The sequence below is a fragment of the Micromonospora sp. NPDC048063 genome (assembly GCF_043202855.1).
Taxonomy (GTDB): Bacteria; Actinomycetota; Actinomycetes; order Mycobacteriales; family Micromonosporaceae; genus Micromonospora.
Map to the genome: position 1 here is coordinate 284,430 of NZ_JBIDBG010000007.1, position 55,214 is coordinate 339,643.

Here is a 55,214-nt window from a genome sequence, read left to right on the forward strand (position 1 = left end):
AAAATTCCTTCGCGGGTACTTGGCGAGTGTTGGTCGAAGGCCGGGAAGCCTCATGCAGACGCTGAGGGATCAGGTGGTGAGCGTGTGGAGTGGCGAAGGAGCTGGGTTAGGCGGGGGCGATCAGGCCGTGCTCGTAGGCGGCGATGACGAGCTGGGCACGGTCGCGGGCGTGGAGCTTGGCGAGGAGGTTGCCGATGTGCGTCTTGACGGTCTTGATCGAGATGGTGAGGGTGTCGGCGATGTCGTCGTTGGACAGGCCGCGTGCGACCAGGGTGAGCACTTCGGCCTCCCGCTTGGTGAGGATGTCGAGTCCCCGTGGCGAGGCAGTGGGGCGGCTGACGTAGTGCTCGATGAGGCGGGTCAGGATCGTGGGGGCGAACATGGATTCGCCGGCATGGGTGCGTCGGATCGCGTCGAGGAGCTGGTCGGGTCGGGCGTCTTTGAGGAGAAAGCCGCTGGCTCCGGCGCGGAGCGCGCCGTAGACGTACTCATCGAGCTCGAACATGCTCAGGACGAGCACTCGGCAGCCCGAGAGCGTGGCGTCTGCGGCGATGGTGCGGGTCGCCTCGATCCCGTCTCCGCCGGGCATGCGGATGTCCATCAGGATCACGTCGGGGCGCAGGTCGCGGGCCAGCGACACGGCCTCGTGCCCGGTGGCGGCTTCTCCGGCTATGGCGAGGTCGGGGGCTGCGCCCACGAGCAGGGCGAGGCTGTGTCGCAGGAGGGGCTGGTCGTCTGCGATGAGCACCCGGATCGCGGCTCGCGCGTCATCGGTGGTCATGTCGCGCCTCGGTCGGGGATGCGGGCGGTGAGCAGCCAGCCGTCATCGGCCTGCTCGGCGTGGAGGCTGCCGTCGAGAGCGGCGACGCGTTCGCGGAGCCCGTCGAGGCCGTGGCCGGCACCGGGCTGAGGCTGCCAGCCGGGTCGCGGGCCGGCATCCTGGACTTCGACGATGATGGTGTCTGCCTCGCGGTGAATCCCGACGCGGGCGTGGGAAGGTCCGGCATGCCGGATCGTGTTGTTCAGGGCCTCGCGGACGACCGCGCAGACGGTGAGCTGCACGCCTGCGGTCACGTCGCCCACCTCCTCGTCGCCGAGGGTGACGGTCAGTCCGGCATCGTTCGCGGCCTTGACGATCGCTGGGAGGTCGTCGAGGGTGTCGGCCGGGCGCAGCGGGGCGGGTCCGGCGGTGCGCAACAGGGCGAGCATGCGGCGCAGCTCGGTCGTGGTCTGCCGGCTGGCGCGCTCGATGTCGGCCAGCGCATTCGCCCTCTCCGCCTCACCGTCAGGTCCGGTCAGGGTGCGCGCGGCGGCGGCTCGGACGGTGATGAGGCCGAGGCCGTGGGAGGCGAGGTCGTGCAGGTCGCGGGCGATCCGCAGCCGTTCGGCCTGCGTAGCCTGTTCCGCGGCCCATGAGGCCAGCTCCTCCTCGTAGTGGCGGCGCTCCGAGCGAGTGCGGGCGAGCGCCCAGGCGATCACCAGGGCGGTGACCCCCGCGGACACGGCCAGGGCCCCCCACACGGATACGGGGTTGTCGACGCCGACGGTCATGAGCACGAGTGCGAGCATGGCGAGGACGGCGACGGCGACGAGCCACGCGCGCGAGCGCCACGTCGGCCGGTCTGTCTCCATCGGCCAAGTCTAGTTTTCGGGCCTCCCAGCCGGATCGGACCTGGGTCTGACAGACCGGGGTCCGAGCGCAGGCGGCGAGGTCTGGTCCTGGGTCCGATGACGCGGCCGAGGCGCTCTGGTGGCATGGCGGCATGCTCTCGATCAGCGGCCTCACCAAGCGGCACGGCTCCCGTACCGTCCTGTCCGACGTCACGTTCCAGGCGCATCCCGGCCGGGTGACCGGGTTCCTCGGTCCGAACGGGGCGGGCAAGTCCTCGACGCTGCGCATTCTGCTCGGCCTGGACCGCCCCACCGTCGGGACCGCCCTCATCGACGGGCGGCCGTACCGGAGCCTGTGCGACCCGGCGCGCACGGTCGGGTCCATGCTCGATGGCTCCGGTGCGCACCGATCCCGCACGGCCCGCAACCACCTCGCCTGGGTCGCCCGCGCGGGCGGCATCCCGAAGCGCCGCGTGGACGAGGTGCTCGACCAGGTGGGCCTTGCCGGTGCGGGCCGCACCCGCGTCGGCCGGTTCTCCCTCGGCATGGGGCAGCGCCTCGGGCTCGCCGCCGCACTCCTGGGCGAGCCGGCGGCGCTCGTGCTGGACGAGCCGGTGAACGGCCTCGACCCCGAGGGCATCCGGTGGATTCGCTGCCTGCTCCGCGGCCACGCGGACGCGGGCGGCACCATCCTGCTGTCCAGCCACCTGATGAGTGAGGTTACCGAGATCGCCGATGACCTCGTGGTCATCTCCGGAGGGCGCGTCGTCGCGGCCGGCCCGCTGGGAGAGGTCACCGCCGGCTACGCCACGCTCGAGGACGCCTTCTTCGCCCTCACCGGCACCGATCGCGCAGGGAGCACGCAGTGAGCCTGCTGCGCGCGGTCACCTCCGAACTGCGCAAGACCGCGACCCTGCCTGCTTCGCTCGGCGCGATCGGCGTCGCCGTGGCCGGCTCGGTCGGGATCACCCTGCTCAACGCCTCGTATGCCCGCGCCGCCCTCGGCGGAGACCCCCGCTTCGACGGCTTCGAGACCTCCCCGGCCGAGACGGCGTTCGCCGCGGTTCCCCTCGGCGTCGTCGGGGCCGTCATCCTCGGCGTGGTCGCGATCAGCAGCGAATACACGGCCAACAGCTCCGACGCCGGAGGCGGACGGCAGATCACCGCGACCCTGACGGCCACCCCTCGGCGTCTCACCCTGCTCGCGGCGAAAGCCGTCGCCGTCGTCGTGCTCATCGCGATCACGGCGGCCGTGACGATCGCCGCATGTATCGCGCTGGCCCACCTCGTCATCGGCACCGCCGTCACGCCCGACGACACCGGCGAGACGATCGCTCGTGCCCTCGGGGCAGGGCTCTACTGTGCGCTGATGGGGCTGCTTGCGTTGGCGATCACGGTTCTCATCCGCAGCGGCATCATGCCGCTCATCGTGCTCATCGCCAACAGCTCCCTCGTCTCGGTGTCGTTCCTCCTCTCCCAGGTCACACCATTGGCTCGGTTCCTGCCCGACCTCGCCGGCATCCGCTTGTTCGCCCGCGAGAGCTTCGCCGCCTTCGACGACGCGCTGGATCCGCTCACCGGCGGCCTCGTCATGGCCGCCTGGGCATTCGGGCTCCTTGCGGTCTCGGCTGTCGTATTCACCCGCCGTGACGCATGAACCGCCCCTTCGCCCGCACGATCGCCGCAGAGCTCGTCAAGCTCCGCAGCCTTCCCGCCCTGCTCGCCACCGTACTCGGAACGGTCGCCACAGGCATCGCCCTCGCCGCCGCCCTCGCCTCTTCGGCTCCGACGACCGGCGACACCATGCAGATCACGACCCAGACGATCGTCTTCCTCCAGGTCGGCCCCGTCCTCATCGGCATACTCACCGCTGCGACCGAGTACATGGGACGCCAGATCGTGACTACCCTGACCGCCACTCCGAATCGTTTCCTACTGCTGGCTGGGAAGGCGGCCGGCTACCTGACCGCAGCGGCAACCACGAGCCTCGCCACGATCGGAGCCAGCGCGGCGACGGCATGGATCACCCTCAGCGCCCGGGGCATCCGCTCGACCCGGGACTTCGACCTCTGGCCGCTGCTCGGAGCCGTGGTCTACCTCGTACTCATCGGGCTGCTCGCTCTCACGGTGACCGTCCTGCTGCGTTCGCTGACCCCTCCGCTGGTGACGATGCTCGCTCTCGTCCTGATCGTCTCGCCCCTGCTGGCCGGCTACACCGAGCACGCCCGCTGGCTGCCCGACAAGGCAGGGAGCCTCCTCTACCTCCCCGACAACGATCTTCTGCTCACACCAGGCACCGGGGCGCTCGTCCTGCTCGCCTGGATCACCGCGACGGCGATCGCGGCGAGCATCGCGTTCCAGAGACGCGACGCATGAGGGCGCTCCACCATGTTGTCCGGACCTGGTGCCGATGGCGCACCCGGCAACTGCCCTCACGCCGGGGTGGGGCGAAGCCTCCCGAGCACACAGCGAAACCGGGCGCCGCTCGGTGACTGTTGTAGACGCGGCGAGCCCGGTCTCGTCCTACGAACAGAGCCGGTCCAGTTGACCGATCTCATCTGCAATGGCGTGCTCGATGGTGGGCGTCGATTGCCTTCGATCTGCCAACTCGCAGGCGACCTCCGACTCGCCCTGGCACCGTCGCGTTCGCATACGGAGATCGAGGCCGCGGGCTTGATCGAATCCAGCCAACCGGCCGGGACCCGCGTCCCGGATGGCGCACCCGTCATTGCGTCGATCGGCCATCGGTCGAACAACTGATGTATCGCAGACTGTCGCTTCCTAGGTTCGTCCCCGGATATTCCGTAAACGCATTGAGACCCAGGTGGTGGGCATGGACGGAATCGATAGACGGGCTTTCTTGCGTGTGACGGCGACAGTGGGCGCGGTCGCCGTCGCAGGCGTGACCGTGGGGACTGGGGTGGCGGCCGCGGCCGTGCCCGGGTTCTACAACCCCTTTACGGGGTACCCGATCACCGACACGTGGGAGGGGCACCTGGCCCGCGGCTCGCTCGGCGGGATCGACTATGGCATGCCCGTCGGCACCCGGCTGCCTGCGGCGGGCGGCGGTGTGGTCTACAACGACCCCGACAACGGCACCGGCGGCTACACGGCGGTCATCCACCACGACAACGGCTACAAGACCCAGTACCTGCACCTGTCCGGGTTCGTCGTGGCGAACGGCACCCGGGTCGCGATGGGCGACATCGTCGGGTTGTCCGGCGGTTACCCGGGCGCGCCGGGCTCGGGCTCCTCGACCGGCCCGCACCTGCACTGGCACATGAACGACCCCTCCGGCACGCGCATCAACCCGCTGGCGTTCCTTGGCGGTGACGCGCCCGCGGGGGACACGCAGGTGTTCGAGACGGCACACAACTCCGGCTGGCAGCCGCTTCCGGTGGCCTCGATCGTGGCGTCGAAGGTGAGCGCGGTCCTGCGCGCGGACGGCACGAAGATCATCTACTCGGTGCGTGACGGGTACGTGTACGAGGCGGCGAGCAACGCGGGATGGCGCAACCTGCGCGTGCCCAACCTGGCCGGCGTGTCGGCGATTTCGGCGATCGCGGTCGGCAGCGGGGTCGTGCTCTACACGATCCGGTCGGGCGCGTTGTGGGAATGCGCGAGCGGCGACTGGGTTCCGTTCTGCGTTGGGTACAACGGAAGTCCGATCTACGCGGACGCGGTCAGCGCGGTGCTGCGGTCCGACGGCACACGGATCGTCTACACCGTGCGCGACGGCGCGGTCTTCGAGGCGGCAAGCAACGCGGGATGGCGGAACCTGCGGATGCCCAACCTGGACAGCGTGGCCGTCGTGTCGGCCCTCTCCCGCAACGGGATCACGACGCTCTACACGATCCGCGCGGGCGCCTTGTGGGAGGCCTCCAGCGTCGACTGGCGGCCGTACGCCGTGGGGTACAACGGAAGTCCCATCTACGCGAATGCGGTCAGCGCGCTCCACCGGCCCGACGGCACACGGATCGTCTACACCGTGCGCGACGGCGCGGTCTTCGAGGCGGCAAGCAACGCGGGATGGCGGAACCTGCGGGTGCCCAACCTGGGCGGAGTCGGTGCCGTCTCCGCCATCTACGCCAGCGGCACGGAGATCCTCTACACCCGGTGACACCGAGACAAGTGGGACACACCATGAAAAGTTTGCCGAACGCGCTACGGCGGCGCGTTGGTCTGCTGGCCCTAGCAGGGCTCATCGTCGTATCCGGGATCGGCTTCCCCGGTGAGGCACGTGCCGCCGACAACTCCAGGACCGCGTGGGACTTCTTCGTCGGCAAGGGACTCACCGCGGTACAGACCGCAGGCGTTCTGGGCAACCTGGCGCAGGAGTCCAACATCAACCCGCTGGCGCAGGAGCCCGGCGGTCCCGGCCGCGGGATCGCGCAGTGGAGCACCGGCGGCCGCTGGGACACGACCGCGAGCGCCAACGCGACCTGGTACGCGGCGGTGACCGGTCAGAACGTGTGGAGCCTGGACGCGCAGCTCGGCTTCATCTGGTGGGAGCTGACGAACATCCCGGGGTACGGGCTGGCGCAGTTGCGGGCGTCGAGCACGATCGCCGACGCGACCGTCGCGTTCCAGGACCTTTACGAGCGCTGCGGAACCTGTCACGAGTCAACGCGGATCAGCTACGCGACGAACTACTACAACCAGTACGCGGGCACGACCCCGCCCGCGTCGAACACGCAGGTGTACGAGACAGCGGACAACTCCGGCTGGCAGCCGCTTCCGGTGGCCTCGATCGCGGCATCGAAGGTGAGCGCGGTCCGGCGCGCGGACGGTACGAAGATCATCTACTCGGTGCGTGACGGGTACGTGTACGAGGCGGCGAGCAACGCCGGGTGGCGGAACCTGCGGGTGCCGAACCTCGACAACGTTTCAGCCGTGTCGGCGATTGCCTTCAACGGCGGGACCGTTCTCTACACGATCCGCGCGGGCGCGGTGTGGGAGTCGTCCAGCGTCGACTGGCGGCCGTACGCGGTGGGATACAACGGAAGCCCGATCTACGCGGATGCGGTCAGCGCGGTGCTGCGGGCCGACGGCACGCGGATCGTCTACACGATGCGGGACGGTTACGTGTACGAGGCCGGTAGCAACGCCGGCTGGCGAAACCTGCGAGTGCCCACGTTGAGTGGTGTGTCGGCGCTGTCGGCCATTCCCTATAACGGCGGCACGGTGCTGTACACGATCCGCGCCGGCGCGGTGTGGGAGGCCGCAAGCGGCAACTGGACGCCGTATGCCGTGGGGTACAACGGTAGCCCCATCTACGGGAGCGGTCTGTCCGCCATCTCGTTGGCGGACGGCACGAGAATCGTCTACACGGTCAACAACGGCCGCGTGCACGAGGCGGCGAGCAACGCGGGCTGGCGGAACCTGCAGGTGCCCAGCCTGTCCGGGGTCAACTCCGTCTCCGCCGTCAACGCGGGAGGCGTCAAGATCCTCTACACCCGCTGACGCCGGACGGCACCTCAGTGACGGGGGTGCCTCCGGCGAGCGGCCCGGCGTTCCGCGAGGGCGGCATCCCTGGACCAGCATGGAACCCCTGCCGGGCAGGGTCCAGGCCGGATGTCATGCCGATGCCGGACCGGCCAGCGCGACAGGGCCGCCCGTCCCCACCCCGACAGGGGGGCCGGGCGGCCCATCGCGCGGTGCGGCGGTCAGTCCGTGGCCAGCACCAGCGCCTTGTGCCACGCGCCCGGTGCGCGAGAGTGCGTTCGCCCCAGCCGAGGAGCCATTCGGAAGCCGCTGGGCCGAACTCGTAGCCACCGGGGTGCAGAACGTCAGGACTGGTAGGCGGGCGTCCAGCCACGGTCCTCGGGCCGCTGTCGCACCGCCGGGCGCGAACTGCGGTTCTCGTGCAGCGCGAGCAGGACCACCGAGGTCAGTACCAGCACCAGGCCGGTCCACTGGCTCGTGTCGAGTTGCCCGTCGAGCAGGGTGAGTCCGACCACGGCGGCCGTCAGCGGGAAGGCCAGTTCGGCCAGGGCCGCGCTCGACGCGGGCGTGTGCCGGAGGGCGTGGTAGTACAGCGACAGGGCGAGCAGGCCCGGTACGGCCGCGAGCAGCACCAGCCGCGGTACCAGCTCCACCGGAACCGTGACCGGCGTGCGGGTCGCCGCGGCGAAGGTGGCGAGGGTGACCAGTCCGACGGTGAACCGAAGCGTGGTGACGTGCAGGAAGGACAGTTCGGCGCTGACCATCCGGCCGAGGACGGTGCCGGCTGCCCAGAGCGCCGCGGCCCCGGTGGCCAGCCCGGCCGCAGCGAGGCTGCGGGGGTGGACCCCGAGCGGGTCGGGGAACGCCAACAGCCAGGCGCCGACGACCGCAGGCACCGCGAAGAGGGGGAACCGGCGGTTCACCCGTTCCCCGAGCAGCGCGGCGGCCAGGACGATCGCCAGCGCTGGTTGCAGCTTCTGCAACACCTGCGGGGTGATCGGGTCGCCCAGCCGGAACGCGGCGGTGAACAGCGTCGTGGCCAGCGCCGAGGAGCCGGCTCCGATCACCAGCACGGCCAGCTTCGTCCGCACGGAGCAGCGGGCGAGGGTTCGTACGGCCGGGATCAGCCAGGGCGACACCAGGATCACGAGGACGACGTGTTCGGCCAGGACCACGCTCAGCGCCGGAAGCTGGCGGGAGAGCGGTTCCCGCAGCAGCCCGGAGAAGCCCCAGAGGCTGGCGGCGACGGCGACCAGCCAGGTGCGGTCGCTGGAGGCGCGGCTGGCGATCGGGATCATCGTGTCCTTTCCGGGGCGGTGGGGCACCGACCTGCGGGCCGGTTGTCGCGTTGATCAGTGTCGGGCGGCGGACGGGGTCGGCCGATCGGCGGACGGTGACCCGACCCACGAGCGGGCCGCCCCGCCGAGGCGGTCGATCCCGAGCGAGAGCAGGTGGGCGACGGTGTCCACGTCCCGCCGCAGCCCGGGCGCGGTCACCGGGAGATCGTGGTAGCCGTCGGCGAGGAACCGGCGGCGAGAGTCGGGGCCGAGGAAGGGCCGGAACTCGCCGGGATCGGTGAGTGTCACCATGGTGGTCCCGGTGCCGTCGGCGTCCGAGACGATGGACCGTGGGTGGGATCCGGCCGCCGTCAGCGCCGCGTCGAATTCCGGGGGCTGTGCGCCGGCAAGATCGGCCATGGCGACGGCCAACCGCGCGTCGGGGAGCGCCTCCCGGGCGATGATGAGCGCGGCGAGGACCTCCCGGTTCAGGTCCGGCCCGCAGGTGGTGCCGGCGACGACGGCGCCGGCGGACAACGCCGCGCCGACCACCTCCGGGTCGGTCGCGGCGACGACGACGGCACGCACCCGACGGGCCCGCGTCAGCCTGCCGACGACGTCGAGCAGCATCGCCCGGGCCAGTGCGCTCCGTTCGGAGACGTCGAGGCCGACGCATCTGGTCTTGGCCGCTGCGAAGGGTTTTGCCGGTACGACCACCACCCACGAGCCGTCCGTCATGCGTCGGGTTCCATCCTGGTCAACCGGCCGTACAGCTCGGGTCGTCGGTCGCGGAGGAAGGGGCGTCGACGGCGGGAGAGGTCGACGAGGCTCAGGTCCACCTCGGCCACCGCCACGTCGTCGCGGTCGTCGGCGGTCTGGGCGAGCACGTCACCGTTGGGGCCGTACACCGCGCTGAGTCCGAAGTAGTCCTTCACGCCCTCCGTGCCGACCCGGTTGGCGCAGATCACGAAGAGCCCGTTGAACACGGCGTGAGCGCGCAGCTCCAGCTGGAACACCTCACGCATCGGGGCGCTCGCCGAGGCGACCGGGACGCAGAGCACCGACCCGCCGCGTAAGGCGACGATGCGGCTCAGCTCGGGGAAGTGCCGCTCGTAGCAGATGATGGTGCCGACTCCGGTCTCACCGGTCTGGACCACTTCCGGCTCGGCGCCGCCGGGTTGGAAGTAGAACTTCTCGGGGAAGCCGTTGGAGAACGGCAGGTGCGACTTGCGGTACACCGACTTGAGTTCGCCGTCGACGTAGGTGCAGGCGGTGTTGTGGTAGACCCCCGGCACCTGCCCCGCCTCGAAGATCGACGAGACGACGGTCATCCGGTGCCGCTTCGACCGCTCGGCCGCCATCCGGTTGGACGGCCCGTCGAGTTCCTCGGCGTACTGGAAGTAGTCGAGGTCGGGCTCCGGCTGGACGAACGGCACCGCGAACAGCTCCGGCAACAGCAGGATCCGGGCGCCCTGGGTGGCCGCGTCGTCGATCAGGTCGGCGGCCCGGCCGATCGTCTCGGCCCGGTCGTCGGTGGCGCGAAGTTGCAGGGCGGCGAGTCTCACGCGGGGACCTTTCCGACAGCCGGGGCCAGGCCGGTCAGAGCCAGCCCGGAACGGGTCTTGTACCGCTTGTTCACGCTGATCAGTACTGCGGTCAGCGGTTCCAGTTGCCGGGCCAGGCGCAGCCGGCCGGCGTCGAGGGCGCGGCCGCCCGTCACGTCGGCCGCGAGGGCCATCACCCGTTCCTTGGCGGCGATGTCGTCACCGCAGACCAGGACGTCCTCGTGGCTCAGGTCCGCCTCCGGGTTGAGCAGGAGGGGGGCGGCCAGGTGGTGGAATGCCCCGACCACGGTGGCCGAGGGGACGAGTTCGGCGGCCTCCTCGGCAGCGCTTCCGGCCAGGACGTTGCGGCCGTACGGCCCGAAGCGGTCGAAGCTCAGCGGGTTGACGCAGCTGATGACGATCTTGCCGGCCATCGCACGCGCCAGGCTGGTCACCAGTTGGGCGTGTCCGTCGTACGGCACGGCGAGCAGCACGATGCCGGCGCTCTCCGCAGCCGCCAGGTTCGCCGCACCGGTGATCCGGGCGACGCCGGCCCGCTGGGTCAGCTCCTCGGCGGCGGTCGTGGCCCGCTCGGCGTCACGTGATCCGAGGACGACCTCGTGTCCGGCGAGCGCCAGGCGGTAGCCCAGCCCCCGGCCTTGTGGGCCGGTGCCACCGACCACGGCGATGCGGGTGGGAAGGTTTTCTGTCATCGGGTCATCCCTTCGCGGCCTGGGCGAGCCGGGTGAGGGTCTGTTCCTTGTCACCCAGCGTGGAGATGATCGGGCAGCGCACCCCGGCCTCGTGGTACGACTGCAGCTTCTGGAAGGCGTCGTCGGTGGAGCCGCAGGCGGTGACGTTCTGCACCAGGCTGTTGGGGACCAGCTGCATCGCCCGCTTGATGTCCTCCGGCGTGGCGGGCCAGCCGGCGATCTTCTGCAACCGGTCGACGAGTTCGCGCTCCACCCCGCAGTGCTCGGCGATGTGCGGCTGCTGGCAGAGGTAGAGGGTGAGGAAGGCCTTACACGCGTCGATGGCCTCCTGCGGGTCGTCGTCGTTGACGCTGCACGCCACGATCTGGGTCAGGTCGATGCCGTCGCGGCCGTCGGTCCGCTTGGCCACCCCCCGCTCGATCGCCTCACGGGCGCCGACCATGTACGACGGGGGAAGCAGGAAGTCCATGTGCACGCCGTCGCTGATCTCGCCGGCGAGTTCGAGCATCCGCGGGCCTACCGCACCGATGTAGATCGGAATGTCGACCGGCTTGTTCTCGCGGTACATGCTGTCGAAGCGCACGTCCTTCATCTGCACGAACTCGCCGTCGAAGGAGACGAGTTCGTTGCGGAAGAAGGCCTGCAGAACGGTGATGTACTCGCGCATCGACTTGATCGGCTTGGCCAGCGGCTGGCCGACCTTCGTCGCCAGCGGCTCCCACCAGGCGCCGATGCCCAGGATCGCCCGGCCCGGCGCCACCTCGTCCAGGGTTTTGAAGGTGACCGCCATCAGGGCCGCGTTGCGGCTCTTGTTGTTGACCACACCGGTACCGATCTTCACGTTCTTCGTCTTGCTCGCGATGATCGCCGCCGGGACGATGCCGTCGCGCGCGAGTCGTCCCTCGGCGACCCACACGGACTCGAACCCGTTCTGGTCGGCGAACTCGGCCTGCCAGTAGGTCTGCTCCAGGCTGAGTCGCTCGCCGACATGGATACCCAGGGGAAGTTTCATCACTGTGTCAGCTCCGCTCGGTACGTGGTGGAGGGTGGGAATCGGTAGGTCAGGAGAGGCGCGGCGCGGCGCGGGTCAGGAAGGTTCCCCGGCCGGGGGTGTCGTGCCGGAGGCCGGCCGCGTCGACCAGGTGCTCGCCCCGGGAGAACACGTGTACCGGCTTGCCGGTCACCCGCATGCCCTCGTAGATGTTGTAGTCGGTGCGCATGTGCGAACCCGCCGCCGTGATCACGTGGTCGGCCGCCGGATCCCAGACCACCAGGTCGGCGTCCGCCCCGACGGCGACGATCCCCTTGGCTGGGAAGAGGCCGAACAGCTTGGCCGGCCGGGTGGCGACCAGGTCCACGAAGCGGCACGGGTCGATCAGCCCGCCGGCCACCCCGGCCTGCCAGAGGACCATCAGCCGGTCCTCGATGCCCGGGACGCCGTTGGGCACCTTCGGGAAGTAGCCGGGGCTGCGCATCTTCTGCGGCGGCAGGTCGTCGGGCTGGTGCAGGCAGAAGCCGGCGTGGTCGGTGGCGACGGTGGACAGGGCGCCGGTGGCGAGCATCCGCCACAGGCCGTCCTGGTTGCTGCGTTCCCGGATCGGCGGCGAGCAGACGTACGCGGCGGCACGCTCCCCGAGGTCCGCGTAGTCCTCGTAGGCGACGACCAGGTACTGGGGGCAGGTCTCGCCCCACACCCGCGACCCGGCCGCCCGGGCCCGGCTGATCTCGTCGGCCGCCGCCGCGCTGGAGACGTGCACCACGTACAGCGGTGTTCCGATGGTGTCGGCGAGCACGACCGCTCGGTGCACCGCCTCGGCCTCGGACTCGTGCCCGTGTGCCCGCAGGTGGAAGCTCTCGGCTGTCTGGCCGCTGTCCACCAGGCGCCGAACCTCCCGGGCGACCATGTGTCCGTTCTCGGCGTGCACCATGGGCAGTACGCCGAGCTCGCGCGCCAGCTCGAAGCCGTCGAGCAGCTCGTTGTCCTCGACCATCTGGCCCGGGTAGGCCATGAAGAACTTCCAGCTGGTGGCGCCCTCGGTGACCAGCCGACGCAGGTCGTCGAGGACGTCCGGCTGGGCGGCGCGGGGCGGGACGATGGCGTGCAGGCCGATGTCGATCACTGCCTTGGCCGCCGCCGCGTCCCGCCGGCGCAGGTAGGTGTCGTACAGCGACCGGTCCGGTTCCTTCTTGACGAAGTCGAGGACGGCGGTCGTGCCGCCGCACGCCGCCGCGACGGTCCCGGTGTGGAAGTCGTCGGCGGTGTGGGTACTGAACCCGTCGACCGGGTACTCCAGGTGTGTGTGCGCGTCGATGCCACCGGGCATGACCAGCTTCCCGGTCGCGTCGACGACGTGGTCGGCGGTCCAGTCCGGTCCGGCGCCGAGGGCGACGATCCGGCCGTCACGCACCAGCACGTCGGCGCGGACCGCCGCATCGGCGTTGACGACCGTGCCGTTGGCGATCAACGTCGTTGGCATCTCGTACCTCTCCTCCCCGGCGGGCTTCCACCCGTCGCGCCGTTCGTCAGCCCTGGTAGTGCTCGTCGGCGAGGGACAGGACCTCGTCGAGGACGCCGAGCGCTAGATCGATCTCCTCGGCGTTGATCACCAGCGGCGGGGTCAGCCGCAGGACGTTGAAGTTGGCGGTCAGGTAGACGCCCTGCTGCATCGCGGCCTTGAGTAGGCGGCTGACCGGGGCCGCCGCCGGGCCCTTGGCGTTGAACGGGACGAGCGGCTGCCGGGTGTCGCGGTTGCGCACCAGCTCCACGCCGTAGAACAGACCCCGGCCACGGATGTCGCCGATGCTCGGGTGGCTCTCCGCCAGCTTGGCCAGGCCGGCGCCGAGCCGCTCCCCCATTGCCCGCGCGTTCTCCACCACGCCCTCGTCCTGCATGATCCGCAGGGAGGCCACGCCGGAGGCGCAGGCGAGCGGGTGCCCGGCGTAGGTCAGACCGCCCCAGAACATGTGGTCGCGCAGCCAGTCGGAGATCCGGGCGGAGACCGTCATGGCCCCGAGGGGTACGTAGCCGGAGTTCAGCCCCTTGGCGGTGGTGAGGATGTCGGGCACGACATCCCAGTGGTCGCAGGCGAACCACTCACCGGTACGGCCGAAGCCCGCCATCACCTCGTCGAAGATGAGCAGGATGCCGTGTCGGTCGCAGACCTCCCGCAGCGACCGCAGGTATCCGTCCGGCGGGTAGAGCAGGCCGTTCGTGCCGGTGACCGGTTCGATGATCACTGCGGCGACCGTCTCCGGGTTCTCGTACTGGAGGATCTCCTCCAGGTGCGGCCCCCCGGAGCAGACCGGGCACGGGTCGGGGTGCCCGGCCGGGCACCGGTAGGTGTAGGGGTCGAGCATGCGCACCACACCGGTCATTCCCGGCTCGGCCGCCCATCGGCGCGGGTCGCCGGTCAGCGACATCGCGCCCGCCGTGGCGCCGTGGTACGAGCGGTAGCGGGCGATGATCTTCTGCCGGCCGGTGACGTGCCGGGCCAGTCGGACGGCGTTCTCGTTGGCTGCCGCTCCGCCGGTGGTGAAGAAGCTCATCTTCAGGTCGCCGGGGGTCAGTTCGGCCATCAGCTCGGCCAGCTCCGCCCGGGAGCGCTCGGCGAAGCCGGGTCCGATGTAGCAGAGTTGCTCGGCCTGGGCGCGGATGGCCTCGACCAGTCGGGGGTGCTGGTGACCCAGGTTCAGGTTGACCAGTTGTGACTGGAAGTCGAGGTAGCGGCGGCCGTCGTAGTCCCAGAACCACGATCCGGATCCGCCGGCCACGGCGATGGGGTCGAGTGCGCCCTGCACCGACCAGGAGTGGATGACGTACTCCCTGTCGATTTCTTTGACCCGCTGGCTGGTCCAGGTGTCGGTGTCGGTGATCGTCATCGGCTGGCCTCCGTCCCGTCCGGCTGGGTCAGTTGCTCTTCAGCTCGGCGCCGAAGGCGGCGAGCCGGGCCAGCGGGCGTCCGGCGTTCGACGCGGCGCAGACCACGAAGATCTCCCGGGGCCGCGGCACGTCGGCCACCTGGAGGGTCACCGTCTGGTGGTGCGAGCGGGTCTTGGCATCCAGCTTGTGCTTGAGCGGAATGTCGATGGGGCTGCCGGGCAGGCCGACCTTCTCGGCGGCGGGCAGCAGCTCGGTGCCGCCGGCCACGCTGCGGAAGACGTTGCCGAAGCGGAGGTTGTGAATCAGCGCCGAGCCGTGCTCGACCTCGCCGTCGATGCCGACGAGCGCCGCCTTGCCGAACGCCTCGACCTCCTCGCCGAGCAGTTCCACGCAGGCGGGGCCGACCAGGTTGCCGATCTCCTCACCGATCTCGTCGGCGAGGGTGACCAGGTCCTGGACGTACTCGCTGGGGTAGGGATTCTCGATGACCACGCCGGCGAAGGCGACCCGGTGCACCGGCTGCACCGCCCTGCCGTTCTCCAGCCGCGTCTCTTCGAGGTGACGGATCAGCTTGCGAACACGGACGCTCACGATCACTCCTTAGTGGTTCATTGGATGAACCGTCGGTTCATATCTTGGTTCTGCGGGAAGAGCGAAGTCAATAGCCTTCAAGGACAGATCCCGGTGCCCGGCGTGCCCGCGCGTCGCCCGATCCCCGCAGGTCACGAAGGACGCCGCCCCTACCGGCGGGACGGGCCCCGGCTCAGCTCACGGCCGGTCCGTCAATGGACGTAGAGGTCAGTCCGCCGGTCGGCCACTGGCTGGTTGAACGGGTTGTGCAACCGTTCGGCACGCGAGCCGATCAGGTCCACCTCCGCCAGCACGAGTTCCTCCCGGTCCGGGCTCGCCGGGCCGGCGAGGGGCCAACCGTCGGGTCCCACGAGGACGGACCGGCCGACGAACGTCTGCCCCCGCTCGACTCCGATCCGGCTGACCCCGGCGACGTAGCACTGGTTGGAGTGCGCCCCGGTCATGCACATGAGGTTCGCCATCGCTGGGGTGGCCTCGGGCTGCCCGGGCACCGGCACCCAGTTCGACGGCAACACCACCAGATCGGCACCCTGCAACGCCGCGCTGCGGAACGTCTCGGGGAACCAGGCGTCGTAGCAGATCCCGATCCCGATCCGACCCAGCGGCGTGTCGAAGACCGGGAAGCCGTCCCCGTTACGGTCGTAGATCTCCTTCTCGTCGTTCCACAGATGGGCCTTGCGGAAGGTTCCGACATGGCCGGTAGGGCCAAGCAGCACTGCCGCGTTGAAGACCCGGTCCCCGTCCCGCTCGGTGACCCCACCCACGATCCACACGTCCAGTTCGGCAGCGAGCCGCGCCCAGGCGGCGACCGTAGGGCCGTCCGGCACCGACTGGGCATGCTGCGCGGCCTCCGCCCGGTCGGCGAAGACGTATCCCGCCGAGGCCGCCTCGGGCAACACCACGAGCCGGGCCCCACGGCCTGCCGCCTCGCGGATCCAGTACGAGGTCTTGGCGATGTTCACCGGGATGTCACCGAAGACCGGCTCCAGTTGGACCCCGGCGAGCAGGAACCTGGTCACCATGACGCCCGTACCGCCGCATACTTGATGTTCAGGTACTCGTCGATGCCGGCCTTGCCGCCCTCGCGCCCGAGACCGGACTGCTTGACCCCGCCGAACGGTGCCGCCGGGTTGGAGATGATGCCCTGGTTGAGCCCCACCATCCCGCTCTCGAGGCGCTCGGTCACCCGCAGGCCACGGCCGAGGTTCTCCGTGAAGACATACGCGGCGAGGCCATACTCCGAGGCGTTGGCCCTGCCGACCGCCTCGTCCTCGTCGTCGAAGACCACGACCGGGGCAACCGGCCCGAAGATTTCCTCCCAGACGCACCGGGCGCCGTCCGGCACTCCAGACAGGACAGTCGGCGCGAAGAAGTGGCCCTCCCCGGCGATCGGTCCGCCGCCGGTGACGACGCTCGCCCCCGCCTGCGTCGCATCGGTGACCAACTGAGCAACCGACGCCACCGCGGCCTGGTCGATGAGGGGCCCTACCTCGGTCGAGGGGTCCAGCCCGTGACCGACGCGCAGCCCATGCAGCCGCTCGGCCAGCGCGCCGACGAACCGCTGCGCCACCGACCGCTGCACGTAGAACCGGTTCGCGGCGGTGCACGCCTCACCGACGTTGCGCATCTTCGCCTGCACGGCCCCCTCGACCGCCAGCTCCAGGTCGGCGTCGTCGAACACGATGAACGGCGCGTTCCCGCCCAGCTCCATCGACGTGCGCAGCACCCGCTGCGCGGACTGGGCGAGCAGCGTCCGACCGACCGGGGTCGAGCCGGTGAACGACAGCTTGCGCAACCGGTCGTCGGCGAGCAGCGCCGAGGTGACCCGGCCGGACTGCGAGGTGGTGAGCACGTTGACCACGCCACGCGGCAGGCCGGCCCGCTCCAGGATCTCCACCAGCGCCAGCATCGACAGCGGGGTCTGCTTGGCCGGCTTGACCACGACGGTGCAGCCGGCCGCCAGGGCGGGACCGATCTTGCGGGTACCCATCGCCATCGGGAAGTTCCACGGGGTCACCAGTAGACAGGGGCCGACCGGCTGCCGCAGGACGACGACGCGCGAGTTCCCGGCCGGTGCCGTGAGGTAGCCCCCGTCGATCCGGACCGCCTCCTCGGCGAACCAGCGGAGAAACTCCGCGGCGTAGGTAACCTCGGCCTGGGACTCCGCGAACGCCTTGCCCATCTCCAGGGTCATCATCCGGGCCAGGTCGTCCCGGCGTTCGATGACCAGGTCGAACGCCCGGCGCAGCACCTCTCCCCGTTCTCGGGGCGGGGTGGCGGCCCAGCCGGACTGGGCACGGGCGGCGGCGGCCAGGGCGTCCAGCCCGTCGGCGACCGAGGCGTCCGCCACCTCGGCGATCGTCGACCCCGTCGCCGGGTCCTCCACGGCCAGGACGGCACCGTCCCGGCCCGCGCGCCACTCGCCGTCGACGTACAGGCCCTTGGGGGTCTTGTCGACCACGGTCATCGCCGCCGCCAACGCCTCGGCTGGTACGGCCATTGCTTCCTCCTTCACCGCGGGCCTCGCCACGGGCGAGCCGGTACGGTCGGCGGGTGCCTAGCGTCTGGCAAAGGCACTCGGGATATCGATGTCAGCGTTGCTGAGCAGGTCGGTGAGCTGTCGTGCGGCCTTGATCACCGACTCCGCCATGATGTCGATGCGGTCGCGGGTGATCCGGTAGGTGGGCCCGCCGATCCAGACCGCGTACGGCGTCGTTCCTCGCAGACGCACCGGTGCGGCGACCGACGCCGCACCGACCTCCAACTCGTCGTACGCGAAGGCGAACCCCCGGTTCCGAACCGCCTCCAGCGAGCCCATGAAGGACTCCAGGTCCCCCACCTCCGGCGGGGCGTGCTCGGCGAACTCCTCGGTGAAGTCGGCCCGCACCGAATCCGGGTTCAGCGCCGCCAGCAGCACCTTCCCGGTGGAGGTCGCCCACACCGGCTGGGTACGGGGTACCGGCTTGAGCGTCTGCCCGATCAGCGACGGCCCCGGCACCTGGGCGACGACCATCACCTTCGGTGGAAGCAGCACGTCGAAGCCCGCGGTCTCCCTGGTCTCCTCGGCCAGGTTCCGCAGCACCTCTCGCATGTGGCCGTACGCGCCGCCGCCGTCGAGCAGGCCGCCCACGATGGAGAGCAGTCCGAGCGACACCCGGTAGCGACGGGTCACCGGATCGAGGGTGAGCCAGCTCTCCCGTTCCAGCACGGTGAGCACCCGGTAGCAGGTGGCCTTGGGGATACCCGCCTCCCGGGCCACCTCGCTGAGTCCGACACCCTCGGGGTGAGCCGCCACGGCCCGCAGGAGCCAGATCGTACGTCGCACCAGCCCCGCCTCACTGGGCGCCATTGCTACCTCCATCAATTGCATCGGCCTTGGTATACGGCCCATATCTTGGCAGGCGTCATTGGCTGCGGGCGTGTGCCGAACGGCGGGCGCCGCCCGGCACACGCCGCTCGCCTACTTCCCGCCTTCCGTGATCGTCACGGTCTGCGGTTTGTAGGAGTTGCCGCTGACGTCGAACCCGTCGGCCTTGAGTTCGTCGTTCGCGCGCTGCGACAGGTCGGTGCGGAACGCGTCCTTGTCCGGCATGTTCTTCAGCACGCCGCCACCGATCGCGATCTTGATCGTCTGGTCCCAGGCCGCCTGGTCCATCATTCCCACGCCGTTGGTCGCGGGCCAGATCAGCTTGTTGATCTCGTTGAGCATCCAGGTCTGGTGCCCCTGCCCCAGCGCGCTGCCGTTGTCGAGCACAATGTCGACGCAGCCGGCCAGGTCGTCGCGGCAGTAGCCCCAGCCGCGGTAGGACGCCTTCAGGAACTTCACCGCCGTGTCCTGGTTGGCCTGCTCCCCCAGCCAGTCACCACGGGCGTAGATGCCGTCCTCCAGGCTGGTGTAGCCGGCGTCCTGGAGACTGATCACCGAGAAGTCCGACGGCTGGTAGAGCTTGCCCGTCTTCGGGTTCTTGGTCTCCAGCAGTTGGGCGTACTCGTTGTAGGTCTTGGCCTGACCGGCGTCGATCTCCCGACGGAGCAGCAGCGACATGTCGAATGGTTGCTGGATGATCTCCGTGTCGCGGCTCGGGTCGACGCCGGCGTCCTTCATCGCTGCGAACAGCACGAGCTCGTTGCCGTAACCCCAGCTCCCGACCTTCTTACCCTTCAGGTCGGTCAACGCCTTGATGCCGGAGTCGGCCCAGGCGACCTGGAGATAGGCGCCGCGCTGGAACACCTGGCCGATGTTCACCAGATTCGCGCCCTGCTCCCGGGTCACCATCGTCTTGGTGACGTGGCTGACCGCGAACTCGGCGTTGCCGGCGGAGAGCACCTGCTGAGGAACGATGTTGACGCCGCCCTCCTGGATGGTGACGTCGAGGCACTCCTCGGCGTAGTAACCCTTCTCCTTGGCCGCGTAGTAGCCGGCGAACTGGGCCTGGGCGACCCACTGGAGCACCACCCGGACCTTGGTGGTCGACTCGCAGTTCTTGGCGGCCTCAGCCGCGGACTCGCTCTGGGTGTCGGACATGCCACCGCAGGCCGAGGCGGCGAGCAGGACGGCGGTGAGGGCGGTGGCGATTGTGGCGGGGCGACCCTTTCGCGGGGTCCGCCATAGTTGCAGGGCCATTCTGACTCCAACAGATCGTGGTGGCCCGTGGCTCACGAGTCGCTGTCGTGCAGGGACTCGTGCCAGGGCATCAGGAGGCGTTCCAACAGAGACGTGGCACCGAACAGCAGCAGGCCGAGCGCGCTGGCCACGGCGATCCCCGCCCAGGCGAACTCAAAGCGGGGCAGGGCCGCCTGATAGGCGATGTACACCCCGAGAGCGTTGCTCGGTCCTCCGAAGTACTCGGTCACGATCACGCCGATCACGGCGAGCGTGCTGCCGAGCTTGAGCGCGTTGAACAGGTACGGCAACGCGTTGGGCAACCGCAGCATGAGCGCCACCTGTCGTGGCTGCGCCGCGAGCGATTGCATGATCTCCAGGTGCAGGGGTGAGACCTGGAGAAGTCCCCTGGTGGTGTTGACCAGGACCGGGAAGAAGACCATCACCGCGGCCACGCCGGCCTTCGACATGGGGTTGGTGACCCCGAACCAGTTGTTGAAGATCGGCGCGAGGGCCACGATCGGGGCGCAGTTGATGACGACGGCCGCGGTCAGCACCGGCGCGGACACTCCCGGGAACCGGCTGAGCGCCAACGCCACCAGGACCCCCGCTACCGCGCCGAGGACCAAGCCGAGGAGCACCTCCTGCACGGTGACCACCGACGCCGACATGATCGTGCCGAACTCGGCCTGGAACGCCGACGAGATGTCGGCCGGCGCCGGGACGATGAACGACGGAACGTCGAAGACGGTCACCAGCAGCTGCCACGAGCCGATGATCACCAGCGCGGTGAGGACGACCGGGAGGAACCGGCCGATCGCCGACCGGGCACCGGCGCCGGGCAAGGTGTCCCGCGCGAGCCGCGTCGTGCTCATCGGGCCGCCTGCTCGGCCGGGACGCCGTGCAGCGCCGTACGCACCTCGGTGACCTTGGCGAAGAACGCCTCGGTGGTCCGGGTCGCCGCCGTGCGCGGGTATGGCAGGTCGACGTCGATGCTGGCGGCGATGCGTCCGGGACGCGCGGACATCACGACGATCCGCGACGACAGGAACACCGCCTCGGAGATGCTGTGCGTGACGAACACGACGGTGGTCTGGGTGTCCGACCAGATCCGCAGCAGCTCGCCCTGCAACCGCTCGCGGTTCATCTCGTCGAGCGCGCCGAGCGGCTCGTCCATGAACAGAATCTCCGGGTCCGCCGACAGCGCGCGGGCGATCGCCACGCGCTGCTGCATGCCGCCGGAGAGCTGCCAGGGAAAGTGCCGGGAGAAGTCGGAGAGGCGGACCAGTTCCAGCATCTCGTGGGCCTTGGCCCGCCGGGTCTGCTTGTCCACCCCGGCCACCTGCAACGGCAGCTCGACGTTGCGCTGCACGGTACGCCACTCGAAGAGGCCGGCCTGCTGGAAGACCATGCCGTAGTCCCGGTCCGTCCGTGCCGCGCCCGGCGTCTTGCCGTTCAGCGACACCGTGCCGCTGGTCGGCTCGGTCAGGTCGGCCAGGATCCGCAGCAGAGTGCTCTTGCCGCAGCCGCTCGGGCCCAGCAGGGACACGAACTCGCCCCGCTTGATCGACAGGTCGATGTCCTCAAGTGCCGTCACCGTACGGTTTCCGCCGGTGAACTGCTTGTTGACTCCTCGCACGGAAATGATCGCGGCCTCAGACATCAGCGTCTCTCCAGGTGTTGTTGAGGCGGAAGGAATGTTCACCGGGTGTGCCGGTTCCGGAGCGCCACGCGCTCGATGAGTGCCAGGGACTGCACGAACACGATGCCGGCCGCCGCCGCAACCAGGACGGCCGCGTACAACTTCTCCGGCCCGTTCGAGTAGTAGTAGGCGAAGGTGAGGATCGCCCGGCCGATGCCCCGGCCGGTGCCCGCGGAAAGCTCGCCCACGATCGCGCCCACCACGCTCGCGGTGGCGGCCAGCCGGAGCCCGGCGAACACGAAGGGCAGTGCTGCCGGGATCCGCAGCCACCCCAGCACCTGCCAGCGGCCCGCGCCCACGCTGCGCATGAACTCCAACTGGACCTTCGGCGGTGACTTCAGGCCTCGTAGGGCGTTGATGGTGACCGGGAAGAACGCGAGGTAGGCGGCGATACCGGTCACCGCCATCCAGGGCGGCGCGCCGGCCTTCCCACCCCAGATCACGATCATCGGTGCGATCGCCACCAGGGGAACCGTCTGTGACGCGACCAGCCAGGGCATCAGTCCCTTGCTGAGCGGCACCACGTGCAGGAAGACGACCGCCAGCACCAGGCCCAGCGACGAGCCCGCCAGCAGACCGTAGAACGCCTCGCGGAGCGTCACACTGGTCTCGCCGAGGAGATAGCTGCCCAGCACCATCGAGTCGCCCCGCCGGGCCGGCTCGACCAGGGCGCCGAGAATCGACCAGACGTGCGGCATCGAAAGATCGTCGGTGGCGACCGGGAAGGCGATCCCGGTGCCGGGCACGACGTCATCAACGGCGCGCCCCAGCGCCTTGTAGCACTCCCAGAGGCCGGCGAGCGCCGCCACGACCAATACGGCCCCGACGGCGTTCAGCACGCGTTTCCTCGCGGCGGACAGGCGCCCGGATCGGCGCAGTGTCACTCGTTCCACCTGCCCGGCCGGTCCAGCCTCGGCAGCCGGTGTAGTGGCGGTTCTTGTCGCAGTCATGCAGGCACTCTCCGAATCCCTCGGAAGCGTCGTCTGGCGTGAGATCCGTCGGCCGGCCCCGCCTGTCGGATCACTGAGTGAACTGGTGGTTCACCATAGAAGCGTGACTCAGGCCACGTCAACGGTTTGGCCAGGACATCGGATCACCATCTGGAGGCCGCTCCCGACCCACGTCACCTGCCGGATACCGCAATCCGGGTCAAGCTGCCGCCTCCGCAGCCAACACCAACGGAAGGTTGCGCCCACTGGAGTGGCGTACGACTTGCCCGTGATGGGCGTGTTACGTAGATGAGAGACGGCCATCGCGTCGATCCTTCAAGACGACCAAGTCAGAGAAGGAAGAGAGAACGCGATGGCCGCATCTGAGAGTGTGAACCCTGTTGACCTGCTGCGCGAGCAGATCGAGGGCGCGTCGCCGGACGTGTTGCAGGCGATGATCAAGACGTTCGCACAGGCGTTGATGTCCGCCGAGGCCGATGCGATCTGCGGTGCCGGGTACGGGCAACGCAGCGACGAGCGGGTCAACTCCCGTAACGGATACCGAGCCCGGCAGTGGGACACCCGGGCCGGGACGATCGATCTGGCGAGCGCGCCCAGCGGACAGCTGGGGTGAGTCCCGGGCCCGAATCGTTCGAGACCAGGTCGACGCGCGTCAGTCCGTGGTCACTGCGGCGCCTTCGTGGTGGGTCCCGTGTAGGGAACGGGTAGCCACGGCGGTCATGAGCAGGCCGCACATGGTCAAGCCCGCGGCTACGAGGTAGATGGGCCTGGGACCAGTAGTCGAATCGGCGATGAGTCCGCCGAACAGGCCGGCGCAGGCAGCAGCGACCTGGTATCCGGACGCGTTGACGGCCATGGCCAGCGTGGGCGCTTCGGCGGCGGTCATCATCACGCGTGCTTGCATGCCGGGGATGATCGCGAAGCCGAGGAGGCCGATTGCCACGACCGCCACCGCGGTGAGTGTGGTTGAGGCGGCGACGAACCAGGTGCCCACAAGGGTTGCGGCCAACAGCCCGAGGAGGGCTGGTTGGAAGAGCCGCGGGTTGCGGTCGTAGAGCGTGCCGCCGACGAGGTTGCCGATCGTCGCGCCGACGCCGTAGGCAAGGAGCAGGACCGGCAGCCGGGTGGCGGGGTGGCCGCCCAGATCCGTAAGCAGCGGGGCGAGGTAGTTGAACACCATGAGAACACCGACGTTGCCGACCGCAGTGATGGCCAGCGCCACCAACACCGGCCGCTGCCGCAACACCAGCAACTCCGAGACCGCCAAGGTCCGACCCGCGTCGCTCGGCGGTGCGAGCAGCAGAAACACAAGGCCCAGCCCGATCAGGCACGCAACGGCAATCGCGGCGAACGTCGCGCGCCAACCCCACTGACTGCCGATCTGGGCGCCGATGGGCGCTCCGAGGATCATGGCCAGATTCATCCCGAAGGCCAGCCGGGCAACCATGGTCCCGGCTTGCTCGGGTGGCGCGGACTGCACTGCGATCACGATGGCTTGGGCGAAGAAGGTCGAGGTCACCAGCGCGGTGACCACCCGGGCGGCCAAGAGCAAGGAGAATTCGGGGGCGAGGGCGGAGACCGCGTTCCCTACGACCGCGACAGCCAGCAGTGCCAGCATCAGCCGCTTCCTGTCGATCCCGGCGGTCACTGCGGTGAGCACCGGGCCGCCGATGATCATGCCCACGGCGTAGGCAGTGACCAGCAGGCCTGCGGTGCCGACGGTGACCTCGAGGTCGGTGGCGACTTCGGGCAGGATTCCGGCCACCACGAATTCACCAGCGGTGATGCTGAAGACGCAGAACATGAGGATGGCAAGTCGGAGCATGCCCGGCACGCTAAACTCTCACGTCGGTGTGAGAGTCAAGCCCGGGTAGCGAACGGAGCGGCCAGGTGAAAATCGGAGAGCTGGCGGAGCGGACCGGAGTCAGCGTGCGAGCGTTGCGCTACTACGAGGAGAAGGGTGCCCTGAGGCCGGACCGAACCCCCAGCGGGTACCGGATCTTCGCCGACTCCGAAATCCGCAAGGTGGGGCACATCCAGACCCTCCTCGCCGCGGGCCTCGGCATGGACCTCATCAGCGAGATCCTGGCATGCCTGTCCGGCGAATCCCTGCTGCTGGACGACTGCCGCGAACGTCTCGAAGCAGAGCGCCGCCGGATCACCAACGACATCGACCAACTCGTCCACACACGGTCGCTGCTGGACGACCTGCTCGCAACCACGCGCGCCCCGGCACAACCCAACCCCGCGGAGTCATCCATCGCATAGTGACCATCCCCGCTGGCCGCGTCGTCGGGCCACTGGGCGATCAGCCACCGCTCGGGCAGGGTGCCGTCGGCGTCGCGGGCGACGCGGTGGCCGGCCGGGCGTAGCCAATCCCGTGCTGCGCCACCAGCGGGAGGTGTTCGGGCCGGTGGCCTCGGACACCACGGCGTGGCGGACCTGGATGAGATCGGCGTGGTGCAGCTGCGACGCATCGCCAAGGCCAGGGTGACGGTGCGGGCCCGGGTGTGGCAGCTGGTCGGCGGCCCACCGCTGGCGCGGGCGGCGGGCCGGGACATCGGTGCCGGTGTGGTGGTCCTCGACGTGGACTCGACGATCGTGATCGCGCACATCGACAAGGCGCGGGGGCCACCTACAAGCACACCCACGGGTTTCATCCGATCCTGGTGACCTGCGACAACACTGCGGAGCTTCTCAGGGTGAAGCTGCGGCCGGGCAACGCCAGGGCCAACACCGCCGCCAATCACCTCGACGTGCTCACCCAAGCGGTCGCGCAGGTCCCCGCACCGCACCGCCGGCACCTGCTCATCCGCGGTGACTCCGCGGCAGCCACCCGCGCCGTGCTGGACCGGCTGACCGGGCGCAACACCACCGCGCACTGTGGAGTACTCGCTGGGCTGGTCGATCGGCGAGGCCGAACGCGCCGCCATCACCGGCCTGCCCGCCGAGGCGTGGTCGCCGGCGATCGACACCGACGGTGGTGTGCGTGACGGGCGCCGCCGTCTCCGAACTGACCGGCCTGCTGCACCTGAGCGGCTGGCCGGCCGGGAGGCAGGGCATCGTCCGGCGGGAACGCCCCACCCCGGCGCCCAGCTGACGCTGCTCGAGCACCGGGACGGCTGGCGTTACACCGCATTCGTCACCAACACCACCACCGGAGCACTGCAGTGGCTGGAGGCCCGCCACCGGCCCACGCCCGCGTCGAGGACAGGATCCGCTGCGCCAAGGACACCGGCCTTCGCCGGCCACCTTCTCGCGAGTTCGCGATCAACCAGGCTTGGTGCGCCACCACGGCGATCGCCGTCGACCTGATCGCGTGGCTGCAGCTCATCGGCCTCGACGGCGACCTGGCGAAGGCTGAACCGAAACGGCTGCGCTACCGCATCCTGCATACCGCAGGTCGCCTCGTACGCGGCCAACGCCGCCGCTGGCTACGCACCCCCGCCACCTGGCCCTGGACCGAACAGATCACCGCCGCGTTCAACCGGATCGCGGCCAACTCCGCCCCCGGCTGACCAGCTCAGCCGCTGTCCCGACGACCGGAGAACCCAGGAGACCACGCCCGCCGCCGCGACAGACGGCTCGCCACCATGTCCGGAACCGAAACCACATGGATCAGCAGCGATCAGCGCTGCCGGGCGAAAGGAGCCGACCCCCGGCGCGAATCATCGAGGCCAAGCAGTATGCGAAGCGCGGCTCGTTACCATAACAATGCAACATAAACAATTTGACATCAACTGATACGCTGCTCTCAGTTTACCCCTAGAGAGGAGAGACACCGAAGTGAATAAAATATCAAGCGTCGCGTCCGTGCTCGCACTCTCAATTGGAATCGCTATTTTCCCGGCAGCATCTGCCTACGCTGCTACGGACAGGAGCGGGGCGGAACGGCTGAACATCCCGAACAGCAGCGCGTGCAAGGCGGGTCGCACGGTCATGCAAGGCATGGTGGCAGGGCCAGGCGGCCAGCTTTACATCGTTTTCACAAAGGCAGCCGGCGCGGAGCCTGTCCTGTCCAGGTGGTTGCGCGACGGCTCAACCTGGGACGGCACCAGCTGGGTCTGCGCCGGGGCGCCAACCTCCATGCCCACACTCGGCCACGGTAACGACCTCGCCTACAATCCGAACTATCTGGGCCAAGGCCCGGCCTTGATTGCCACCCAAGGGAGCCAATCCGCGTTTCCGAGCGATAAGGTGACAATCGTGCGCCTGAACGCCGACGGATCTTTTGGCGCAACCGGGGAAGTCCGTCTACCGATCGGCAACATCAGCGGCCTCTGCTACAGCGCGACGGCTGCCGGCGGAGCCGGCAAATATGCTGCCCGACGGTTGGGTAGCCTGTGGACTCATCCCGGCGCCGGTGCGCTTACGAGTGGATGGACGCTGGTGAAGAGCAACCTGACGAGTCACGATAACCGTTCCGACCAAGGCATTGACTGCTCCGAGAACTACATCTGGAACACCAAGTCAATCAACACCTCAACGCCCGCTACCGGGTGGAACTGGGTGTACCAGTACAACTGGTCTGGAGGCGATGTGGAGAGCGACATCGGAATTCCGGGGAACAACTTAACCGACGAGATCGAAGATGTCACCCATGTGGGGAGCGAATTCTTCATCGGCATCAACCGAAACGACGGGCTAGCCGACTCCGTGAAGGTGTTCATCGAATAAATTTCGGGCAGTTGTATCCTGTTGACGTATTTGTGGGGCACTTGGTGTGCTTGCCGGTTAACCGATAAGGTGTCTCGCAGGACGCTTCCTGAAGAAGGGAGACAGCACCCCTGGTGACCAGAGTCTTACTCAGGCCGCTTCATTGGGACGAGCTGCCGATCCCCGTGGCCTCGTCCGGACCCGGGCTCGTCATCGGGCATCCTCGGTGTTGATGACAGATGTCATTTGACAGATGACACCCGTGTCTGCCCGAACATGTCCAGCACTGGGATTGTTGAACCATGACGAGATGGGCAGACAACGAACAGACAAGCAAGCCACAAGCAAAACGGAGCCTTGCTGCCGACCTCATGAGCCTCGGTCCGGCTTCGACTCCCGGGCGTGAACTCCTCGCCGCGGTATTGCAGATCGGTGCCGTCGCCCTGTTGTGCTTCGTGGTGTTTCCCGACCGCCTATCCGAGGTGATGCGGTGGGGGCTGTTGGCGGCGACGTTCGTGTATTTCGTGTTTCGTTTCGCGGCCGGCCTGCCGAAGTGGCTACAGCGCAGATAGCGTCTCTCTCCATCGCGTGATCGGATGGCCGACGAGGCTGCGTCCTGGAGGTCATCCCTGAGCCAGAGCACGATCTCGGCCACGGAATACGCCGCGCACTTCGCATATCAAGTCGCGAGATCAGGAAACTGCTCCAACCGAGCAATACACCGCTCCACCGCATTCCACCGCTGGTACTCGTCCCGATCGAATGCAAGCGGCCGCCCGCCGGAAACACTAGGGGGGTTTCCGGCGGGCGATCTGGTCCGCGTGCCGATCCGTGCCCAGGCCCTGTCGGTCAGCTCGCCTCGCCTACCAGCGATCCAGGCCTGCACCAGCCGAGGCGAACGACGTGCACGGCGCGCCGGCAGGACGTACGGGACAGACGCTAGATCCAGCCTTCACTCCACGCCGTCCTGGCTGCCGCGACCCGGGTCTCGGCACCGAGTTTGGTCATGGCGGTGGAGATGTAGTTCCGCACGGTTCCCGGTGCGAGGTGGGTGCGTTCGGCGATCACGCGGATCGTGGCTCCATCGAGGGCTTCTCTTAGCACTTCGATCTCGCGATCGGTGAGCGGGCAATTGCTTTCAGAGAGTGCCGCAGTCGCGACTGAGCCGTCGACATAGCGCCCGCCATTACGAACCGTTCGCAAGATATGCGGCAATTCCTTGACCGATGTGGCCTTGGTGACGAATGCCAACGCGCCCGCATCCAGCGCGCGTCGCAGGACGGCGGGCCTGGCATGCCGAGTGAGCAGGACGACCCGCGTGTCGGCGGACGCCGTGCGGACGGCGGCAGCTGCTTCGAGCCCGTCGAGCTTCGGCATTTCCAGGTCGAGCACGGCCACGTCTGGTCGGGTCTGCCTGATGACCTTGATCGCTTCCTCACCGTCTCGGGCGGTGCCGACGATGTCGATGTCGTCTTCCAGGCCAAGCAGCGTGACGATCGCCTCACGGAGCAGCAGCTCATCGTCGGCAAGGACGACTCGGATGGCGTTCATGCTGTGTCTCCGTTCGCCATGGCATGTGAAACCGGAAGCCAGCCGACCAGTCGTCCGCCATCGTCAGCCGCGAATTCAAGTTCGCCGTCCAGCCCACGATAGCGTTCACAGAGCGTCTGCAGCCCCGTGCCGGACTGCTCGTGGGGTGCTGAGCTGAATACGCTGGCGGACGGTGCCGAGCTCGGGCCGGAATCGGTCACGATCAGGGCGACGCCACTGCGCCCCGATCGATGCTCTTGCCGAGTTGTGATGGTGCAGGTGCTGGCACGGGTGTGCTTGAGGATGTTGGTGATCGCTTCCCGCACGGTCAAGCCGAGAAGCCGATCAGTCTCGTCGTCGATCCCGGAGATGCCAGTGGTGTCGCGCTGCGCCGTGATGCCGGCGGCCAGGAGCACCCGGACCGCGTTCGCGATCTCCTCGTCGAGGCGGACCTCTCGGTTGGCGTGGACGACTCGGTGCATCTCTTCGAGTGCGTCGAGCGTGATGGCCTGGACGCGCTCGGCGTGCTGAGCGGCTGCAAGGTACTCACCTCGCTCGATGAGCCTGCTGACGAGTTCCGCCTCGACCGTGATCAGGCCCAGGTGCTGGCCCTGGATGTCATGGAGGTCTCCGGCGAAGCGCTTGCGTTCGGTGATGACCGCCCGTTCCGCCTCACGTGATCGCAGATCATCGAGTTCGATCGCGAGGGCGTAGATGGAGTCCTGGCCCAGTAGGCCGAGGGCGAGCAGTGCGGCGACGATCAGCGTCAGCGGCTCCCAGTCGTGCCCCGATGCGGTATCAACGGCGAACATGACGAGACCGCTGGCGATGGTCGCGACCAGGAGGCGGATGATGCCCGACCAGAACGAGCCGCCGGACACGGCCCGCAACGCCCAGGCCAATGGGACCGCCGCGGCCGTGACCGGATGGCCGGTGACCGGAACCAGTGCTGCGACGGCCAACGCGGACGCAAGCGCCCCGGCGCTGGCCCATGCTCTGGCACGCGGATTGCGGAGCCACCTGGTGAACCGGTGGTGCGGCACGAACTCGGCGGCCACGAGCAGGGAGGCACCGATGCCGACCAGCACGGCGCTCAGCATCGCCAAGGAGACGACGATCGGCGGGCGTGGTTCGACGACGAAGGCCACCGCCGGGGCGGTGACCGTCCCGAGCACGAGGATGACATGGGTCGCGTGAACATACGACGCGATGGCGCGGAACCGGTCGCCGCCCGCCGTCATCCCGCGCCGTCGCATCTCATCCTCCTTGAACATCATGTTTCAGTGTCGTCGCTCCCACCGGAAACTCCGCCAGCTCACAATGGCGAGAACGACGGTCCAGGCCGCCATGAGCACCAGATCGACGACGACCGCCCCGACATCCAGCGACGCCGAGTACCATCCTGCCGTCGCCAAGTGGGCGTTCGCCACGAGCGGCACGGCGCGCACCGCGATGTCCGCGATGCCGGAGTCGACCGCCGGCAGGATCGCGGTGGCACCCATCGCGGCAACGAACAGGGGCAGCATCGTCCACTGCGCCTTCTCCGGTGTGGCGGTGAATCCGCTCGTGGCCACACCCGCGAGCGCTGCGACGACCATGCCGAACACACCAGACACGACGACCAGCTCAGGTTGCTGCGGCACAGGTGAGCCGAGAACGACCAGCCCCACGAACACGGCCGTGACCTGGAATGCGCCCACCAGCAACGGCGCTGCGAGCAGGCCCGCGACGATCCCCAAGCTCGGCAGCGCGGTCGTGCGCAGGCGTTTCAGGGCGAGGGTGTGCCGTCGGGCGGTGACCGTGTTGAGGGCAACGAAATAGACGGTGATGCACTGCGTGGCGACCATGTTCCGTCCCGCGATCTGCGCCCACAGCTCCGGATCGCTCGCGGTCTCGGCGAGCGCGGTGATCGCGATCAGTCCCGCTGGGAGCAGCAGCGTGAGGGCGACCATCACCGGCTGCCGGAGGAACACCCGAAGTTCAGCCGCCATCAGGGCGCGGACCAGTTGCGTCGTGCTCTTGCGCCCAGTGCGCTGGGTTCGGGGGAGCAGGTCTCCTGCAAGTCCCTGGTCAGACATCGTGCCGGTCATCGGGCAACCTTTCCCGTCGTAGCGGTGCCGGCCTTGACCGTCGGCATGTCGAAGAACACCTCTTCGAGCGAGGCCGGCGCGCATCGAAGCTGTCCCAGGACGAGGTTGTGAGCTCGCGACCAATCGGTGACGACCCCGACATCGATCTGCAACTGCGGCGTCCGGATCGTCACCGCGACCCCATCGCCCGGCCCGCCGCGACTGTCGGCCTCGTCCACCGCCGTCGTGTGCATGCCGCCGGTGATCAGCCCGCCCAGCTCGGCGAGCGCACCTGCCGCGGCCGAGACGGTGAAGCTGATCTGCGCGGGAATCGCCGCGAGCACCTCTCCCATCGGGCCCTCGAGCGCGACTCGCCCTCGGTCGAGGATCGTCACGTGCTCGGCCAGATGCTGCGCCTCGTCGAGGTAGTGGGTGGTCAGCAGCACCGTCGATCCCTGCGCGTTGAGCTCCTGAATGATCGTCCACATCGTCCGGCGCGACTGCGGGTCCAGGCCCGTGGTGGGTTCGTCGAGAACGACGAACTCCGGACCGCCCCAGATCGCCATGGCGAAATCGAGCCGTCGTCGCTCTCCCCCGGACAGGACCGAAACCGGAGTCTTTCGCCGATGATCCAGCCCCACGACGTCGAGAACCCGGTCGATCGAGTCCTCTCGGATGCTCAGGCCCTGCCAAAGGGCCAACTGGCCACCGACCGTCATCTCGTCCACCAGCCCGGATTCCTGCAGCATCGTTCCGGTCCGCCCCGCCACGACCGTCCGGTGCCGCCACGGATCCCGACCGAACACCCGCAGTGCGCCCCGCGTGGGGGATCGGAATCCTTGGATGCTCTCCAGCAAGGTGGTCTTGCCCGCCCCGTTCGTCCCGAGCAGCGCATGGATCTGTCCCGCCTGGACGGACAGGGTGACGTCATCGACCGCGACGAACTCGCCGTACGCGCAGGACACCCCCTCCACGACGACGACAGGTGAGGCGACGGGGACACCCGACATGCGGGTCTGCGATTGCGAATCAAGCACGCCTCAACTCTCCCGAGGTGCGCCGGAAGCGGCCAGCCACGCCCGTCACCGGCGCAAATGACATCTGTCATGAACACGCACGGTCAGCAAGAAGCCCCGATCTCGTCAGATCCGCGGCGCAACAAGACCGAGAAACGACGCTTGCACATGTTCGACGCGTTCAATCTCAGGTGCAGACGGAGCGTAGTGGCCACCGGCATGCCACACGATGTCGCAGGAACCACCCGCTTTTCGCCAGCGCTTCGCGAATTCCTCGGGCTTCTGGCCGGTGACCGTGGAGTCGACCGCGCCGCAGATGATCATCAACTGCGGCAGCGGGCCTCGATCGCATCGCGCGATCGTGCTGATCGGGTCGTAGGCGTCGAGATCGTCGTCGTCCGGGAACTCGACGCGATGCTTCTGCCCGAGCCGGGATGCGAGGTAGGCCCGAAGATGGGTGATCGGTGAGGTGACGCAGACGCGCTCCACGAGGCCTGGATCCAGCATCGCGGCCAGGAGCGCGAGTCGCCCACCATGGGGCGTTCCCAGCAGGCTCACCTGGTGGCGTCCGTGTTCCTGCCGCAGCACAGCGCGGAGATCGCCCAGCGCGTTGCCCCCAACGGCCCTCGGCCGGCAACCGCCCATCTCTTGCCGAGCTCCCCACCCCCTCGCAGGTGCGCGCAGACGATGTCGCCGACGGGCAGTTTCGCATTCGTCCCGCCTATCATGGCGATTTCGGTCTACGACCGTCCGTTCCGGACGGTACTCCTGGTGATCAGAGTCTTACTCGGAACGGTTCGCTGATTGGTATCGGTGAGCGACATCCCCACGTCGGCGCGCATGGACCGCATGAGCCCGGCTCGCGGCCGTCAGCCCACCACCACCGGGATAGCGCACCCCGAGCCAGATGCGTCACCAACGACCAAGGGCATGCCGACACGCCGCACCGCATCCAATTCAACCTCTGTAGCATCGCCGCTGTTGATGATGGTCAATCGCCTGCCTCGGTGGGCTAGTCGGAGGTGAGTTCCCTGCGCCGCATAACGCAGATCCTGGTCGCTGCCGTGGTTTCCTGCCTGGCCATAGCCCTATCCGCTGTGCCGGCACATGCCGCCGCCCAGGTCAGGGTGTACGTACCCAGTGGGCTGCCACTGAATATCCGCAACGCCCCGGCGCTGAGCGGGGCGGTAATCGGCAGTGTCCCCAACGGTAGCGTCGTCACCATCACCTGCCACGTTCGAGGGGATTCTGTCCAGGGCTTTGCCGGTGTCACCAACATCTGGGACCGACTCTCGAGCGGCGGGTGGGTCTCCGACGGATTCCTGGAGACCGGCTCGAACGGTCCGGTCGTCCCGCTCTGTGGGAGCAGCTCCGCGCCGTTCAAGTTCCCGTTCGCCGCTGGCCGTGCCTACACGATCACCCAGGCGGCGGGCAGCAGCTTCTCCCACAACGATGCCTACAACCGGCACGCCATCGACTTCGGCATGCCGGTCGGCGTACCGATCCTCGCGTCCGCCGCGGGCACCATCCGCTTCGAGGGCTGGGCGGGCGGCGGCGGGATCATGGCACTCGTCGACCACGGCAACAACCGGTGCTCACAGTACGCCCACCTGAGTGCCACGATCATCAATACCGGTGACCGCGTAGCGCAGGGGCAGCGGATCGGAACATCCGGGGCGACCGGCAACGTAACCGGCCCTCACCTGCACTGGAACATCGTCAACTGCGACACCCACACCAGCCGGGAAATCCCCAACAGCGTCGAGGTTGGCACCAACTACGTGGTGGGTACCGCTCCGGTCAGTAAGAACGGCTGACCGGAGCCGACCGGTCATCGGGCTAACGAGGGCGAGTGGATCCCGGTGCAGGCTAGGACTCCAGAAAGTACGGCGCCCTAGCTGTACTGCCCAGGGACGTTGGTTGAGGTGGTGTGACGACACGATGTAGATAGACGTGATGACGAAGGCCTCCGATTGTGGGGTGGAACTGTCAAGGAACCGCTCCGACAACCTGGAGGCCTTCGTGTCCCACGTTGACGCCGCTGTGACTCCTTGCGCGTCTCCGCCTGGCGCGTCTGATCGTGAACGACGGCTGGCCGATAGCCCGAGCGGCCGAGCGCTATGACGTGTCCTGGCCAACCGCGAAGTGGTGGGCCGTGCGGTATGCCGCGCACGGTGTGGCCGCCATGACCGACAGGCCATCGCGGCCACACCGCAGCCCCACCAGAACACCCCAGCCGGTAGTGCGCAGGATCGTGCACCTGCGATGGAAACAGCGTCTCGGGCCGGTGAGATCGCCAGCCAACTGGCGATGCCGGCCCCGACCGTGCACGCCGTGCTGACCGCTGCCGGCTCCGCGATGACTGCGTGGACGTCCGGCTGAGTCCCGTCCTTGCCAGTTGCGGGATCAGCCACTGGTGGTCGCAGTACGACGAGTGCGTCGCGCCGGCGGCCTGCACGTTGCCGAGGGTAGCGGCCAGCCAGGGGTTGCCCTTGCCGGTGGAGTTGGCCTTCTTGCGGCCGGCTGACTGGGCGTCGATGGGGCTGAACTTGGCCCAGGACACCATGTGCGCGGCGGTGGGGAAGACGGTCGACCGGTTTCTGGCGGTCAGCCGTCAGCGTGCAGCAGGTCGGCGTGGGCGGTGTGCAGCCGGGCGCTCCGCCGGTGCGTCTCGTCGAGACGGCGGGCCCAGCCGGCGGTGACCCTGCCGAACCGGTCGGGTCGGCCCTGGTCTGCGCCGCGATCGTGCCGCCTGGGACGGCACGATCGCGGCAACCGGATCACGAGTACATCAGGTGCAGCGTCATCCCGGCGTCGGCGTGTGCCAGGTTGTGGCAGTGGTTGGCCCACATTCCGGGGTTGTCGGCCCGGAACGCCACCTCCCAGACGTCGCCGGGGCGTACGTCGAAAGAGTCCAGCCACAAGGGGCTCCCGGTCGCCGGTCTTCCGTTGCGGCTCAACACCAGGACGTGGTGCCCGTGCAGGTGCCACGGGTGCACGATCTGGGACCGGTTCACGATCGTGAACTTGACGATGTCGCCGAGGCGTACAACCTGAGACGGGATGTCCGGATCGGCCGCGCCGTTGACGGTGTGGGCGTATCGCGGTAGCAGTCCGTTCAGGTCGAGGCCGCGGTCGAGAACGAGGGTGAACTTCCGGTCGTTTCGGGACCACGGCGCCGGAGAACTGACGCCGTAGGTGAGCGGATCCAGCACCGGCCACCCGCCGGTCGCCGCCGACACCGGTCCGGTCGAGTAGACCTCGCGTCCGTCGACGAACAGCGCCACCGGCGTGGCGGGCGCGGTGAACACCAGGTCGTAGCGTCCCCCGGCCGGGATCAGCACGGCGGCGTCGACGAGCGGCGTCGGGCCCTGCAGGTCAGATCCGTCGATCGCGGCGACCCGGAACGGGGTCCCGGCCAGGGCGTATCGGTGTGTCGTGCTGTCGGTGTTGATCAGCCGCAGCCGCACGGGCACCCCCGCCTCGACCGGCTCCGTTCTCGGTGCCGGCAGTGGAAGGCCAGAAAGGGTGTGCACCGGCACGGTGATGTCGACGCCGGTCACCGGCGCCGGGCGCACCACCAGGACGCCGTAGAGCCCCTTCCGCACGCCGATGTCGGATACCGCGTGCGTGTGGTACCAGTACGTCCCGACCTGGTCGGCGCGGAACCGGTAGACGAACTCCTGTCCGGGCAGCACCGCCGCCTGCGTCACCCCGGGCACCCCGTCCTGACTGTTCGGCACGTCGTACCCGTGCCAGTGCAGCGTGACCCCCCGCGCGATGTCCCGGTTGCGCAGCGTCACTTTCAGGACGTCGCCGACGGTGGCGGTCAGCTCCGGCCCGGGAACCTGCCCGTTGAACGCCCACGCCTCGACGTCCCGGCCGCTCACGTTCACCGTGGCGGTCCCGGCCGTCAGGGTGAACCGTCTGGTCGGTTCGCCGGCGGTCCGCGCATCCCGGTATCCATGATCATGTGGCATACCGGGAGCGGCGTCCGGAGTGACGGCCAGCCCGGTTCCGGTCACCAGCGCCGCGACCGCCACCGCGAGGGCCGCCCGGGACACCGTCGGCGACGGGCGTGCGCCGAGGACGCGCCACGTGATCGCGGTCGCCGCGACGACCCCGGCGACCGCCAGCAGTCCGACTCCCGCCGATGCCGGATAGCCGTGCAGGACCGTCACGAGCAGGCCGGCGCTTCCGGCGTACCCGGCGAAGAGAAGCGGGACCGCGACGGAGCGGATGTCGCCCGGGGCCCGCAGCAGCCGGGGCCCGGCGACGGCCACCGCCGCGAGGGACAGTGGGGCGGCGATGAGGACCTTCTCCGCAGCGAACCACCAGCCGGCGCGGGCGAGCGCGGTGATCGTGATCGCCCGGGCGAGCGTGGCGAGCAGCGCGAAGGCGGCCAGTCCCAGTGCGAGCGGCCGGCGCCGGGCGGCCGACGCGGCGCCGCCGCCCAGCCACCCGACGGCCGCGAGGACCGCGATCACCAGGTCGGCCGCGAGCAGCGAGCCGGTGGTCATGCGGGCTCCCCTTCCCGGACGGCCACCGGGGCGGCGCCGGCCGGTGCCGGGTTGGCCAGCTTTCGAGCCGTCTGGTGGACGCTGACCACGACGTGCACGGCGATGATGCCGTTGAGCGCGTGCAGGCCGGCGATGGTCAGGCCGAACGGGGTGCTGACGCCCGCGGCGTCGGTCGACCCGTTCGCGAGCGCGGCGATGAGCGCCTGCAGGACGACGAGGCCGAGCGGCAGGACCGCCAGTCCGACGGTCCGGCCCGGCGCCTTCGCCAGCACGGCGAACAGGATGGTGAGCAGGGTGAGAACGGGGATGACCGCCGTTCCGGTGACGCTGTGCAGCGCGAATGCGTCGTCGCCCGCGGGTTTCGTGAACGCGCCCACGGCGGCGAAGATGAACTGCAGGGCGAACGCGGCGAGCGACAGAGCGCTGACGATGACGAAGGCCTTGCGCATGGTGAGCTCCTAGCGGTGAGCCGGGGACAGTGCCTGGGCGACGTGATCGGCGGCCGTGATCGCGCCGTACGCGACCAGCCGCACGAGGTCGGCGTCGTCCGGATGGGAGAGCCGCCAGAGGGCGACGTCGCCCGGGCTGATCGCGCTGGGCGCGAACGCCGCCAGCAGAGCAATCCGCGTCCCGATGCGGTCCGTGCCGGGCACGTCCCGGACCAGGTCGACGGCCCAGTCCGCGGGCCGGGCCGGGTATCGTCCGTCCTCCCACCGCACGGTGGCCGTGACGGTCTGGCGCGCCACGTCGCCCAGAAGGTCTCCGCCTCGCGTGGCGGCGTTCTTCAGCGACGCGTACGCGACGCCGACCGGGCTGTCCCCGGCCCAGGCCGGTGGCGTCGTCGTGCCGGCGTCGAGTAGCGGCAGGCTGCGGCCGGGCTCCTTCGGCTCCCGGGCCGCCCTGGCGTAGAGCCGGCCCCCGACCGACCGCACCAGCGGGGAGCGCTGCAGTCCGCCGGGCAGCAGGTCCGGGTCGAGCAGCGCCGAGACGATCCGGTTGATGAACTGGAAGGCGAGCAGGGTGCCGGTGACCTCCGGGCGGTACGGGCTGGTCCAGCCGGTGGCCCGAGGGCTCCGGCTGGCCTCGGCCCAGCCGACGAGCTCGACGTACCTCGGTTCCGGTGGCGTCCCGCCCCGGGCGATGACCTCGGCCAGCTCGTGCTCACCCAGGGCGTGCAGCAGCAGCACGTGGGCGTCGACGCAGAACCGGCAGCGGTTGGCCCGGGACACGGCCGACGCGACGAGCTCGCGGTCGACCCGGGACGCGTCCCCGGCGAGCAGGGCCTCGCGCATCAGCGCCCACGTCGCGGCCTGCACCTCCGGCACGGCCGAGAGCGCCTGGAAGGTGGGCACCGGCCCGAGGAACTCGTCCCGCAGCTGCCGGTAGACCTCCGCGGTGAGACCGGTCGCCGCCGACGCTTTCGCGGGGGTGAAGAAGCGGTATGTCATGGGTTCGATGCTTGCCGCGGCGGGCCGGGAAGACATCGTGCCGCCGCAGACACTTGCCCGGCCGCCGATACCGCGTCCGCGGTACGCCTCATCTACTGCGGGTGGGGGATGCTCCCTGATGACGGCCGCTCTACAGTTCGATCATGCGCCGCGATCTGCCGTACGCCGTCAGCGGCCTCGCCCTCGGCGTCCTCCTGCTCGGCAACGCCGCGCTCGCGCCGGACGCCGCACCGATGCGGGCGACCGACGTCGTCCTGGTCCTGGTCATGGCGGCGGCCCTGGCGGTGTGCCGGCGCTACCCGGTGGTGGCGTTGAGCGTGGTGGCCGCCGCCATGCTGGCCCTCCACGTCCGGGTGCACGCCGGGGTGTCCGCCGCGTTCCCCGTCCTCGGCACGGTCTACCTGGCCGCCTGGCGAGGCCACCGGGCGGCCGCCGCCCTGGCCAGCCTCGTCTTCCTCGGCGGCTTCCTGACCCGCGACGTCTCGGTCGCACCCACCGACCGGCCCAGCCAGCAGATCGCCGAGCGGACCGCCCTGCTGCTGGGCTGGTTCTTCGCGGCCAACGTCGCCGGACTCGTCGCGCGGCAGCGCCGGGCCTACCTGGAACAGGTCGAGCAGCGGGCGATCGAGGCCGAACGCACCCGCGAGGAGATGGCGTTGCGCCGCGCCGGGGAGGAGCGCCTGCGCATCGCCCGGGACCTGCACGACTCGCTGACCCACAGCATCTCCGTGATCAAGGTGCAGGCCGGGATCGCCGTGCACCTGGCCCGCAAGCACAACGAGGAACCGTCAGCCGCGCTGCTGGCGATCCAGGAGGCCAGCGGCGCCGCGATGCGGGAACTTCGGGCGACGCTGGACGTGCTGCGCTCACCCTCCGACGGGGACCGCGTCGGACTGGCCCGGGTGGGCGAACTCGCCGAACGGACCCGGGCGGCCGGCGTACCGGTGCAGGTGACCGTCACCGGTCAGCCGCGGGATCTGCCCGTCGAGGTCGACCAGGCCGGGTATCGCGTGGTCCAGGAGGCGCTGACCAATGTGGCCCGCCACGCCGGCCCCGCCACCGCCCAGATCCACATCGAGTACACCCCGACACAGCTGACCGTCTCGGTGGACGACGACGGCCGGGCGTCGCCGGTCCGGCCGGTGACACCGGGGGTGGGGCTGCGCGGCATGCGGGAACGGGTCGCCGGACTGGACGGCGCGCTGCACACCGCCGCCCGCGACGGCGGCGGGTTCGCGGTACGGGCCACGTTCCCGCTGGACGGTCCGGCATGACCGAGCGCTTGCGCGAGGTCCAACCAGTGCAGCCCGCCACGGATCGTGGCGGCTCCCGACCGGAGGGAGGAGCCGGCATGATCCGTGTCCTGCTCGCCGACGACCAGGCGCTGATGCGGGCCGGATTCCGGGCACTGCTCGACGCCGAGGACGATCTGGAGGTCGTCGGCGAGGCCGCCGACGGCGCTTCGGCCGTCCAGTTGTCGCGACGCCTGCGGCCGGACGTCATCCTGATGGACGTGCAGATGCCGGGACTCGACGGCATCGAAGCCACCCGGCGTATCGCCGCCGATCCCGGCCTCGCCGCCGTCCGCGTCCTCATCCTCACCAACTACGGGCTCGACTCGTACGTCTTCGCCGCGCTCCGCGCGGGCGCCAGCGGGTTCCTCCTCAAGGACGCCGACCCCGCCGACCTGCTGCAGGCCGTCGCCGTCGTGGCTCGCGGCGACGCGCTGCTCGCCCCGGCGGTCACGCGTACCCTCATCAGCGAGTTCGTCGCCAGCCCACCGCCGGCTGACCCGGCGGTCGGACGCGACCTGCTGACCGCCCGCGAACAGGAGATCGTCGAGCTCGTCGCCCGGGGGCTGAGCAACGACGAGATCGCCGAGCGCATGGTGATCAGTCCGTTGACCGCCAAGACACACGTCAACCGGGCGATGACGAAGCTGCACTGCCGCGACCGTGCCCAGCTGGTCGTATGGGCGTACGAGTCGGGGCTGATCACGCCGCGTCGCCGATGACGGTGGGTCGGCGGCATGCCAGGAAGGTGGGCACACGTTCAGGTGCCGCGGAGATGAATCTCGCGTCCGTGCCACCTGGAGCGCAACCACCGGTCGTGGCTGGCGACCACGACGGCGCCGGGGCTGCCGCCGAGGGCGTCCTCCAGCTCGTCGCAGAGTCGGGGCGAGAGGTGGTTGGTGGGCTCGTCGAGCAGCAGCAGGTCGGGTGGGTCGGCCACCAACAGGGCCAGGGCGAGCCGGCGTCGCTGGCCGACCGACAGCTCGCCGACCGGCCGGCGCGCGTCGTGGGCGGTGAGTAGACCGAGGTCGTCCAGCGGTACGTCGTCGGCGCGTACCTGGCCCAGGACGTCGGCGTAGATCTCCTCGGCGGTGCGCTCGGGCCGGTCGAACACCGTGTCCTGGGTCAGTACGCCGATGCGCAGGTCGGGGCGGCGCCGGACGTCACCGGCCGGGTCCAGTCGGCCGGCGAGGACGGCGAGGAGCGTGGACTTGCCCGCACCGTTGGCGCCGGTGACCAGCAGCCGGTCGGTGGCGGCGAGGTCGAGACGGTCGAGGGTGAGTCGGCCGGGTATCCGCACGTGACGCAGGCTGACGATGGTCCCGTCGGCGGTGGCGGTGGCGAGCGCGGTGGCGCGGAACCGCAGCGGTTCGGGTGGTGACGCGACGGCGGTACGTTCGAGGTCGTCGAGCCGACGGCCGGCGGCGCGTACCCGTCGGGCGATCTGGTTCTGCACCCTGCCGGCGGTGTCAATGATGAGTTCATTCGCCCAGGTTGAGAGACCGCGAACACCCCTACTTCTGAATGCACCGAAGCCAACGCGACGATCATCTGGTGTACGGTGCTGCCGGCCGAGACGGAGACGGGGTGCACGGTATGACGAGAACAAGAGCGAACGGCGCCCGCAGGCGGCTTACTGGCGTCGTGGTCGTGCTCCTGACCGGGCTGCTCACCGCGACCGGATGCATACGACCCGGCGAAACCCGCAAGCCAGAGGCGCAGCCGGCCCTGTCCCCCACCACCACTGCCATGCGACTGGACAAGCCGAAACGGCTGCTGGACCGCTGGCCCGAATCGGTAGACCGATCACTGCTCGAGACCGCCCAGCAAAACCTGGGGAACCTCAAGAAGCTGCTCAGCGGTGAACCGACCAGTGCCATCGGCACCGCCTACGTCACCTGGGAAGGCGAGTACTCGCCGGAGCGCGGCTGGCACCGACCAGCCGGAGGCAGCACCGTCCTCATCAGCGCAGTATCCGGCACTGTCGTCGAGCCCACAGCCGCACTCGACGCCACCTTCGCCAACCTGACCCACCTCACCTCAGTCGCCCCCACCGCGGCTGGCCCGCTCGGCGGCGAGGCCCGCTGCGGCACCGGCCAAGACAAGGGCATCCACGTCGAAGCCTGCGGCTGGGCCGACAATCACACGGTCGCGCTGGTGACGTTCGCCGGATTCCCCGCAGCGCAGAGCCGAGCCGGCGACTTCCGTCAGGTCCGATCACAACTGGAAAACCCGGTCCGCTAACACTCCAACGTCACGCCTTTGCTGGCGGCACCCACAGTTGGGCCGGCAGGACCGAGGTGGAATACGTGTCACTGGACGCCGCACGCCATGTCGCGGAGCGCACCCTCAACAGTGTGGGCATCCGACCGGTGTCGGCGCTTCGGGGAAGTCCTCGCGTTCGTCCAGCCAGCCGCGCAGCCGATCAGCCAGCGTGAAATCTTCGGGAAACAGCGCATGCTCAAGGCAACGGACGTTCGGATCCCACCCCCACATCCGGCCGTCCGGCGTGCTGAAGTCGACCAGCGACCAGATCGCGCAGCCCCAAGCCAACAAGGGAACGACCGAGGCAGGATGGTTGGGACGCCGGCACCACCCCAAGTACTCCACCAACAGCCGCTCGCTGTCGCTGAAGCTGTAGGTCGTGTCGGTGAGGGACAAGGCCTCACCCCCGCGGCCGAACCCGCCGTCGGCGACTTCGAGGTAGATCCGCTTGAGCAGCGCAGGCATCGAATGCCCGACCGCAGCTTCGAGTTCAGCCACAGCCTCAGGTGGTGCGGGTGGTGGCAGCTTGCCGGCCGGCGTCTGCTCGCGGATCCGCTGGATGATCTCGTCGTCGGTCACGACGGCATTGATAGCACCTGCCACCGCCATCAAAACCAGCCGCGCATCCGCGCCCATGCCAACTACCGACAGGTACTGGGCCTCGGCTATTCCGACAGCAGGGCGACCGCCTGCTCGATCTTTTTCGCGGCTGTCGGCTTCACCCGTCCTGTGACTCGAACCAGCACTGTCCCGTCGCTACTGCGGTAGTGGTACCCGGTGCCCAGGATCGGCGCGTTCTTCAGCAGCCCTGGATGTACGCCGAGCGTCGATCTGCGTCGCCGGCGGACGGAAGACCTCGATCACGAGGCCTCGGTCGATGCCAACTACTTGTGGGACTGTAATTCGTCGCCGACCGCGAGGGCGCGCAGCGGGACGGGCTTGACCGGCGCCTGAGCGGTGAACGCGCCGACCTGTTCCGGCCCCCGGCCGGTCAGCGTGGAGATGAGCTGGCAGAGGCCCGGCTGGCAGGACCGCCCCTGGCACAGGCCCATCCCGGCGCGGGTCACCAGCTTCACGGCGTTCGCGGTGCCGAGGTGCGGATTGGCCCGCAGCGCGCGGCGCACGTCGCCGGCCCGCACCTCCTCGCACCGGCAGAGCACGGTGTCGTCGGTGACCAGGCTGCCCAGGGCCGCCCGGTCCGGCGCGAACCGGTCGAGCACCTGCGTGACGAAGCGTCGCCGGCGGCGCAGCTCCCGGCGGATCGGGCGGGCCAGCGTGACGGCCCGGTGCTCGTCGAGCAGCTCCAGGCCGCGCAGCACGCCGAGGGCGGCGAGCCGGCCCTCGACCTCCGCCTGCTCGGCACCCGCGACGCCGGTCAGCTCGCCGGCCACCGCGATCTGAGGCACCGAGGTCCGCAGCCACTCGTCGTGCCGGACCACCCAGCCGCCTGCGGGGGAGTTCCAGGTCACCGCGCAACCGGCCTGCCGGGCCAGCTCGACGGAGGGGACGAAGCCGTACCCCAGCGCCAGCACGTCGCAGGGGACGTCCCGGTCGGTCCCGGGCACCGGCAGCCCCGTGGGGCCGACCTCGGCGAGGGTCACCGTGGTCAGGTCCGGGTCGCCGGCGGCGCGGCGGACCACCGTGCCGAACCGGACGGGCACGCCCGCCCGGTGTAGGACGCGCAGCGCGTCGACACCCTCGGCGATCTTGCCTCCCGCGCCCGCCACAGCGGCCAGCCCGGCCGGTCCGGGCAGGAGGTCGCGGCGGCGCTGGATCAGCGCGACCTCGACCACCCGGGCGCCGGCCCGAACCAGTTGGGCGGCCACGACCAGCAGCAGCGGGTGGCCCCCGGCCAGGACGAACCGGCCGCCCGGCAGCAGGCCCTGTGCCTTGACGAACGTCTGTACACCGCCCGCCGTGAGCACTCCCGGCAGGGTCCAGCCCGGAAACGGCACCGGCAGGTCGTACGCGCCGGCGGTGAGCAGCACCGCCCGGGGTTCGAGCAGGCGGACCCCGGCCGGACCGTGCGTGGCGACCCGGTAGCGGCCCGGCGGGGGCTGGTCGCCGGCGTACCCGTCGAGGCCGGCCCGGGTGCCGAGGACGCCCCACACCGTGGTGTCGGCGAGCCACCGGACGCCGGGAGCGGCAGTGGCCTCGGCCAGGAGCGCCCGACCGGCGAAGGACGATCCGGCCGGCGGGGTGAACCCGGCCGGCGGTTGGCGGTAGATCTGCCCGCCCGGCTGCTCCTGCTCGTCGACGACGGTGACGGCGGCGCCGTGCCGGCCGAGGGTGGCGGCGGCGGCCAGCCCGGCTGGGCCGGCGCCGACCACCACCACGTCGGGCGCGCTCACCGGGGCACCGCCGTGCGGACCCGCATGCCGGCCCGCACCCGGATCAGGCAGGAACGCTGGCAGGGCACGTCGTTCACCGTCACGACGCACTCGAAGCAGATCCCCATGTTGCAGTAGGGCGCCCGGCGGGCACCGCCGCGCGTGGTGCCGACGGACCGCTCACCGGCGGCGAGCAACGCGGTGGCCAGCGACTCGCCCGGGTGGGCGGGAACGGTCCGGCCGTCCACCTCGATGGTGACCGGCTCGGGTCGGCCCATCGGGGTGCGCCTCGGCGTGTCCGGAGGGTTCGACGGGCGGTGTTCAGACAAAGTTCAGCGCTCCGAAGCGGGAGGGTGAGTAGTCCTCGATCGACCGGTCGGTCTCGCCGGTCACGACCATGCCGGCGAGGAGCCGGGCGTAGGTGAGGCCGAGGGTGAAGGCCGAGCCGCCGGTGGCGACGAACAGTCCGGGCCGGCGCGGGATCGCGCCGAGCAACGGCAGGTGGTCCGGGGTGAGCGTGGTCATGCCCGTCCACGTCCGGATCACCGGCAGGTCGAACACCGCCGGGACTACCCGGGCGGCGTCGGCGTTGCCGACCAGCGACTCGTACCGCAACTCCGGGTTGGTCTCCAGGTCGACCTGTCCAGCCCGGCTGACCAGCTTGGCCGGCCATCCGCCACCGATCAGCACGTTGCCGTCCTCGGTCTGCTTCATCGACAGCCGCCGGCCGACGTGCTGGATCAGGTGCGGCAGGAACGGCCGGCTGCGGGCGGTGGCGCTCATCGTCAGCCCGACCGGGAAGACCGGCAGCCGGACGTCGGCCATCGAGGCCAGCTCGGCGGTCCAGACCCCGCCGGCGAGCACCACCGTGTCGGTCAGGTGGGTCTCCCCGGCGGTGTCCCCGGGCCCGGTCCCGGTGCGCAGTTCCCAGTGCCGGCCGCGCCGGTGCAGCCCGGTGACCCGGCAGCCGGTGCGCAGCACGGCGCCGTACCGGCCGGCGGCCCGGGCCAGCGCCGGGGTGACCAGCCGGGGGTTGGCCTTGCCCTCGCCGGGCACGTGACCGGCGGCGAGCACGGTGTCCGCCAGGTACGGCGCGAACCGGCGCAGCTCCGGGCCGGAGAGCACGGCGACGTCGAGGCCGTACTCGCGTTCCAGAGCGGCCTTCCGGTCCAGCACGGCGATCTCCGCCGGGGTCTCGGCGAGCATCAGCCCGCCGGTGCGGGACACCCCGCATCGCTCACCGAGCTCGTCCTCGACGGTGGCCCAGGCCCGCATGGCGTCCAGGTGCAGCGGGAGCGCGCGGGCCGCCGCGCGGGCCCCGTCGTCGCCGTGCTCGACCATCCGGAACTCCAGCTGGAAGTGCAGGCTGCCCGCGTTCTGCCCGGAGGCGTGCCGGTTGACCTGGTCCTTCTCGACGAGCAGGACCCGGTTGCCGGCGCGGGCCAGGTGCCAGGCGGTCGCGCAGCCGAGCAGACCGCCGCCGATGACCGCCGTGTCGTACGAAGTCATGGGAGCAGGTCGAGCTGGGTCATGGTGGCCCGGACGCGGTCCTGTTCGGCGGGGGTCAGCGGGAGCAGCGGCGCGCGGACGTGACCGGCCGGTACGCCGCGCAGGGTGAGCGCGTACTTCATGATCGCCTGCGCGTTGCCGAACCGGGCGCCGTAGTCCGGCCCGAACCAGTCCTCCATGATCACCCGGTCGCGGGCGCCGAGGACCCGGGCCCGGTCGAGGTCCCCGGCGCGCAGGGCGCGGAAGAAGTCGGGGTGGTCGGCGCCGAGCACGGCGCCGGCTCCCATCAGCCCGTCACCACCGATCGTGGTCATCAGCTCGATGCCGACCTCGTTGGTGGGGATGCCGAAGTAGCGCACGCGGTGGCGCAGGGCGACGAGGCTACGGACGAATCCGCCGAAGTCCGGGGTGGAGTTCTTGACCGCCACCACGGTGTCCAGCCCGCTCAGCTCCGACAGCAGGTCGGCGTCCAGGTCGACGCCGGTGCCACGGGGCCAGTTGTAGACGCAGAGCGGCAGGTCGACCGCCTCGGAGACGGTCCGGTAGAAGGCCACGATCTCCGACCGGGTGGGCACCACGTACGGCGGCGGGGTGAGCAGGATGCCGTGCAGGCCGGCGTCCCGGGCAGCCTCGGCGTGCCGGATCGCCTCCGCCGGCGTGTACGCGTTGCAGCCGCCGAGCACCGTGAGGCGGTCGCCGACCCGTTCGGCGGCCGTCCGGAACAGCGCGGCGCGTTCCTGTTCGGTGAGGCTGAACCACTCGCCCGTGGTGCCCCCGACGATGATCCCGTGCAGCCGCTCGGCGGCGAGCCAGTCCAGTTGGACGCGCCAGGCGGCGAGGTCCAGCTCGCCGGTGGCGGTGAACGGGGTGGTGACGGCCGGCAGGTAGCCGAACCAGTCGACGCTGTCGCGGTCCACTGCGGGGTCCTTTCGACGGGCGGCGTCGTACCGCCCGCGTGCGCGACGCGGGCCGGGTGACGTGCCGGGTGGGTCAGGGGGTGGGCGGGGTGACCGCGATGATGAGCCGGGCCCGCTGGTCGCTGGCGTTGCGGTAGAGGTGGGGCAGCCGGGAGTCGAAGGTGATCGCCTCGCCGGTACTCAGCACGTACTTCTCGCCACCGATCTCGGCGACGACCTCGCCGGTGACGGCGATCGCGCACTCGGTCGAGGGGTGCGCCCACGGCTCGCCGGAGCTGGAGTCGCCGGGCGCCAGCTCGGCTTCGAGCACCTCCAGGTCGCCCCGCCCCGGGGTGAGCCGGTCGTAGGCGATCTGCCCCGGGGGAGCGGCGAGCCGGGTCCGCGAGCCGGGCCGGCTGATGTGCACCAGCGGCGCGTCCGGCTCGGAGAACAGCGCCGCGATGGAGGTGTCGAAGACCTTGGCGAGCTTACGCAGGGTGGCCAGGCTGGGGTCTGTGGCGCCGTTCTCGATCTGGCTGAGCAGGGCGGGCGAGACGTCGGCCGCGGCCGCGAGCTGGCGCAGCGTGAGGGAGTGCTGCTGGCGCAGGTCGCGGAGCTGGTCACCGAGCATGCGTCTTTCCTCGTTCCAAAACAGTGTGGCTAGAAATGTTTGACGCAACTATACGCCTCTGTCTAGCATGGTCAAACACAAGGCGAACGTGTTTGGCGTAACTAGACAAGCGACGTCGGGGCGCGAACCGGACAGGAGTCCCGTCCGGATACATCCAACCTCATGACGGTCTACGGGCGAAGCCCCGCGAGCCGCCATCGGTTGGCACCGGCCCCCGACCTCGGCGTCACCGGCGACGTCGGCGCGACAACCCCAGAGCCCGTCCCGCGCGGGCCGGCCCATACGAAGGTAGGAACAGCATGTCGGTGTCCCCTCGCCGGCTCCGCGTCGGAGCAATCGCTCTGGCGGCGCTGGTCACAGCCTCCAGCACCGCGTGCAGCGCGGGCGGCAGCGGAGGAAACGGTAACGGTGGTTCGGCCAAGACCCTCACCGTCAACACCTCGTTCGTCCTCAAGACGCTCGACCCCGGCCGGATCTACGAGGCGACCGGCCTCACCGCCGTGCACTCCCTCTACGACACCCTGCTGACCTTCAAGGGCTCGGACGTCAGCAAGCCCGTCCCGGCGCTGGCCGAGTCGTACGAGGCCTCCGCCGACGCGAAGACCTTCACCTTCAAGCTCCGCGAGGGGGTGAAGTTCTCCGACGGCAGCCCGCTGACCGCCGACGACGTGGTCTTCTCCCTCAACCGGCTGAAGAACGTCAAGGCCAGCCCAGCGGTCATGGTCAGCGGCCTCACGGTCGCCAAGACCGACGAGCGGACCGTGGTGGTCACCTCGGCGACCGCCGACCCGAACATCCCCGTGGTCCTCGCGATGCCCTCGACCGGCGTGGTCAACTCCAAGGTCGCCAAGGAGAACGGCGCGACGGACGCCGCGGACGCCGCGAAGACCGACACCGCCCAGCAGTACCTGGACAAGAACTCCATCGGCAGCGGCCCGTACGTGCTGAAGTCGTACGACCCGTCGGCGCAGGTGGTGCTGGAGGCCAACCCCAACTACTGGGGCACCAAGCCAGAGTTCGGCCGGGTCGTGCTGCGCAACATGGACGTGCAGACCCAGAAGCTGACCATGCAGCGGGCCGGCGGCTCCGAGATCGCGCTGGACATCTCCGGCAAGCTGCTGGAGGGGCTGCCGGACACGCTGAAGACCTCCGCCATGCAGGACACCGTCTACTTCCTCTTCCTCAACGCCGACCCGGCCGTCTCCGGGGTCACCTCGAACGCGAAGTTCAACCAGGCGCTGCGGGCCTCCATCGACTACCAGGGCATCGCCGGGCTGTACGGCAAGGGCGCCGCCCCCGGCGCCGGGCTGGTGGCCCCGGCCTACCCGGGCGCGCTGCCCGCCGGCGAGGAGTCGAAGCGTGACGTGGCGAAGGCCAAGGCGTTGCTCGCCGAGGCGGGGCTGACCAACCCCACCGTCAAGTTCAACTACCCGGCCATCACGTACAAGGGCGTCGACCTGGGCACGGTGGCGACCAAGGTGCAGGGCGACGCCGCCGAGGCCGGCATCAAGCTGGAGCTGACCCCGCAGCCGCTGACCACGTTCCTCGACGAGATGCGTACGGGCAAGATGGCGCTCGGGTTCACCCCGCAGAGCCTCAACTACCCGGTCGCCGACTCGCTGATCAACAACATGTCCCCCGGCCAGGCCACCGCGCTGCGCTCGGGCTGGACGGTGGAGCGGGCCGACCCGGCCGTCGTGGCCGCCGGCAAGAAGGTCACCGAGACCCTCGACCTGGCCGCCCGGGCCACCGCCATGCAGGAGTGGCAGCGGGCGATGAACGCCGCCTCGCCGTACGTCGTCCTGGCCAACAACTCCTCCACCGTCGTGGCGAGCAGCGACCTGACCGGCACCGACTACACCGCCGCGGGCTGGCAGGTCGACCTGGCCGCCGTCGGCCGGGAGTAACCATCTCATGACGACGACAGTCGACGACGCCGAGCCGGGCGCGGTCACCACGACCGCGTCCCGGCCTCGGCCGCACCGGTCGCTGCTGGTGTTCCTGGCCAAGCGGGTGGCGATCACGGCAGGCCTGCTGCTGGGCGTCACGATCGTGACGTTCGGCCTGGTCACCGTGGTGCCCGGCGACCCGGTCACGGCCAACCTCTCCGACCAGGCGCTCAACGACCCCGCGACGGTGGCCGCGTTCCGCGAGAAGTGGGGCCTGGACCAGCCGCTGTACGTGCAGTACCTCCAGTACCTGGGCAACCTGCTGACGGGCGACCTCGGCATCTCCCAGCAGACCGGCCGCACCGTGACCGACGACCTGTTGCAGTACGTGCCGGCGACCATGGAACTGGCCATCCCCACCATGGTGCTGGCGCTGCTGATCGGCACCGGGATCGGCATGCTCGCCGCCGTCCGCAACGGCCGGATCACCGACCAGCTGATCCGCGTCGGCGCGCTGCTCGGCCTGTCCACCCCGCCGTTCTGGCTGTCGCTCGTCGTGCTCTACGTGTTCTTCTACCAGCTCGGCCTGGCGCCCAGCGGCGGCCGGCTCTCCACCGACTTCAGCCCGCCGCCGACGGTGACCGGGATGTACACCGTCGACGCCGCCCTCGCCGGTCAGTGGGACGTCGCCTGGGACGCCGCCCAGCACCTGGTCCTGCCGGTGCTCGTGCTGACCAGCCTGACCGTGGCGATGCTGGTCCGGTTCGTCCGCTCGTCCATGCTGGAGGTGCTCCAGCAGGACTACATCCGGGCCGCGTACGCCAAGGGCCTGCCCGCCCGGGTGGTGTTCCGCCGGCACCTGTTGCGGGCCGGGCTGGTCCCGGTGATCACCGTCTCCGGTCTGGCCTTCGCCTCGCTGCTCTCCGGCACGGTGCTGGTGGAGAACATCTTCGGCTGGCCGGGCCTCGGCCAGTACGCGTACCGCAGCGCGACGGCGCTGGACCTGCCCGCGATCCTCGGCGTCAGCCTGTTCGTAGCGCTGGTCTACACGCTGGTCAACCTCGCCGTCGACCTGCTGTACGGGCTCATCGACCCGAGGATCCGGCTGTCATGACCACACTCGCGCCCGACCCCATAGCGCCCGACCCGAAGGCGACCGACGCGCTGGCTCGGCGCCGGTTCCTGGGCCGGCTACGCGGTCGCTCCACCGGGCGGCCTATCTGGCGGCAGCCGATCGCCGTGGCGGCCCTGGTCATCCTCGGCGGGTGGCTGCTGATGGCGCTGTTCGCCCCGGTCGTCGCGCCGTACGACCCGTTGGCACAGAGCCCGGACGCGTATGCCCCGCCGTCGGGAACGCACTGGTTCGGCACCGACGCCCTCGGCCGGGACGTGTTCAGCCGGGTGATCCACGGCTCCCGCCTGTCGATCCCGCTCGCGCTCGCCATCGTCTCGCTCGCCCTGCTGATCGGCGGTCTGCTCGGCCTGGTCGCCGGCTACGTGGGACGGTTCGTCGACGAGGCGCTGATGCGCCTGACGGACCTGGTCTTCGCGTTCCCGCAGATCATCCTGGCGATGGCGGTGACCGCCGCGTTCGGGCCCAGCACCCGCAACGCCGTCCTCGCGCTGGTCATCGTCTCCTGGCCGGTCTACGCCCGGGTCATCCGCAGCGCCGTGCTGACCATGCGCGGCGAGGACTACCTCAGCGCCGCCCGGCTGCTCGGCGTCGGACCGCTGCGCGCGCTGCGCCGCGACGTCCTGCCCAACAGCGTGGGTCCGGCGATCGTGCTGGCCACCCTGGAGCTCGGCAACGCCGTGCTGCTGCTGTCCGCGCTGTCCTTCCTCGGCCTCGGCCCCCGCCCGCCGGCCGCCGAGTGGGGCTCGATGGTGGCGCTCGGCTCGCAGGACCTCTCCATGTGGTGGGTCAGCGTCTTCCCCGGCCTGGCCATCCTCACCGTGGTGATGGCCTTCAACGTGCTCGGCGACGCGCTGCGCGACCGGATCGACCCCCGCTACGCGAAGGGACGTTGAGAATGCGACCGCTGCTCGAAGTCGACTCCCTGGCCGTCACCCTGCCCGGCCCCACGGGGCCGCTGCCGATCCTGCACGACGTGTCGTTCACCGTCGGTGAGGGCGAGATGGTCGGTATCGCGGGGGAGAGCGGGTGCGGCAAGAGCCTCACCGCGCAGACCCTGCTCGGGCTGCTGCCCGCCGGCGCCAAGGTCACCGGGTCGGCCCGGTTCGCCGGGACCGAACTGCTCAGCCTGGACACCAGGCGCTGGCAGAAGGTGCGTGGCGCCGGCATCGCGATGGTCTTCCAGGACCCCACCGCGGCGCTGCACCCGATGCTCACGGTGGGCCGGCAACTGACCGAACACATGCAGGTCCACCTGGGCCTGGACCGGCGGGCGGCGGACCGGCGGGCGGTGGAACTGCTCGACCAGGTCCGCATCCCCGACCCGCAGCGGGCGGTGCGGGCGTACCCGCACCAGTTCTCCGGCGGCATGCGGCAGCGGGCAGCCATCGCGATCGCCCTCGCCGCCCGCCCCCGGCTGCTGATCGCCGACGAGCCGACCACCGCGCTCGACGTGACGGTGCAGGCCGGCATCCTCGCGCTGCTGGACCAGTTGCGCGCCGAGACCGGGCTGGCCGTCGCCTTCATCACCCACGACCTCGGGGTGCTCAGCGCGCTCACCACCCGCGGGTACGTCTTCTACGCCGGGCGCGTGGTGGAGACCGGCCCCACCGGAGCGCTGCTCACCGCGCCGCGCCACCCGTACACGGCCGCGCTGCTCGGCGCCCGCCCGCACGGCACCCAGGCCGTCGGCACGCTGCGTCCCATCCCGGGCGGGCCGCCGACGCCGGGGCAGGCGCCGCCCGGATGTCCGTTCCAACCCCGGTGCGGGTACGCCGAGCCGTCCTGCGGCACCGCGCCTCCCCCGCTGTCCCCCGCCGGCACCGACCGGTCGGTGGCCTGCGTGGTCCGTCCGCACCTGGAGGTGGCGGCATGAACGAGCCGGTCGGGTCGGGCAACCTGCTCGAGATCAGCGACGTCGAGGTGGAGTACAAGCCGCGCGGCCGGGGGCCAGTCCGGGCCGTGGCCGGGGTGAGCCTGGAGGTGGCGCCCGGCCAGATCGTCGGCCTGGTCGGCGAGTCCGGCTGCGGCAAGTCGTCGCTGGCCCGGGTGGCGGTCGGGCTGGCCGCGCCGAGCGCCGGGACGATCCGGTTCGCCGGCCGCCCGATCACCCCGCTCGGCTGGCGGCGCCGGCCGGTGCCGGAGGTCGGGCTCCAGATGGTCTTCCAGAATCCGTACGCGTCGCTGAACCCCCGGCGCACCATCGGCGCCCAGCTCCTCGACGGGATGCCGGACACAGTGACCGGCGCCGCCCGCCGGGCGAGGGTCGCCGACCTGCTGGACCGGGTCGGCATGCCGGCCGGGGCCGCAGAGCGGTACCCGCACCAGTTCTCCGGCGGCCAGCGGCAGCGGCTCGCCATCGCCCGGGCGCTGGCGCCGGAACCCCGGATGATCATCGCGGACGAGCCGGTCACCGCGCTGGACGCGTCGTCACAGGCGCAGGTGGTCAACCTCCTCGTCGGGCTGGTCCGGGACCTGGACATGGGCATGCTGTTCATCTCGCACGACCTCTCCCTGGTGCACGAGATCGCCGACGTCACGGCGGTGATGTACCTGGGCCGGATCGTCGAGACCGCGCCCACCCGTCAGTTGTGGTCCTCGCCCCGGCACCCGTACAGCCGGGCGTTGATCGACGCGGTGCCGCAGATCGCACCCTCCCCGCAGCTGCCCAGGACGCTCGCCGGAGAGGTGCCCGACCCGGCACACGCGCCGGTCGGGTGCCGCTTCCGGCCGCGTTGCCCGCACGCCTTCCGGCCGTGCGGCGAGCAGCCGCCCACGCTCGACCTCGGCGGCCGCACCGCCGCCTGCTGGCTCAACGACCCCACGGTGGCGCAGACCACCGTGCCCGCCGCGTAGAGGACACCGCATGCACATCCCCACCGAACAGGTCCTGGTCAACCTCGCGCTCTACGACGGCGTCCGGGACGACGTCCAGCGCGACAGCGGCATCTGGATCGGCGCCGACGGCACGATCCGCGCGGTCGGGCCGGTCGACGACGTCCTCACCGAGGCGGGCGGCGCCCGGGTGGTCGACCTGCACGGCGACCACGTCATGCCGGGCCTGACCAACATGCACGTGCACCTCTCGCTCGGCCTGCCCGGCCACTTCGGCGACGAGGTGCACCGGTCGAACCTCGCCGAGCTGGTGCTGCTGATGGCCGACTCGGCGCGCCGGACCCTGCACTCCGGCGTCACCACCGCCCGGCTCGTCGGCGAGAGCCGGTACGCCGACTTCGCCCTGCGCAAGGGGATCGAACGCGGCGCGGTGGACGGCCCGCGGATCTTCACCGCCGGGCACGCCCTCTGCTGCACCGGGGGGCACGGCTGGGAGGCCGACGCGCTGGAGGCCGACGGGGCGGACGGGTTCCGCCGGCTCACCCGGCAGCAGATCCGGGCCGGCGCCGACCTGATCAAGGTGTGCATCTCCGGTGGGATCGCCGGCGAGTTCGAGTCGATCGACACCCCCCAACTGCTCGACGACGAGCTGGCGGCGGTGATCCGGGTGGCGCACGACTGGGGGCGCAAGGTCACCGCGCACGCCGGCCCGGCCGAGTCGGTGCGCCGCGCCGTGGAACTCGGGCTGGACTGCGTCGAGCACGGCTACGAGCTGACCGACGAGGTGACCCGGCTGATGGCCGAACGGGACGTCTGGTACGTCCCGACCATCGTGGTCAGCCGCTGCGAGCAGTTCTTCCGCGACTCCGGCGTGCCGGGCTGGCTGATGGACCGCGCCCTGGCCGCCGGGCCCCGGCACTGGGAGAGCCTCCAGCACGCCATCCGCAACGGGGTGCCGATCGCGCTGGGCAGCGACATGCCGCCGCACGCCGGCTACGACGAGACGACCGCGACCGTGCGTGAGCTGGAGTTCATGGTGGACGCCGGGATGCCCGTCGCCGACGCCCTGAAGTCCGCCACCATCCGCCCCGCGCAGTGGCTGGGCCAGGCCGACACGCTCGGCAGCGTCGAGGTGGGCAAGCACGCCGACCTGCTGGTCCTGCGCGACGATCCCACCCGCTCGGTGTCCGCGCTGCGCACCCTGCACACGGTGCTCAAGGGTGGCGTCTCCTACCGCGATGACCACGGCCGACTCGGCGTCGCCCGATGACGACGATCACCGAGGTCGCCGACCGGTACCTCGACGCGCTCGCCGGGCTGGACCCGGAGGCCGCCGAGGCGGCGGGTCGTACCCCCGACTCGCACTTCGCGGACCTCTCCCCCGACGGCTTCGCCGCCCGCGCGGAGCTGGCCCGCGGCACCGCCACGGCGGCGGGCGGCGCCGGTGTCGACGGCACGGCCCAGCGGGCCCTCGCCGGCGCGCTGATAGACCGGCTGGCCAGCGAGGTCGACCTCTACGACGCGGGCTTCACCACCCGGCTGCTCGCCCCGCTGGCGACGCCGGTGCACCTGGTCCGGCAGGTCTTCGACAACCTGCCCCGCAACATCGCGCAGGACTGGGCGGTCGTCGCCGCGCACCTGCGCCGGGTGCCCACGGCCCTCGGCCAGTACGCCGAGACGCTGCGCTGGTCGGCCCGGCGGGGGCACCTGGTCGCCCGCCGGCAGGTGCTGGCGGTCGCCGACCAGTGCACCGCCTGGGTCACCTCCGACGACTTCTACGGCCGGCTGGTGGCCGGGTGTCCGGACGGGCCACTGGCCGGGGAACTGGCCGCCGGGGCCCGCTCGGCCGCCGCCGCGACGGCGGACTTCGCCGCGTTCCTGCGTACCGAGCTGGCGCCCCGGGCCACCGACGTCGACGGCGTCGGCCGCGACCTGTACGCCGTCACCGCGCGCAGCTTCCTCGGCGCGACCGTCGACCTCGACGAGCTGTACGCGTACGGCTGGGAGGAGCTAGCCCGCACCGCCGCCGAGCAGCGCGCGGTCGCCGCCGAGCTCGGGTACCCGGACGTGGCGGGCGCACGGGCCGGGCTGGACGCCGACCCCGCCGGCCGGGTGCCGGTCGGGCCCGACCTGGAGGAGTGGCTGCGGGAGCGCACCGAGCGGCTCACCGACGCCCTGGACGGCCCGCACTTCGACATCCCGGCCGCCACCCGCCGGGTGGTGTGCCGGATCAGCCCCGCCGCCTCCGGGGTCATGTACTACACCCCGCCCGACGCCGGGTTGACCCGCCCGGGCGGGATCTGGTGGTCGACGCCCCCCGGCGAGTCGACGGTGCCGGTGTGGCGGCACGTCGGGACGCTCTGCCACGAGGGGCTGCCCGGGCACCACCTCCAGCACGCGATCACCCTCACCACCGTCGACCTGCACCCGTGGCAGCGGTCGCTGTGCCAGGTGCACGGGTACGCCGAGGGCTGGGCGCACTACGCCGAACGCCTCGCCGACGAGCTCGGCCTCTACGCCGGTCCCGCCGAGCGGCTCGGGATGCTCGACGGGCAGATGTGGCGCGCCGCCCGGGTGGTCATCGACCTCGGCCTGCACCTGGACGTGCCGATCCCGGCCGGGACCGGCTTCACCGACACGCGCCGGTGGACCCCCGAGCTGGCCGTGGACTTCCTGGTCCGCGTCGCCGGGCTGGACCCGGCGACCGCGCGGTTCGAGGTCGACCGGTACCTCGGCTGGCCGGCGCAGGCGTTGGCCTTCAAGGCCGGGGCGCGGCTCTGGCAGCAGGCCCGCCGGGAGGTCGAACGGCGCGAGGGCGCCGGGTTCGACCGCAAGCGGTTCCACCAGCGGGCCCTGCGGCTCGGGCCGATGGGGCTCGAT

At 70.3% G+C, this 55,214-nt stretch carries 56 protein-coding genes and 2 pseudogenes (1 of these 58 only partly in view); 25 read left to right on the forward strand and 33 right to left on the reverse strand.

Features of this window, described 5'->3' with window-relative positions; translation table 11 throughout:
• Window positions 1-106: 106 nt before the first annotated feature.
• On the reverse strand, window positions 107-781 hold the full coding sequence (locus tag ACGFZ2_RS19815; RefSeq protein ID WP_393455451.1) for a response regulator: 675 nt from the start codon (window positions 779-781) through the stop codon (window positions 107-109).
• Window positions 778-1,632, reverse strand: coding sequence for a sensor histidine kinase (locus ACGFZ2_RS19820; protein WP_393455454.1), 855 nt, complete (start codon window positions 1,630-1,632; stop codon window positions 778-780). The genes ACGFZ2_RS19815 and ACGFZ2_RS19820 overlap by 4 nt, the downstream gene beginning before the upstream one ends.
• A gap of 131 nt (window positions 1,633-1,763) precedes the next feature.
• Here ACGFZ2_RS19820 and ACGFZ2_RS19825 point away from each other — a divergent pair, with 131 nt between their 5' ends.
• The 6 genes from ACGFZ2_RS19825 to ACGFZ2_RS19850 all read left to right on the forward strand — a co-directional run bounded on the left by ACGFZ2_RS19825 (window position 1,764) and on the right by ACGFZ2_RS19850 (window position 7,074).
• A complete protein-coding gene (locus tag ACGFZ2_RS19825; protein ID WP_393455457.1) occupies window positions 1,764-2,480 on the forward strand; it encodes an ABC transporter ATP-binding protein in 717 nt (238 codons plus the stop codon).
• Window positions 2,477-3,268, forward strand: coding sequence for a hypothetical protein (locus ACGFZ2_RS19830; protein ID WP_393455460.1), 792 nt, complete (start codon window positions 2,477-2,479; stop codon window positions 3,266-3,268). Before ACGFZ2_RS19825 ends, ACGFZ2_RS19830 begins: the two co-directional genes overlap by 4 nt.
• Entirely contained in the window at window positions 3,265-3,987 is a 723-nt protein-coding gene (locus ACGFZ2_RS19835; protein WP_393455463.1) for a hypothetical protein, read from the forward strand. The genes ACGFZ2_RS19830 and ACGFZ2_RS19835 overlap by 4 nt, the downstream gene beginning before the upstream one ends.
• A 168-nt stretch (window positions 3,988-4,155) precedes the next feature.
• Window positions 4,156-4,371: a hypothetical protein gene (locus tag ACGFZ2_RS19840; RefSeq protein WP_393455465.1), complete on the forward strand. Its 216-nt coding sequence runs from the start codon at window positions 4,156-4,158 to the stop codon at window positions 4,369-4,371.
• 73 nt (window positions 4,372-4,444) lie between these two features.
• Window positions 4,445-5,731, forward strand: coding sequence for a M23 family metallopeptidase (locus ACGFZ2_RS19845; protein WP_393455627.1), 1,287 nt, complete (start codon window positions 4,445-4,447; stop codon window positions 5,729-5,731).
• A gap of 32 nt (window positions 5,732-5,763) precedes the next feature.
• Window positions 5,764-7,074: a phage tail tip lysozyme gene (locus tag ACGFZ2_RS19850; RefSeq protein WP_393455468.1), complete on the forward strand. Its 1,311-nt coding sequence runs from the start codon at window positions 5,764-5,766 to the stop codon at window positions 7,072-7,074.
• Between the two features lie 326 nt (window positions 7,075-7,400).
• Here the strand turns inward: ACGFZ2_RS19850 and ACGFZ2_RS19855 are convergent, their stop codons facing one another.
• The 15 genes from ACGFZ2_RS19855 to ACGFZ2_RS19925 all read right to left on the reverse strand — a co-directional run bounded on the left by ACGFZ2_RS19855 (window position 7,401) and on the right by ACGFZ2_RS19925 (window position 22,205).
• The gene (locus ACGFZ2_RS19855) at window positions 7,401-8,354 is read right to left on the reverse strand and encodes a DMT family transporter (protein WP_393455471.1); all 954 of its coding nucleotides are present in this window, start codon (window positions 8,352-8,354) and stop codon (window positions 7,401-7,403) included.
• Between the two features lie 54 nt (window positions 8,355-8,408).
• Window positions 8,409-9,071 (reverse strand): 2-phospho-L-lactate guanylyltransferase, encoded by a 663-nt coding sequence (gene cofC / locus ACGFZ2_RS19860; protein ID WP_393455474.1) that lies wholly within the window; start codon window positions 9,069-9,071, stop codon window positions 8,409-8,411.
• Window positions 9,068-9,898 (reverse strand): carbon-nitrogen hydrolase family protein, encoded by an 831-nt coding sequence (locus tag ACGFZ2_RS19865; protein WP_393455477.1) that lies wholly within the window; start codon window positions 9,896-9,898, stop codon window positions 9,068-9,070. The genes cofC and ACGFZ2_RS19865 overlap by 4 nt, the downstream gene beginning before the upstream one ends.
• Window positions 9,895-10,590 (reverse strand): NADPH-dependent F420 reductase, encoded by a 696-nt coding sequence (gene npdG, locus ACGFZ2_RS19870; RefSeq protein ID WP_393455480.1) that lies wholly within the window; start codon window positions 10,588-10,590, stop codon window positions 9,895-9,897. The genes ACGFZ2_RS19865 and npdG overlap by 4 nt, the downstream gene beginning before the upstream one ends.
• 4 nt (window positions 10,591-10,594) lie before the next feature.
• Window positions 10,595-11,602 (reverse strand): LLM class flavin-dependent oxidoreductase, encoded by a 1,008-nt coding sequence (locus ACGFZ2_RS19875; RefSeq protein WP_393455483.1) that lies wholly within the window; start codon window positions 11,600-11,602, stop codon window positions 10,595-10,597.
• Window positions 11,603-11,651: 49 nt separating this feature from the next.
• Window positions 11,652-13,067 (reverse strand): dihydropyrimidinase, encoded by a 1,416-nt coding sequence (gene hydA / locus ACGFZ2_RS19880; RefSeq protein ID WP_393455486.1) that lies wholly within the window; start codon window positions 13,065-13,067, stop codon window positions 11,652-11,654.
• 46 nt (window positions 13,068-13,113) lie between these two features.
• Complete coding sequence (locus ACGFZ2_RS19885; protein WP_393455489.1) at window positions 13,114-14,469, reverse strand: aminotransferase class III-fold pyridoxal phosphate-dependent enzyme; 1,356 nt, start codon at window positions 14,467-14,469, stop codon at window positions 13,114-13,116.
• A 28-nt stretch (window positions 14,470-14,497) separates the two neighbouring features.
• Window positions 14,498-15,061 (reverse strand): amino acid synthesis family protein, encoded by a 564-nt coding sequence (locus tag ACGFZ2_RS19890; protein WP_393455492.1) that lies wholly within the window; start codon window positions 15,059-15,061, stop codon window positions 14,498-14,500.
• Window positions 15,062-15,252: 191 nt separating this feature from the next.
• Window positions 15,253-16,080 (reverse strand): nitrilase family protein, encoded by an 828-nt coding sequence (locus ACGFZ2_RS19895; RefSeq protein WP_393455495.1) that lies wholly within the window; start codon window positions 16,078-16,080, stop codon window positions 15,253-15,255.
• Complete coding sequence (locus ACGFZ2_RS19900) at window positions 16,077-17,561, reverse strand: NAD-dependent succinate-semialdehyde dehydrogenase (protein ID WP_393455498.1); 1,485 nt, start codon at window positions 17,559-17,561, stop codon at window positions 16,077-16,079. The genes ACGFZ2_RS19895 and ACGFZ2_RS19900 overlap by 4 nt, the downstream gene beginning before the upstream one ends.
• A 57-nt stretch (window positions 17,562-17,618) precedes the next feature.
• Complete coding sequence (locus ACGFZ2_RS19905) at window positions 17,619-18,410, reverse strand: IclR family transcriptional regulator (protein WP_393455501.1); 792 nt, start codon at window positions 18,408-18,410, stop codon at window positions 17,619-17,621.
• A 111-nt stretch (window positions 18,411-18,521) separates the two neighbouring features.
• Window positions 18,522-19,685 (reverse strand): ABC transporter substrate-binding protein, encoded by a 1,164-nt coding sequence (locus ACGFZ2_RS19910; protein ID WP_393455504.1) that lies wholly within the window; start codon window positions 19,683-19,685, stop codon window positions 18,522-18,524.
• A gap of 32 nt (window positions 19,686-19,717) precedes the next feature.
• The gene (locus ACGFZ2_RS19915) at window positions 19,718-20,539 is read right to left on the reverse strand and encodes an ABC transporter permease (RefSeq protein ID WP_393455507.1); all 822 of its coding nucleotides are present in this window, start codon (window positions 20,537-20,539) and stop codon (window positions 19,718-19,720) included.
• Complete coding sequence (locus ACGFZ2_RS19920; protein WP_393455510.1) at window positions 20,536-21,327, reverse strand: ABC transporter ATP-binding protein; 792 nt, start codon at window positions 21,325-21,327, stop codon at window positions 20,536-20,538. The genes ACGFZ2_RS19915 and ACGFZ2_RS19920 overlap by 4 nt, the downstream gene beginning before the upstream one ends.
• Before the next feature lie 38 nt (window positions 21,328-21,365).
• Window positions 21,366-22,205, reverse strand: coding sequence for an ABC transporter permease (locus ACGFZ2_RS19925; RefSeq protein ID WP_393455513.1), 840 nt, complete (start codon window positions 22,203-22,205; stop codon window positions 21,366-21,368).
• Window positions 22,206-22,668: 463 nt separating this feature from the next.
• On the opposite strand from ACGFZ2_RS19925, the pseudogene ACGFZ2_RS19930 reads away from it, so the two are divergent.
• Window positions 22,669-22,902 (forward strand): annotated as a pseudogene (locus ACGFZ2_RS19930) (transposase); the annotation flags it as partial.
• A 66-nt stretch (window positions 22,903-22,968) separates the two neighbouring features.
• On the opposite strand, the gene ACGFZ2_RS19935 reads toward ACGFZ2_RS19930, so the two are convergent.
• The gene (locus ACGFZ2_RS19935; RefSeq protein WP_393455516.1) at window positions 22,969-24,141 is read right to left on the reverse strand and encodes an MFS transporter; all 1,173 of its coding nucleotides are present in this window, start codon (window positions 24,139-24,141) and stop codon (window positions 22,969-22,971) included.
• Between the two features lie 65 nt (window positions 24,142-24,206).
• Here ACGFZ2_RS19935 and ACGFZ2_RS19940 point away from each other — a divergent pair, with 65 nt between their 5' ends.
• The 6 genes from ACGFZ2_RS19940 to ACGFZ2_RS19965 all read left to right on the forward strand — a co-directional run bounded on the left by ACGFZ2_RS19940 (window position 24,207) and on the right by ACGFZ2_RS19965 (window position 27,544).
• On the forward strand, window positions 24,207-24,584 hold the full coding sequence (locus ACGFZ2_RS19940; RefSeq protein WP_393455519.1) for a MerR family transcriptional regulator: 378 nt from the start codon (window positions 24,207-24,209) through the stop codon (window positions 24,582-24,584).
• 165 nt (window positions 24,585-24,749) lie between these two features.
• Window positions 24,750-24,989, forward strand: coding sequence for a hypothetical protein (locus ACGFZ2_RS19945; protein ID WP_393455522.1), 240 nt, complete (start codon window positions 24,750-24,752; stop codon window positions 24,987-24,989).
• Window positions 24,986-25,309 carry a hypothetical protein gene (locus tag ACGFZ2_RS19950; RefSeq protein WP_393455525.1) on the forward strand — a complete coding sequence of 108 codons (324 nt, stop codon included), beginning with the start codon at window positions 24,986-24,988 and terminating at the stop codon, window positions 25,307-25,309. Before ACGFZ2_RS19945 ends, ACGFZ2_RS19950 begins: the two co-directional genes overlap by 4 nt.
• 177 nt (window positions 25,310-25,486) lie before the next feature.
• Window positions 25,487-25,834, forward strand: coding sequence for a transposase (locus tag ACGFZ2_RS19955; RefSeq protein WP_393455528.1), 348 nt, complete (start codon window positions 25,487-25,489; stop codon window positions 25,832-25,834).
• 295 nt (window positions 25,835-26,129) lie between these two features.
• Complete coding sequence (locus ACGFZ2_RS19960) at window positions 26,130-26,993, forward strand: hypothetical protein (RefSeq protein ID WP_393455531.1); 864 nt, start codon at window positions 26,130-26,132, stop codon at window positions 26,991-26,993.
• Window positions 26,994-27,274: 281 nt separating this feature from the next.
• On the forward strand, window positions 27,275-27,544 hold the full coding sequence (locus ACGFZ2_RS19965) for a hypothetical protein (RefSeq protein ID WP_393455534.1): 270 nt from the start codon (window positions 27,275-27,277) through the stop codon (window positions 27,542-27,544).
• A gap of 367 nt (window positions 27,545-27,911) precedes the next feature.
• Here ACGFZ2_RS19965 and ACGFZ2_RS19970 read toward each other — a convergent pair whose 3' ends face one another.
• The 5 genes from ACGFZ2_RS19970 to ACGFZ2_RS19990 all read right to left on the reverse strand — a co-directional run bounded on the left by ACGFZ2_RS19970 (window position 27,912) and on the right by ACGFZ2_RS19990 (window position 32,145).
• Window positions 27,912-28,523 (reverse strand): response regulator, encoded by a 612-nt coding sequence (locus tag ACGFZ2_RS19970; RefSeq protein ID WP_393455537.1) that lies wholly within the window; start codon window positions 28,521-28,523, stop codon window positions 27,912-27,914.
• Window positions 28,520-29,776, reverse strand: coding sequence for a sensor histidine kinase (locus ACGFZ2_RS19975; RefSeq protein ID WP_393455540.1), 1,257 nt, complete (start codon window positions 29,774-29,776; stop codon window positions 28,520-28,522). Before ACGFZ2_RS19975 ends, ACGFZ2_RS19970 begins: the two co-directional genes overlap by 4 nt.
• 6 nt (window positions 29,777-29,782) lie before the next feature.
• Entirely contained in the window at window positions 29,783-30,592 is an 810-nt protein-coding gene (locus ACGFZ2_RS19980) for a hypothetical protein (RefSeq protein WP_393455543.1), read from the reverse strand.
• Complete coding sequence (locus tag ACGFZ2_RS19985) at window positions 30,589-31,608, reverse strand: ABC transporter ATP-binding protein (protein ID WP_393455546.1); 1,020 nt, start codon at window positions 31,606-31,608, stop codon at window positions 30,589-30,591. Before ACGFZ2_RS19985 ends, ACGFZ2_RS19980 begins: the two co-directional genes overlap by 4 nt.
• A 105-nt stretch (window positions 31,609-31,713) precedes the next feature.
• Window positions 31,714-32,145 (reverse strand): prolyl oligopeptidase family serine peptidase, encoded by a 432-nt coding sequence (locus tag ACGFZ2_RS19990; RefSeq protein ID WP_393455549.1) that lies wholly within the window; start codon window positions 32,143-32,145, stop codon window positions 31,714-31,716.
• Between the two features lie 464 nt (window positions 32,146-32,609).
• On the opposite strand from ACGFZ2_RS19990, the gene ACGFZ2_RS19995 reads away from it, so the two are divergent.
• Both ACGFZ2_RS19995 and ACGFZ2_RS20000 read left to right on the forward strand, forming a co-directional pair.
• A complete protein-coding gene (locus tag ACGFZ2_RS19995; RefSeq protein WP_393455552.1) occupies window positions 32,610-33,404 on the forward strand; it encodes a peptidoglycan DD-metalloendopeptidase family protein in 795 nt (264 codons plus the stop codon).
• Between the two features lie 205 nt (window positions 33,405-33,609).
• Window positions 33,610-33,930: pseudogene (locus ACGFZ2_RS20000) on the forward strand (leucine zipper domain-containing protein); the annotation flags it as partial.
• Between the two features lie 437 nt (window positions 33,931-34,367).
• Here ACGFZ2_RS20000 and ACGFZ2_RS20005 read toward each other — a convergent pair.
• The 3 genes from ACGFZ2_RS20005 to ACGFZ2_RS20015 are packed head-to-tail and all read right to left on the reverse strand — an operon-like array spanning window position 34,368 to window position 37,555.
• Complete coding sequence (locus ACGFZ2_RS20005) at window positions 34,368-36,107, reverse strand: multicopper oxidase family protein (RefSeq protein ID WP_393455555.1); 1,740 nt, start codon at window positions 36,105-36,107, stop codon at window positions 34,368-34,370.
• Entirely contained in the window at window positions 36,104-36,556 is a 453-nt protein-coding gene (locus tag ACGFZ2_RS20010; RefSeq protein WP_393455558.1) for a DUF6220 domain-containing protein, read from the reverse strand. Before ACGFZ2_RS20010 ends, ACGFZ2_RS20005 begins: the two co-directional genes overlap by 4 nt.
• A gap of 9 nt (window positions 36,557-36,565) precedes the next feature.
• On the reverse strand, window positions 36,566-37,555 hold the full coding sequence (locus ACGFZ2_RS20015) for a carboxymuconolactone decarboxylase family protein (RefSeq protein WP_393455561.1): 990 nt from the start codon (window positions 37,553-37,555) through the stop codon (window positions 36,566-36,568).
• Window positions 37,556-37,698: 143 nt separating this feature from the next.
• Here ACGFZ2_RS20015 and ACGFZ2_RS20020 point away from each other — a divergent pair, with 143 nt between their 5' ends.
• Together ACGFZ2_RS20020 and ACGFZ2_RS20025 are read left to right on the forward strand one after the other, a co-directional pair.
• On the forward strand, window positions 37,699-38,829 hold the full coding sequence (locus ACGFZ2_RS20020) for a sensor histidine kinase (protein ID WP_393455564.1): 1,131 nt from the start codon (window positions 37,699-37,701) through the stop codon (window positions 38,827-38,829).
• A 77-nt stretch (window positions 38,830-38,906) separates the two neighbouring features.
• Window positions 38,907-39,569 carry a response regulator gene (locus ACGFZ2_RS20025; RefSeq protein WP_393455567.1) on the forward strand — a complete coding sequence of 221 codons (663 nt, stop codon included), beginning with the start codon at window positions 38,907-38,909 and terminating at the stop codon, window positions 39,567-39,569.
• A 38-nt stretch (window positions 39,570-39,607) separates the two neighbouring features.
• On the opposite strand, the gene ACGFZ2_RS20030 is transcribed toward ACGFZ2_RS20025, so the two are convergent.
• On the reverse strand, window positions 39,608-40,303 hold the full coding sequence (locus ACGFZ2_RS20030; RefSeq protein WP_393455570.1) for an ATP-binding cassette domain-containing protein: 696 nt from the start codon (window positions 40,301-40,303) through the stop codon (window positions 39,608-39,610).
• 188 nt (window positions 40,304-40,491) lie between these two features.
• Here ACGFZ2_RS20030 and ACGFZ2_RS20035 point away from each other — a divergent pair, with 188 nt between their 5' ends.
• Window positions 40,492-41,091, forward strand: coding sequence for a hypothetical protein (locus ACGFZ2_RS20035; RefSeq protein ID WP_393455573.1), 600 nt, complete (start codon window positions 40,492-40,494; stop codon window positions 41,089-41,091).
• 105 nt (window positions 41,092-41,196) lie between these two features.
• Here ACGFZ2_RS20035 and ACGFZ2_RS20040 read toward each other — a convergent pair whose 3' ends face one another.
• From ACGFZ2_RS20040 to ACGFZ2_RS20065, 6 genes are all read right to left on the reverse strand, one after another.
• Window positions 41,197-41,691, reverse strand: a complete 495-nt coding sequence (locus tag ACGFZ2_RS20040) for a hypothetical protein (protein WP_393455576.1) — start codon at window positions 41,689-41,691, stop codon at window positions 41,197-41,199.
• 305 nt (window positions 41,692-41,996) lie between these two features.
• Complete coding sequence (locus ACGFZ2_RS20045; protein WP_393455579.1) at window positions 41,997-43,463, reverse strand: NAD(P)/FAD-dependent oxidoreductase; 1,467 nt, start codon at window positions 43,461-43,463, stop codon at window positions 41,997-41,999.
• Entirely contained in the window at window positions 43,460-43,720 is a 261-nt protein-coding gene (locus ACGFZ2_RS20050) for a (2Fe-2S)-binding protein (protein WP_350710265.1), read from the reverse strand. The genes ACGFZ2_RS20045 and ACGFZ2_RS20050 overlap by 4 nt, the downstream gene beginning before the upstream one ends.
• A gap of 43 nt (window positions 43,721-43,763) precedes the next feature.
• Window positions 43,764-44,951 (reverse strand): NAD(P)/FAD-dependent oxidoreductase, encoded by a 1,188-nt coding sequence (locus ACGFZ2_RS20055; protein WP_393455583.1) that lies wholly within the window; start codon window positions 44,949-44,951, stop codon window positions 43,764-43,766.
• A complete protein-coding gene (locus ACGFZ2_RS20060; protein WP_357462295.1) occupies window positions 44,948-45,868 on the reverse strand; it encodes a dihydrodipicolinate synthase family protein in 921 nt (306 codons plus the stop codon). The genes ACGFZ2_RS20055 and ACGFZ2_RS20060 overlap by 4 nt, the downstream gene beginning before the upstream one ends.
• Before the next feature lie 73 nt (window positions 45,869-45,941).
• Window positions 45,942-46,478 (reverse strand): helix-turn-helix domain-containing protein, encoded by a 537-nt coding sequence (locus ACGFZ2_RS20065; RefSeq protein ID WP_357462292.1) that lies wholly within the window; start codon window positions 46,476-46,478, stop codon window positions 45,942-45,944.
• Between the two features lie 299 nt (window positions 46,479-46,777).
• Between ACGFZ2_RS20065 and ACGFZ2_RS20070 the strand changes: the two genes are divergently transcribed.
• The 7 genes in view from ACGFZ2_RS20070 to ACGFZ2_RS20100 are tightly spaced (at most 10 nt apart) and all read left to right on the forward strand, a layout consistent with a single transcriptional unit that may run on beyond the window.
• Window positions 46,778-48,385 (forward strand): ABC transporter substrate-binding protein, encoded by a 1,608-nt coding sequence (locus ACGFZ2_RS20070; protein WP_357462290.1) that lies wholly within the window; start codon window positions 46,778-46,780, stop codon window positions 48,383-48,385.
• Between the two features lie 7 nt (window positions 48,386-48,392).
• Window positions 48,393-49,481 (forward strand): ABC transporter permease, encoded by a 1,089-nt coding sequence (locus ACGFZ2_RS20075; RefSeq protein ID WP_357462287.1) that lies wholly within the window; start codon window positions 48,393-48,395, stop codon window positions 49,479-49,481.
• Window positions 49,478-50,395 (forward strand): ABC transporter permease, encoded by a 918-nt coding sequence (locus tag ACGFZ2_RS20080; RefSeq protein ID WP_393455588.1) that lies wholly within the window; start codon window positions 49,478-49,480, stop codon window positions 50,393-50,395. Before ACGFZ2_RS20075 ends, ACGFZ2_RS20080 begins: the two co-directional genes overlap by 4 nt.
• A gap of 2 nt (window positions 50,396-50,397) precedes the next feature.
• A complete protein-coding gene (locus ACGFZ2_RS20085) occupies window positions 50,398-51,375 on the forward strand; it encodes an ABC transporter ATP-binding protein (protein WP_393455591.1) in 978 nt (325 codons plus the stop codon).
• The gene (locus tag ACGFZ2_RS20090) at window positions 51,372-52,355 is read left to right on the forward strand and encodes an ABC transporter ATP-binding protein (protein WP_393455594.1); all 984 of its coding nucleotides are present in this window, start codon (window positions 51,372-51,374) and stop codon (window positions 52,353-52,355) included. Before ACGFZ2_RS20085 ends, ACGFZ2_RS20090 begins: the two co-directional genes overlap by 4 nt.
• Window positions 52,356-52,365: 10 nt before the next feature.
• On the forward strand, window positions 52,366-53,604 hold the full coding sequence (locus ACGFZ2_RS20095; RefSeq protein WP_393269784.1) for an amidohydrolase family protein: 1,239 nt from the start codon (window positions 52,366-52,368) through the stop codon (window positions 53,602-53,604).
• Window positions 53,601-55,214, forward strand: the 5' portion of a protein-coding gene (locus tag ACGFZ2_RS20100; RefSeq protein ID WP_393455597.1) for a DUF885 domain-containing protein. Its footprint extends 33 nt past the window's final position; only the first 1,614 of its 1,647 coding nucleotides appear in the window; it begins with the start codon at window positions 53,601-53,603; its stop codon lies off the right edge, out of view. Before ACGFZ2_RS20095 ends, ACGFZ2_RS20100 begins: the two co-directional genes overlap by 4 nt.

What these genes read in the sequence shown, in the direction of transcription:
- ACGFZ2_RS19965 (WP_393455534.1), top strand. Translation starts at nt 27,275, where the DNA reads ATGACGAGATGGGCAGACAACGAACAGACAAGCAAGCCACAAGCAAAA.
- ACGFZ2_RS20020 (WP_393455564.1), top strand. Translation starts at nt 37,699, where the DNA reads ATGCGCCGCGATCTGCCGTACGCCGTCAGCGGCCTCGCCCTCGGCGTC.
- ACGFZ2_RS19935 (WP_393455516.1), bottom strand. Translation starts at nt 24,141, where the DNA reads ATGCTCCGACTTGCCATCCTCATGTTCTGCGTCTTCAGCATCACCGCT.
- ACGFZ2_RS20075 (WP_357462287.1), top strand. Translation starts at nt 48,393, where the DNA reads ATGACGACGACAGTCGACGACGCCGAGCCGGGCGCGGTCACCACGACC.
- ACGFZ2_RS19910 (WP_393455504.1), bottom strand. Translation starts at nt 19,685, where the DNA reads ATGGCCCTGCAACTATGGCGGACCCCGCGAAAGGGTCGCCCCGCCACA.
- ACGFZ2_RS20025 (WP_393455567.1), top strand. Translation starts at nt 38,907, where the DNA reads ATGATCCGTGTCCTGCTCGCCGACGACCAGGCGCTGATGCGGGCCGGA.
- ACGFZ2_RS19885 (WP_393455489.1), bottom strand. Translation starts at nt 14,469, where the DNA reads ATGACGATCACCGACACCGACACCTGGACCAGCCAGCGGGTCAAAGAA.
- ACGFZ2_RS19825 (WP_393455457.1), top strand. Translation starts at nt 1,764, where the DNA reads ATGCTCTCGATCAGCGGCCTCACCAAGCGGCACGGCTCCCGTACCGTC.
- ACGFZ2_RS19915 (WP_393455507.1), bottom strand. Translation starts at nt 20,539, where the DNA reads ATGAGCACGACGCGGCTCGCGCGGGACACCTTGCCCGGCGCCGGTGCC.
- ACGFZ2_RS20050 (WP_350710265.1), bottom strand. Translation starts at nt 43,720, where the DNA reads ATGGGCCGACCCGAGCCGGTCACCATCGAGGTGGACGGCCGGACCGTT.
- ACGFZ2_RS20090 (WP_393455594.1), top strand. Translation starts at nt 51,372, where the DNA reads ATGAACGAGCCGGTCGGGTCGGGCAACCTGCTCGAGATCAGCGACGTC.
- ACGFZ2_RS20085 (WP_393455591.1), top strand. Translation starts at nt 50,398, where the DNA reads ATGCGACCGCTGCTCGAAGTCGACTCCCTGGCCGTCACCCTGCCCGGC.
- ACGFZ2_RS20095 (WP_393269784.1), top strand. Translation starts at nt 52,366, where the DNA reads ATGCACATCCCCACCGAACAGGTCCTGGTCAACCTCGCGCTCTACGAC.
- ACGFZ2_RS19970 (WP_393455537.1), bottom strand. Translation starts at nt 28,523, where the DNA reads ATGAACGCCATCCGAGTCGTCCTTGCCGACGATGAGCTGCTGCTCCGT.
- ACGFZ2_RS19980 (WP_393455543.1), bottom strand. Translation starts at nt 30,592, where the DNA reads ATGACCGGCACGATGTCTGACCAGGGACTTGCAGGAGACCTGCTCCCC.
- ACGFZ2_RS19900 (WP_393455498.1), bottom strand. Translation starts at nt 17,561, where the DNA reads ATGGCCGTACCAGCCGAGGCGTTGGCGGCGGCGATGACCGTGGTCGAC.
- ACGFZ2_RS19975 (WP_393455540.1), bottom strand. Translation starts at nt 29,776, where the DNA reads ATGTTCAAGGAGGATGAGATGCGACGGCGCGGGATGACGGCGGGCGGC.
- ACGFZ2_RS19815 (WP_393455451.1), bottom strand. Translation starts at nt 781, where the DNA reads ATGACCACCGATGACGCGCGAGCCGCGATCCGGGTGCTCATCGCAGAC.
- ACGFZ2_RS20070 (WP_357462290.1), top strand. Translation starts at nt 46,778, where the DNA reads ATGTCGGTGTCCCCTCGCCGGCTCCGCGTCGGAGCAATCGCTCTGGCG.
- ACGFZ2_RS19845 (WP_393455627.1), top strand. Translation starts at nt 4,445, where the DNA reads ATGGACGGAATCGATAGACGGGCTTTCTTGCGTGTGACGGCGACAGTG.
- ACGFZ2_RS20015 (WP_393455561.1), bottom strand. Translation starts at nt 37,555, where the DNA reads ATGACATACCGCTTCTTCACCCCCGCGAAAGCGTCGGCGGCGACCGGT.
- ACGFZ2_RS20010 (WP_393455558.1), bottom strand. Translation starts at nt 36,556, where the DNA reads ATGCGCAAGGCCTTCGTCATCGTCAGCGCTCTGTCGCTCGCCGCGTTC.
- ACGFZ2_RS19835 (WP_393455463.1), top strand. Translation starts at nt 3,265, where the DNA reads ATGAACCGCCCCTTCGCCCGCACGATCGCCGCAGAGCTCGTCAAGCTC.
- ACGFZ2_RS19820 (WP_393455454.1), bottom strand. Translation starts at nt 1,632, where the DNA reads ATGGAGACAGACCGGCCGACGTGGCGCTCGCGCGCGTGGCTCGTCGCC.
- ACGFZ2_RS19855 (WP_393455471.1), bottom strand. Translation starts at nt 8,354, where the DNA reads ATGATCCCGATCGCCAGCCGCGCCTCCAGCGACCGCACCTGGCTGGTC.
- ACGFZ2_RS20005 (WP_393455555.1), bottom strand. Translation starts at nt 36,107, where the DNA reads ATGACCACCGGCTCGCTGCTCGCGGCCGACCTGGTGATCGCGGTCCTC.
- npdG (WP_393455480.1), bottom strand. Translation starts at nt 10,590, where the DNA reads ATGACAGAAAACCTTCCCACCCGCATCGCCGTGGTCGGTGGCACCGGC.
- hydA (WP_393455486.1), bottom strand. Translation starts at nt 13,067, where the DNA reads ATGCCAACGACGTTGATCGCCAACGGCACGGTCGTCAACGCCGATGCG.
- ACGFZ2_RS19905 (WP_393455501.1), bottom strand. Translation starts at nt 18,410, where the DNA reads ATGGCGCCCAGTGAGGCGGGGCTGGTGCGACGTACGATCTGGCTCCTG.
- ACGFZ2_RS20055 (WP_393455583.1), bottom strand. Translation starts at nt 44,951, where the DNA reads ATGACTTCGTACGACACGGCGGTCATCGGCGGCGGTCTGCTCGGCTGC.
- ACGFZ2_RS19920 (WP_393455510.1), bottom strand. Translation starts at nt 21,327, where the DNA reads ATGTCTGAGGCCGCGATCATTTCCGTGCGAGGAGTCAACAAGCAGTTC.
- cofC (WP_393455474.1), bottom strand. Translation starts at nt 9,071, where the DNA reads ATGACGGACGGCTCGTGGGTGGTGGTCGTACCGGCAAAACCCTTCGCA.
- ACGFZ2_RS19875 (WP_393455483.1), bottom strand. Translation starts at nt 11,602, where the DNA reads ATGAAACTTCCCCTGGGTATCCATGTCGGCGAGCGACTCAGCCTGGAG.
- ACGFZ2_RS20080 (WP_393455588.1), top strand. Translation starts at nt 49,478, where the DNA reads ATGACCACACTCGCGCCCGACCCCATAGCGCCCGACCCGAAGGCGACC.
- ACGFZ2_RS20065 (WP_357462292.1), bottom strand. Translation starts at nt 46,478, where the DNA reads ATGCTCGGTGACCAGCTCCGCGACCTGCGCCAGCAGCACTCCCTCACG.